The sequence below is a fragment of the Faecalibacterium sp. BIOML-A1 genome (assembly GCF_009679715.1).
Lineage (GTDB): Bacteria > Bacillota > Clostridia > Oscillospirales > Ruminococcaceae > Faecalibacterium > Faecalibacterium taiwanense.
The window spans coordinates 1-57,671 of the sequence record NZ_WKZJ01000006.1; the positions used below are offsets into that span (position 1 = coordinate 1).

Below are 57,671 nucleotides of genomic sequence, written 5' to 3' on the forward strand. Positions count from 1 at the left end.
TCTCGTTTCCGAAGAAAACAAAAAATCCGAGCCCTTCTCCTATCGAGAAAAGGTTCGGATTTTCATGGTTTGGTGCGATGGAAGGGACTCGAACCCCCGGCCTACTGATTCGTAGCGCACGCCGGGCGATTCCCTCAATTTTTGGAAGTTACGTTTTACCGTCATTTATCGGCAATACATCGCAAGTTTTGAGCTTGGAGTTTCTGCATCCTTTGTCCGATTTTGCAACGATTTGCACCCTTTGCACGTTTTGAAACCGTGCAAAAACCGTGCAGAAACCGTGCACTTACTCCCGGACAAACTAAAAACCACTTCATCCGACAACGACTTGACGGCATTGGTTCGAGTGACCGCACACCATAAATCAAGTCTTGGAGGATACGACTATGATGAAATTACTTTCCTGCCGCTTCAATATGGACACCAACCGGGTGGAAGCCCGGTTCGCAGATGGCTCTGCTGTTGCCATCGACTGCATCGCCGTCGAGGACGAGTACGGCAGCACCCCGGCACAGCGGGCAGAGCTGGACTGGCTGCTCTATAACAAGCCCTTGGAGTATGCCCAGATGGTACTGAGAGGGGAGATGGAGCACTACCTGTCGCTGGGGTGTGAGCACGGTAGACTGGAAGATTGATTGTTAGTCCCTATAAAGAACAAACTGCCCACCAGCCTATGGTTCTTGCCATAAGCTGGTGGGCATCGCTGCGTCATCGGAGCAAGAGCATATAGGAATTAGTGTCTTTCAACCTCGCTGTAATCCTATCATTCACAGGTAAAACCGAGACGAGCGATGGAGCAAAGTTCTCATAAATACGGAAGACTAGGAAACCATCATTTGCAACAGGCAAACAGTCCCTTTAATGTATCTATTTCTTCCTTCAGATGAACTAAAATCTTTCTTTGTTCGTCGCGTTCCAGATTACAAATAAAATCACAGCACTTCATTTTTTGAAATTCTGTAATGACTTTTGCCCCACCGTAGTCATCGATCGTCTTTTTCTCAATTCTAAATTGGTCAAGATCAATATTATCTAATACTAGTGCATTCTCAATGCCAACTCTAATTCCTTTCGCATTTTCATATTTACGAACAGACGTAATAATTACATTTTTTTGAGAATGTGCTTTTACGTTTGTATCGCTATCTAATAGAGCAATATTGGTGAACGGCAAATTTTGGGAAATCAGAAAGTGCACTGCTTTGTTAACACTATCTTTTCCCGTGTTAACCTCTTGTCCATTACTATCTATATACCCAATCCATTTAAATTGAAATGGCAGATCCATGTCGAACACTTCTGCTGTCTTCTTAAAATATTTTTCATCTGTTCTTCCTTCCAAATATACAGTTTGTGTTCCCGAATCAAAATCATGAATTTCAAAAGCATCCTGTATAGCTTCGACTGAGGAGCACTTATAATATTCTGGCCTATCCTTAACAATAATGCTTCCAGAAGAATCTCTTGTTAGAACAATTACTTTATCACGTCTACGATTTTCGTTGTGAATAATGAAAGGAGAATGTGTCACAGCAAAAATTTGTGAAGTTTGGCACCCAAATTCATCTGTAAAAATCCCTTTATAATAATCCATCACTTTCATTTGCCACTTTGGATGCAAACTAATTTCAGGTTCATCTATAAATACAACCGCTCCATTCATTGCATTTGCATCTTTCAGAAGAAAACATCCTCGGTATACAATTTGCTTTTCTCCTGAACTTAATGCATCAATCGGAATCAGCTTTCCATTCTTTGTAAAAAGGATTGCTTTATGTCCATTAATATTTTGAATGCGGCTATACTCCAGATTATCAAACATTCTTGCAAATGCTTTTGTGAATCGCGGCATTCTCTCATGTATATTGATTTTATCTGTGTTTGTGCCTGGATGCATCTTGACCCAATAAGCAATGTCAGCATCATCTAATGCTTGAATATCAATAAGAAGTTGTTTGATTTCAGTTGGAAGATTATCTGAAGACCGGCGGCTTTCCTTTTTTCCATCCAATGTCAAACTAGTAACACTCGTAAGATCGTTTGAATGAAAATTAATATCAACATCAGAAAATATGGCGTGAATCGGATATTTTTCACGAGCTGCATCTCCACCCGCAATCTGCTCTGATCCAGTACCATCATCAACTACGACATAACGCTGGGATATGTTAAACTTTTTCCAGTAGTATTTTAAATGGATTGTCTGCTCTCCAAATTCATATTCAACATTGGCTTCAAAGTTTGGTCTTTGAGAGGTTAAATCATATAAAGCATTTAAAATTGTACTCTTTCCAACACCATTTTCACCAGCAAAAATCACAGTATCCGCAGCATATCCGTTTGCATCGCAGAAGTCAAGCGACAAATTTTCCAAAATCGGATGATTGAGGAATTCTACTTTTCTGATTTTGTACATTCTGTATCTCCTTTGTATTTCAAGCTAATTCGACTTTTTAGAATACAACAAAATTTGGAAACAAATATACAGCTTTACAACAGCCGAACAATTAGTGTATCATCAAAGCAAGGGGGCCATATAAAGCGGAAGGTATACAATTCCATCCTCTTCTTTCAAATCGCTTGTATGCAGCACATATGGTGTGCCGGTTTGTTCAGCATAGCGTTCCATAAACTTCCGCAGGGAAGTCAGCGTATAGTTTTTGCCGGACTTGACCTCAATGGGCGAGATATTATGCCGATTACTGATTTTGCTCTTGGCAATCAAGAAGTCGATCTCCATCCGGGCATCTTTATCGTCCCGCGACGGATTGGAGTAAAAATACAGCTTGTGACCGCTGGCGGCAAGCATCTGCGCCACGATGTTCTCGACAATCATTCCCTTGTTGACTTCCAGTTTATCGAACAGCAACTTTTTATAGATTTCTTCGCTGACCAGCCCGTTTTCGTCAAATGCATGGCTGATGAGCAACCCGGTGTCACCCATATAGCACTTGAGGGTCATACGGTCCATGTTCAGCTTCAGACCAATGTTGGGTTCTGTTGAGTTATAACAGATGTTGGCGATCATGGCATCATCCAGCCAGAACAGTGCATCTTCATACTCCCGGAAGCGAGCTTCTTTTTTGAGTGAGGAGAGTTTGAACCGCTTTTCGTGCTTCTGAAGCTGGGCAGGGATTTCGTCAAAGATGCTTTCCACCTTCATCTCATAGCCGGTGGCGTGTTTCACGATGTCTGCCCGATAAAGGGTCAGAATATCGCGTTTGATACGGTCTACCCGGTCAAAGTCCTTACTTTCGGCATACTCCTGCACCGCCTGCGGCATTCCACCCACGATGAGATACTGACGGAAATAGTCCATTGCCCTGCGGTGCATTACCTGTCCCATGGACTTGTGGGCTTCAAACCGCTTGCGGACAATATCCATCAGGGTATCATTGCCCATCGCCCACAGAAATTCCTCAAAATCCATCGGGTACATCTTGATATGTCGTTCCTCGGACGGGATGACGATATCTTTGACATTTTTCCTGATGGACATGAGCGACCCGGTTTCCAGATAATCGTACCGGCCATCCGCAACCAAATACTTGATTGCCGCCCGTGCGCGAGGGAACATCTGCACTTCGTCAAAAATAATCAGGGATTCATGTTCATACAGCTTAACATTGTAGTAACCGGACAGATACATGAACAGGGTGTCCAGATCGTTCAGATAGTGCAGAAACAGGTCTTTGACTTCGTCGCCCACTCGGTTGAAATCAATCAGCAGATAGGATTTATATTCTGCTTTCGCAAATTCCTCTGCCACATAGCTCTTGCCCACACGCCGTGCGCCATCAATCAGAAGTGCCGTTCTTCCTGCACCATCCTGCTTCCAGCTGACAAGCTGGTCGTATATCTTCCGCTTCATCGCAAGCCCTCCAATCACGAAAACGAGATTTTTATAAGCTCAGTCTATCACGAAAACAAGATTTTTACAACAGCTACATCTCACGAAATTGAGAATTTCGAGTGTATGAGCTTGGATGAACGAAGCGTAGCGATGCGCAATACGCTGAAATCGTCTTTCAGGCAAAAAAGGTCGAGTGGGAAAAGATTGTACTGCCCGATGAGTACAGCTATCTTCCTCTACCGCAGACTGCTATTACAGATTGATACAGCAACAGCCCGTCCACTTGTGGAATAAACCACGGTGGGCGGGCTGTTGCGATTTTCGGGTTATTATGGCTGTTTTAGATATATGAAAGATTGCGGTACATGCTCGATGCCATAATCTTTCAATGATTTTGGTTCATTATAAGCTTTCACATTTTTTAATTTATATGCAACTGCAATTTCTCGATTTTTATAATATTCTCGAAAGAATGAAGCAGGTATGCCCGACCCGTGCTTTGTTTTCTTCCAGATTTCATTCGGTGGACCAACTAGAACATCTTCGATTTCAGCCTCTCCTACAACTTGACTTTTGGGCGCAGTTGCATAGAATATAATTTTCTTTATGTCCTCTCTGCATTTTCGGGTACGAAATTCATATTTTTTTGTTCCCTCAATAATCATTTTTGCATACTGAGGCTTAATCGATAATAACATTGCTGACATCAACATTTCCCTTTTCCAAAATACTTTTGAAAGCCGGTTTTCCTAGTGAAATCAGGGTAGGATACTGATTGCCCCAGTAACCGTTCTGTTCTAGCCAATCCATATTTACATTGTTTCCTTCTCCAAAGTATCCGTAATAGAGCATTTCAATAACAAGCATATTGGAGTCATAATTATAACGTCGCCTTAGTTCTTCTTTATCAAATACAGACTTGTTTCCAATTTTATTCAAAAGTTCGTTGAACAGCATAAGGGGTTGTCCACCCTGCTTTACTTGGATTATCTTTGTAACGACGCAAAAGGATGTGATACATGAATGATACCGTTTTCCAGCCCCATGCGTGTATCTTCGGTAGATAAGAATAGGATCGCCTACCTTATATGGTGGTTTTGAATACTGTGCGCCAACATATATTTTGCTTAATCCGTTACTCACATTCATAGCCACATTACTTTGTAATGTGTTGTTTTTTAATTCCGAATAGGGAAACATTGTGTCGTGGTAATCATCATTGATAACAAGATAACCCGCTGTTTGAAAATTCGGATTGATAAACGGAAAAGATTTATAAGGGTCATAGTAGTCGATATGATGGCGATTTTTTACATACACACCCTCACCGTTCAAGTTGAAACCTACCTTGTTAAATCCAAATTTCTCAAGCTGTGAGATTAAAAGGTCTTGTTTATCAAATGCGGTCACATAGATTTCATCTGTACCAGACTTTTGCCATTTCCACAGAACCAAACCTATTGCACCTTCACCAAGCCGCTGTCCTCGAAAACGTTCTGCGATTTTCATTGTGCTGATTTTGATACGATTGTGCGCCGGAAGGGTTTGGTTCTTTAATTTGATTGGTTCATTTTCATTCTTTATACAAACAAATGCGCCCAAACCTTGTTCATCATAGAATACAAGTGCAGTGCGTCCTTCTTGTGCCTTCTTGTCAAACCACGTTGAAAAAGATGGAGAAGATGCACTGCCAGGATAATCCTTTTTCAGTGTATCAAAGAAAGAGTCATCGAGATTGATTTCGCTAAATTTACGAAGATAAAACTTTCCGGCCACAATAAATCCTCCTTATCATTTTCATTTTCCAATATCACTCTAATCGTACTCTCAATAAACGCAATCTCATCCTCGGTCAACTCGTACTTCTTGTACAGCTTTTGGCCCCGTCCAAACTTCCTTGAAATTCTAAATAGGTTTTTAAGTCCAGACCTTATTTTTACTTTTCAGCAGCGACTACTATTGCAGACCATATAAATGACTTGCCGGTTTTGTGCAATTTCCTGTAGCATCTGTAATGCGCTCTTCGTGTGTTCATCGTCCAGATTCACAAAGGGGTCATCCAGAAGAATAAACGGCTTTTCCTGCTTGAAGAGGGCATCCACCAGTGCCAACCGCATACAAAGCAGAATGCTGTCAATGGTGCCCGCACTGAAATAGTCGATTTCCCGCGCTTCGCCCTTTTCATCTACATGGATCGTCAAATCATGGTCGACCAGCGTACTGCCGAAGTCACTGCCAAGCAGTTCCTGCATATAAGCAGCAAAATTCCGCTCCACTCCACCAACATACTGATTGGAAAGGTTGTTTTTGGCTGTTTCCATCAATTCCAGGGTCTTGTCCAAAACAGCACAGCTTGATTCCGCTTCCTTGCGCTGTTCTGTCAGGCGGCCGATTTGATCTTTCATTTCAGGAATCTGCTCGACGACCTGCAGGAGTTTTGCCCGTTCTCCCCGTGCTGTCTGAAGATTCTCCGCCAACTTCTCCAATTTTTCCTTTTCCACTTTTTCAGCTTCAATCAACGCATCAACTGCCGGGAGTTTCTCCTGCTTTTTCTGCTCTTCAGACAGACCGTTTTTGAATTCTGGATGCTCCGTTTGAAATTTAGTCCGTTTGGCCTGAGCTTCCTCATATCGTTTCTGTTGTGAGGCATGGGTATTGACATCGTCCGAAATCCGATCCAGCACTTCTTCCTTCAGCGGCAGAGCAAACCCGTATGTCTGTGCGAACTGCTTCAATCTTTCCTCTGCGGATGCAATTCGTTCGTCGAGTTTCTCTTTTTCTGCGTAGTAACCCTTCACGTTTTTTGCTGCGTTTTGATATGCCGTGAATTTTGTTCTAAGTGTTTCAAGCGCTTCGCCATAAGGAATTTCTTCAGAATATACCTTATATTTTTTCAGAACTTCTTGGATTTTTCCTTCTAATTCACGTGTTTTGATTTCAGCCTCTTCCCGTGTTTTCTTCGCATTGTCCCATTCAGAATTCAGTTTGTGCAGTTCGTTCCGGTCATTTTCCAATCTGGTCAGCTGTTCGGAAAAGTCTTCCGCTTCGTCAGTCGGGTAATATTTTCCGAACTCCTCCCGCAGCTCATTTTCAATGCGGTTGATTTCCGCTTTCCGCTTTTCTCTTTCGCTCAGAATGCTCTTCTGGCGTTCCAGCAGTCGATTATATTCCTTCCAACGTTCCTGCAACTCCGCAGCAAAACCGTCCTGATACGGCTGATTTGAATAAAACCGCTGGAAAATGCCCTGCAAAAGCTTCTGCTGTTCTTCGATCTCCGCACAAAGAGCATCCGCTTCTTTTTCCTGCTGATGCTTCTGCTCCTGCAGCTGAAGATACGCTTTTCGATCCAGCAGAAGATTTACCAGTTTTGCATTGGGTTCAGACGCATCTCCATAAAATTTCAGAATAAACTCTGCCACATCTTTTTGCAGTGTATACAGTTCCTGAATCTCCGTTTCGCTGATGGCGCTGCTTTCCACAGCAACTTGTGTCGCACCATGATTCGGCATCTGTTTTGTGCGTCCCCAAAGAACCAGCAAAATTCCTGCAAAGCCAGCAACTGCCAGAATCGCGCCCACAGCAATTTTGGACAAAACAAAACATACAACGCCAATTGCAATCAGCAGAACGCTCCCCGCCATCAGTCCCGTTGCATTTGTTTTCTTTTCAGCTTTCGGTTCCTGGACCGGTTGAAGCACCACTGTTTTTGTCTCTTTTTTGTTGTTCAGTGCATCGATCCATCGGCAGTCATCCTGCTTCTGATGAATCTCCTCTTCTTCCGGCACAGCAATGGAGAAGATACGGCTCAGCCGTTTCCATTCGCCCTGATCCTTTTCTGACAGACCGCTGTTCTGAAGCTTACTCTGACAGTCCCGAATCTTCTCCTCTGCTTTCTTGCACTGATCCAGTTCCTGTTCATTGACGCTCTTTCCGTCAAAGAACTGCAAGAGTTCCGACAGGCTGTTTGCTTCTGCCGCGGTCAACTGGTGAGCGGTTAATTCTCCCTGCTTCTGGGACAAATCGCGAACCTTGTCTTTGCATTCCCGAAGCTCCTGATCGGATGGTTCACCCGCTTGAAAAAGCCGCGACAGCTTTCCCCTCCGTTCCAGTTCTTCTTTTCGCACCTGCACATTTGCCCGTTCGGTTGCCTTTACAAATTCCTCGCAATCTTTCTGGCATTCCCGGATTGCCGCATCCGTTTCGGTTTCGTCTACAAAAAGTTCCCGGTTTTGGGTTTCGCATTGAACATCTTCCGGCCGCAATTTTAACTGAATCAGATCTTTCTGCGAATTTCCGATCGTCAATATATTTTTACTTTGCTCCGCGATTTCCGTTTTTGTCGGATACCCCTTCGGATAAGATTGGTCCAGTGCCTGCGCAGCGCTTTCCGCATCGTGCAGATCTTTCTCCAATTCCGTGAATTGATCGCGCAGCGTCTGGGTCGCCTGCTGTGCAGAAGCCTTTGTGATCTTTTCACGGATCGCAGAAAGGGTATCATCCCGCTGTTCTTTTTCTTGGCACAGTTTTTCAACTGTTTCTGTTTTTCGTTCCAGCGGATCTTTTTGGGTCTCAGCCTGTGCCAAGTCACGTTCCGTCTGCTCAATTTGTTCTTGAATTCCGTCAATGAGGCCGCCATTCCCACGGAATTTCCGATAATTCGACCGCGCTGTCCGCAAACGTTCCATCGCCGAATCGTAGTTATTCAGATCATCTGTGTTATCGACCAGATTGCCCAGTTTTGCCTGAATGGACGTAGTTGCCGTTGTATCCGTATTCTGCGACTGTGACATATAGACGCTCCTCATGAAAGATTCTGCATCCAATTGAAACAGTTCTTCACCTAACTTTTCGCTGAAATGCTTACTCTCCCTGCGGTTAGTCAGATCCCAAAGCTTAAAGGTGTCTTTCGCTGTGGTTTTTCCAAACGTCCGCCACACCCGGTAAGCGGTTCCATCAAATTCAAAGTCCAAGCTTCCGCCATAGGTTCCGCCCTGCCACGGAAGATATTTCTTCCGTTCATTACCTGCAACGCTTCGTCCAGCGGTTCTGGGAAATCCATACAACATCGCCTTGATAAACGCAGCCAGCGTACTTTTTCCAAAGCCATTCGGTTCTTGTATTACCGTCAGACCCTCTGAAAAACGATAATCATAATTCGATAGCTTGCCAAAATTATCAACATGGCATTCCAAAAGTTTCATACCGTCACTTCCTCCCCGGTCAGTGCTTCAAGCCCTGTGCGAATGATCTTGACCTTGTCCTCTTCGCTTGCATCGCTTGCCATGACCAACCGGACAAACTCGCCTTTCAGCGACACATCCTTTTCATAATCTTTCGGGTCCAGCACAAGCTTCGTTTCGTCCTTTATTTTGATAAAGAAGAAATCGTCCTTCGCAAGATTGTACAGATATTTCTTCGCAATGCGCGCGGAAGGGTCTGCCGCACCGGTAAGGATAAATTCTACCATATCTCTTTCCGAGATCTGCTGTGCGGCTTTCTTCATCTTCTGATATACCGCACTGTTTGTCGATGCCCCCGTGATATCGACCTTCACACGGTGCAGTTGCCGCGTTGAAAAAGGAACGAATTCCGGTTCCAGTTTCCGTGCAGCCGTATCCAGAACGACAAAGCCCTTCTCTCCGCACTCATCGAATCCGCGTCCTTCCAGACAACCCGGGTAGCAATAGATTCCATCCCGATCTAGCTGCTCACAGATGTATGTATGGATATGGCCCAGCGCAAGATACTGGATGTTTTTTCCTTTGAGCAAATTCAGATTCACCTGATCCACTTCACAGGCCGTCGAAATTTGTCCATGAAGCATGACAATATTCACTTTACTCTTCTGTGCAGGCAGCTGTTCATAAAGTCTTGCTGCACTCGCCTTGGTAATTTCAATTCCGGATACCGCTACATCACCATAAACAAATGTCGACCATTGATCCGTAAAGGACTTGAAATTCTGCGGAACGTCCTGATCCACAAAGGCATGGGTCTTATCATCATGGTTTCCGCTGACATAAAGATAATCGATCTGCGGCGTACTGCGAACAGCATCCAAAACGCCTTCTACCGTGCGCTTGGTAATGCGCTCCCTGTCAAAAAGGTCACCCGCAATCAACACCAGCCGAATCTTCTGCTGTTCAGCATACTCTGTCATTCTTCTGAAAGACTTCAGGATTTCAGCATTTCGGATCCGTGCCTGTTCCGACGTCATGTGTGTCTCCATCGGCGAATCCATATGTAAGTCTGCACAGTGTAAAATTTTCATATTGCATCAACCCACTTCCAAGCAAAATCCACAAATTTTTCAGTTGTTACAACCATTATACCAAACTTGTGACAAACTTCAATGTAGACGGTCAATATTTCCGCACACCTTAACGCCCATCGAATGCGAACGGCTCAACGGCTTCCCGGATGATTGGACCGCCGGGATGCCGGAACGACTGCGCTATTTCACCATGGGGAATGCGCTCGTCGTTCCGCTGGTCAAGGCCATGGGCAAGCGGATCAGCGCACTGGCCGAGGACGAACAGCGCAGTTGATGGGCGTTTCTCTTGGGTTTCCAAAGGGGCCGCAGCATCCCTTTGGCACACACGACTTTGCTTGCAAAGTCTAGTGTGTTACACCTTGGTTCCGGCTGACGCGGAAAAGGGGCTGCGAGAGGCTCCGGCAAGCACCTGTTCTGTGGCAGAAGGATGCGCGGATGGGCATGGCAGCTAATGGTTTCTGCCCACCCAGCGCAGGCTTTCAGAGGAACCAATGGTGTACGTTCTCCCGTCCTGCCGCAGCAGCGTTTCTCCTATAAGCCGCAAGGCAAATGATCAGCGTCTGTGCTTGCCCCGGTTGCCTGCAAGTGTCCCCGGTTTTAGCATTGCCGTTTTATAAAGAATCTTCTTTATCAGCTTTCTTTCATCTTCTGTCAGCTTATCGTAGTTGATGCCGATTGCCTTCAATGCTGTTCGGATCTTCTTTTCATCCGCAGACCCTTCAAGTTTCTGTGCATCCTCCAGTTCCTTCATCAGGTTGTCGATCATTGAACCATCCGAAGTGGTCTTGTCCTTGCGGTGTTCCGTCTTGATGTTCTTCAGGATAGCCACCAACTCGTCATACAAGACCCGGCCAAAGTACTCATCTTCATCGATCTGCCCCAGCTTCAAGGTGCTCATGTACAGATCATTTTCATCTGCTGCATACTTCTTTTTCAGCATTTGCCGGGTCGCTTCCAGACCAGCATTGAGGTTTTGAATGTTTGCGCTGACATATCCATCCACATAGATTTCCAGATCGGTCATGAACCGCCGGAAATTCTTATGCACGATCAGTTCGCACAGCAGCCGATGATTGAATTTTCCATTCCTTAATACGTCCACTGCGCCATCGCTCAGATGCAAGTCCGAAAGGACTGCATCTGGGCGTTTTTTGTTTTCCGTCACACCCAGCAGGTAGTCGGTGGTCACGCCATAGAACTCAGCCAGTGTTGTCACGGCGTAAATGCTGAGGTCGGTCACATCGTCACTCTCGTATTTCGACAGCGCCGATTTGGACAGACCCGTCTGCTCTGCCAGAGCTTCCAGCTTCAGATTCCGCTCCACACGCAGGTCTTTGAGCCGTTCTCCCAGTGTCAGCTTGATGTTCATGGTCGCACCTCCGATGTTTTTTGCACAGTATACCACTTCCGGCGGTTCCTGTCCATAAGCGTGGAATTTTGCAGTTTCTGCACCTGTTTTCCGACATTATGGATATACGGCACAGCGGCCATTGCGGTGCTATCCTATAGACAGAAAGAAAACATATTAACTCCCCAGCAGCGAACATATTAAGGGCTTCCCGCGAAAGCCCTCTGAAATATCTTTCATACCAGAACCTTGAGAACAGAATGACCGTCCGAACTGCCCAGACCGCCAAGACCTCCCATCGGGGGAGCGAGCGCCCTGCATGGGGCCGACACAGAGTCCAAAAAGATTTCCTGTCGGGAGGCAGCAAGGGAGACCGGCTTCACCGAAGTTCCCATTTGGGGAACACCGGTGACCTTGAACGTGGCAGGGATCAAATTGGTCCGTGCCAAAACCTTTGACCAAAGGAGAAATTTTGAGCTTATATCAAAAGATCAAGTCCGCCATCACCGTTCGGCAGGTGGGAGAGATGTACGGCATGGAGCCCGACCGCCATGGCATGGTGTGCTGTCTGTTCCATTCTGACAGCGACCCCAGCATGAAGCTGAACGACACCTATTATTACTGCTTTGGCTGCGGAGCCAACGGCGATGCCATCGACCTCACCGCCAAGCTGTTTGACCTGAACCCCCGGCAAGCCGCCGAGAAGCTGATACACGACTTCGGGCTTGACCCGGACAAGCCGCCCGCCAATGCCATCGCCCTGCCGCCCAAGCGTGGCCTGACTGACGAGCAGTGGGCAGACATCGCCTACTGCTTGCGGGTGCTGACCGATTATCTTGACCTGCTGCACGACTGGCGAGAGCGTTACAAGCCCGCCAGCCCGGAAGAACCGCTGGACGAGCGGTTCGTGGAAGCCCTCCACATGACCGAGACCATCGAGCACCTGACGGACTGCGTTGCATTTGGGACGCCCCAGCAGAAGGCCGCTGCCGCCGCACAGCTGCTGTCCGGGTCGTACCTGCTGATGTTAGAGGAGCGCACCGACCGCCTTGCTCTGGCAAAGTGCGCCTGATAATTTATTCACCTGAAGTGGCGGGTCTCACCGTGAGACCCGCCACTTCACTTTTTTAAAGGAGAACCACCACATGAAGAAAAACATTTCCCGCAACCCCTTATGGCCGGACTGGTACAACGGCAAGAAAATTGACGAAGTCCAGTTTGGCCGTGCCTTTCTGGAACAGTGGCCGCTGAAATGCGTCAACGGAACGCTGTACACGCTGGACGGCCCGGTAGAGGATGAGAGCGAGATCAAGCAGCGCATCTTGGAGAACATCGAGGAATACGTCACCTCCGGCCTGTCCAAAAAGGTCACCAACATTCTGGAGACCATCAAGCTGCTGGCCTTTTCCGACCCGTTTCCCATCGAACAGGACTGCATCCACCTCCAGAACGGCGTGTACCATCTGCCGGACGGCTCTTTTCAGGAGAGCCGCCTGTTCTGCCAGAACCGCCTACCTGTGAGGTATGACCCCAAAGCCGCCAGCCCTGACCGCTGGCTGACCTTTCTGCACGAGCTGCTGGACGATGCCGACATCCCCACCTTGCAGGAATATCTGGGCTACTGCCTGATCCCCAGCACCAAGGGACAGAAGATGATGCTCATCGTTGGCAAAGGCGGCGAGGGAAAGTCCCGCATCGGGCTGGTGCTGAAACGGCTCATGGGAGATGCCGCCAGCAACGGCAGCGTCCAGAAAGTCGAGAACAACCGCTTTGCCCGTGCCGATCTGGAACGCCGCCTGCTGATGATCGACGATGACATGGACATGAACGCCCTGCCCAAGACCAACTATATCAAGACCATCGTGACCGCCGAAGCCAAGCTGGACTTGGAGCGCAAGGGTGTCCAGAGCTACCAGCGCGACATTTATGCCCGGTTCCTCTGCTTCGGCAACGGTGCGCTGACCTCGCTGTACGACCATTCGGACGGTTTCTTTCGCCGCCAACTTATCCTGACCACTAAGGACAAGCCTGCCGACCGCACAGACGACCCTTTCCTTGTGGAGAAGATGTGCGCCGAGTTGGAAGGCATCCTGCTCTGGTGTCTGAAAGGGCTGCACCGGCTGGTGCAGAACGATTTCCGCTTCACGGTCAGCGAACGAGCCGCGGCCAACGTGGACACCATCAAGCGCAGCAGCAACAACATCATCGACTTCATGGAATCCGAGGGCTACTTTCGCTTCAAGGCAGACTACTCCATCAGCTCCAAGGAGTTCTACGACATTTATAAGCAGTGGTGCGAGGACAACGCCTGTCACAGCGTATCTGCCATCCGTTTCAGCGCAGAGCTGCGACAGAATGACCGCCGCTACAACCTTGAAGTCACCAACAACATCTACCTGCCCGGTGGCCGCAGGGTGCGGGGTTTTGTAGGCATCGAACCGCTTGTCCACCCCTGTCCGTAAAAAGTGCATTTTTTTACGGAAGAAGTTCGTACAACCTGTACGGTCTGTACTTGTACACATCCGTACGGCGAATTGAAGCAAATTAAAGCGCATTATCGTTTGTATTTTAGATTTCTGTACGCCGTACAGACCGTACAGGTTATTTGAAGTCCGTACAGATTTTTTGTACACCCCAAGAAGGAGCGTGATCTATGAAAGCCCAATACGTAACTTGTCGGGGCAAGGCCCCTCCATCTTGCTGTCGCAAGACCGTTCTGTCGCTTAAAGTCCCCACTGGGGACTTCATTGTTCCGCTGCGCTCCACAAACGCGAATTCTTCGATTCAAAAAGTACAAGGGGCCTGCCATCAGCCCCATTGAAGCCCACAATGAGCGCACCAAGAAGCAGTACGCCAGCAACCCGGATATCGACACGAGCCGGAGCCGCTACAACCTCCATCTGGTGCAGCCGCAGGGCAGATACCGGGAGGAAGCTGACCGCATGATAGCCGCCGCCCACTGCCGTGTCCGCAAGGACAGCGTGCGGGTGGTGGAAGCTCTTGTCACCGCCAGCCCGGAACTTGTCGGGGCAAGGCCCCTCCATCTTGCTGCGCAAGACCGTTCTGTCACTTAAAAGCCCCACTGGGGCTTTCATTGTTCCGCTGCGCTTCACAAACGCGAAGTTTTTCAAGGATAAGACCAACCGGGAGATCAGGGCGTACTTTGCGTACGCCCTGAAATTTTTGGAGGGCAGACAGTGCCCGGATACCTTTCTCTCTGCTGTTGTCCACATGGACGAGAAAACGCCCCACCTGCACCTCTGTTTTGTGCCCCTGACTGCTGACGGACGGCTGAGCGCGAAAGAGATCATTGGCAACCGCAAGAATCTTGTGAGGTGGCAGGACGAGTTCTGGCAGCACATGGTCAAGCAGTACCCGGAGCTGGAACGGGGTGAAAGCGCCAGCCAGACCGGGCGGGAGCACATCCCGCCCCGCATTTTCAAGGAGATGACCCAACTGACCAAGCAGAAGGAGCAGTTGGATGCCCTGCTGGTGGGTATCACCCCCTTCAACGGCAAGAGCCGTGCGGCGGAGATCAGCAAGGTGCTGGACAGCTATATCCCCAACGTAGCACGGATGAAGGACCAGCTGCGAAAGTACAACGTAGCCTTCACCAAGACCGCCGCCGAAAACGAAAAACTGAAAGAGAAGAACAAGACGCTCTCTGCCTCGCTGGACAAAGCGAAGGAAGGGAGCGTCTTGAAGCGTCTGGAGGATGCCAAGCTGCGGCAGGACTATGAAGCCGCCCTGAAAACGCTGGACAGCATCCCGCCGGAGGTCATTCGATTTTATGAGAACCGCAGCACGCAGGAGTCTGCGATGCGCCACGATAAGTAAGGAGCAATGCCTATGTGTAATAAAATGTACGAGAATGTGAAATCTTTGGATTATACGAAAAAATCCTTGCAGTCGGACTCTGATCCGGCTACAATGGAGGTGGTCACTCAAACCAATGCCGTCAAGTCTCCGACCAACAGCCCTAAAGCCCAGAAGCTGGTGTACACGGTAAAGGAGGTCGCGCAGATGCTGGCCATCAGCCAGCGTGCCGCCTACAACCTGTGCAACAGCACCACCGAGTTCCGTGTCCTGCGGGCAGGCGGAAGCATCCGCATCCCGAAAGACAGCTTCGATGCGTGGCTCTACCGGGCAGCTTGATAAGGAGGCAAATCTATGGCATATATCACGAAACGCGGCAGTTCTTACAGTGTCCGCTACACCTATCAGGACGAGCACGGCAAGAGCTGCGACAAATGGGAGAGCTTTCCCACCAAAGAGGAGGCGGTGAAACGCCAGAAGCAGATCGAGCATGAACTGGCGACCGGCAATTTCCTGATCCCGTCCACAGTGACGGTGGCGGAGTTCCTGATGGACTGGCTGCCCAAGCAGTGCAGCAAGCACAAGTGGGCACCCAAGACCTACCAATCCAATCTGGCCCTTATCCAGAACCTCATCATCCCCTATATCGGGGAGATGCAGATGCAGAAGCTGCGGCCTTACCACATCGAAGCCCTGTACGACACTCTGAGCAAGACCCCTTGCGGACAGTATGTGGGCGGCAAGCGGCGAGACCTCTCGCCCAAGCAACAAAAGCGCACCCTTTCCGGCACTACCCTTCATGAGGTCCACCAGTTGCTGCACAATTCCTTTCTGCTGGCGGTGGAGTGGGGCATCCTCATCAAAAGCCCCGTCCCGGTGGAAGCACCCAAAAAGACCACCCAAGAGCGCAGCATCTGGGAGGTGGACGAGATGCGGGCAGCGCTGGACAGCATGGAGGACCCCATCCTGCATTTGGCGGTGCACCTGACGCTGGTGGGTGCGCTGCGGGAAGGGGAGGTGGCAGGTCTGACCCCGGAGGACATCGACTTTGATGCCGCCAACGGCATGGGCACCTTCACCGTCAACCGTTCCATGCAGCGAGTGCAGAAGGACACGCTGGCACAGGTGGACAAGGGCTGCATCCTCCGCATCTTCCCGGACAAGCTGGAGGGCAGCAAGACCTCCCTCATCCTGAAAGACACCAAGACCGAGGCCTCCTGCCGCACCATCTTCATGACCGCTGCCCTGCGGGAGGAGCTGAAGCAGTGGCTGGAACGGCTGAAGCGGGAAGAAGCCCTCGACCCGGAGCGATACCGCAACAGCGGGATGCTGCTGCGGCTCCCCAACGGTCTGGCGGTGGAGCCGGTGCTCATCCGCAAGAAGTTCCTCAAATGGCAGGATGCACACCCGGAGTTCCCCCGCATCGTCTTTCACGGTCTGCGGCATTCCAGTGCCACCTATCAGTTGATGATCTCCGGTGGCGACATCAAGGCAGTGCAGGGGACCACAGGACACGCCAGTGCGGATATGCTGGTGAACACCTACGCTCATATTCAGCAGTCCTCCCGTGTGGAGCTGGGCAAGAAGTTTGAAAGCGGCTTCTATGCCAAGCCCGACACTCCCAGCCCGCAGGCTGTACCCGCCGCAGGCGAACCCACAATCTCCATGACGGCTCTCTTGGAATTGCTGAAGGATGCCGACCCGGAAATGAAGGCAAAACTCCGCCTGGCCCTGCTCACCTGATGCAAAAAAGGGCACTGATTGCAATGCAATACAGCGCCCTACATCATCGGACATGGAAAACACCGACCGTGCAAAAACCGTGCAGAAACCGTGCACCCATGGCTTACAAAACAAAAAAGCCATAAAATCTTTCGATTTCACGGCATTTTCTGGTGCGATGGAAGGGACTCGAACCCCCGGCCTACTGATTCGTAGGAACCGAATGGCACATTTTGTCCATTTCATCATTCAACGTTAAATCGTAGTTTTAATCGAATTGCCGTTATTTTACCGTTGTTATTCTGTTGCATTCTTTGCATTGCTTGCACGTCTTTGCACCTGTTATCCATCCTTGCGATGTGCAGAAAATGTGCAAAAGTGTGCAGCGCCAAAATCAGCCCGGCAAAACAGGCTGTTTCGCACAGCCCCAAAAGCTGGATTTCAACGGTATTTATTGTACAAAATTTTCCATTTTTATCCAAACAACAATCTTACATGACACATCGGTTCTATGGCAGGGTTTAGGACATCCGAATAGACACCATTTGATAGAAAAATGAGGCTCACCATGAACAAACTGCTTTCCTGCCGCTTCAATATGGACACCAATCGAGTAGAAGCCCGATTCGTGGATGGCTCCATCCTCGCCATCGACTGTATCGCCGTTGAGGAAGAGTACGGTGACACCCCGGCACAGCGGGCAGAACTGGACTGGCTGCTCTACAACAAGCCCTTGGAGTACGCCCAGCTTGTGCTGAGTGGAGAGATAGAGCATTATCTGTCACTAGGATGTGACCATGGCAGACTTGAGGATTGATGATTCAGCAGCCGTTCGCAAAAAATTAAAGAATCATCTTTGCAAAGACCATTGCTATTTGCGCCCAAATCGAATATAATATAAATAGGAAAGCGGACGTCATTCCGCTGGTGTGGCTGACACCTAAAATCCGATCTGATGCAGGACGTAAGGGCCTGAGGCTGGCGGGCAGCGATAAAACCCGAAAGCGATGCAGGACGTAGGGGCCTGAGGTTGGCGGACAACGATAAAATCAGTCGCAAGGGACATCGGACAGCACCACGGTGTTGTAGATGTCCCTTTTATTTTGTAAAAACGCAAAGGAGCGCAGAATCAACTATGACGAAAAAAGAAGCACTGTCCATCGTTTTTTCCTGTGCGCCATTGTATAAAGAGAATTTGGTAGACAGAAGCCTGCTGTTCATCACCACCGACAAGCACAAGAATGTCCATTGTCTGGAGGTCACGTTCGATATTGGCAACTTTTTGCACATGACAGGCTTCAAGCTGCGGAAATCCGGCATCAATGCTCGGCACTTTTTCAATCTGTGCTATGACAAACGTCTGACCGAAGCGGACTTTGATTTTTCCGCAGACGGAACCACCGAAATGAAAATGCGGGTTCTGCCCAGCCTGATGAAGAAGAACCTCTCCGCAAAAATGCTGGGCGATTATAATATGAGCCAGCCTAAGCTGTACACTGACAAAATCGCTGGTTCCCTCAGTGCCTGCATGGGGTTTGTCCGGGATGGTGGTGAAGGCCGTTTCGTACCTAACACGGTGCTGGAAGGCGATATACGAACCAAGGTAAAGGCCGCTGACCGAATCATTGCTACATATCGCAAGAGCCGCAGTGAGGAGCAGTATTCGGAAATCGTATTCACCGCAAAGAAAGTTGAATGGGAAAAGATTGTCCTTCCCGATGAATACAGCTATCTTGTCTTACCTGAATAACGAAAGAATGCCCACCCACCGATGGAACTGAATCTCCACGGTGAGCGGGCATTTTGCGTTTTTGTTCGATTCGAGTGAATCTATTCGGCTTGTGGTTTTCGCTTAACCCACGGTTTGGCTCCATAACAGGCTGATGCCGAACCGGTCCATTACTTCAACGCCACCGATAGCTGGTCATTGCCGCTATCCTCTAAGGGTATTATACATCAGTGATGTAACATTTCAAGGAAAAATATTTGCATATCATAGCAACTGGCCACCCACTGCACTGGCTAGTACGGCAGGTGGCCATTCCCTCTTCATTTCCTTCTTACAAACTGAATCGGTCAGGTCAAATCTTCACCGTTGGTTGCAATGACCTTTTTATACCAATAGAAACTGTCCTTCTTCAAACGCTTGCCATCACCCGTGCCATCATCCTGATAGTCAACATAGATGAAGCCGTATCGTTTTGCCATTTCTCCGGTAGAGGCGGACACGAGGTCAACGCAGCCCCACATAGTGTAGCCCATCAAATCCACACCATCCAGCGTAACGGCATCTCTCATAGAGGATAGGTTTTTCTTTAGATAATCGATACGATAGCTGTCGTGAATTTTGTTGTCCGATGTCAGTTCATCTGCCCAGCCAATACCGTTTTCAACGATCCATAACGGTTTATGATACCGGTCATATAGCGTGTTACAGGCCAATCGCAGACATGCAGGGTCCGTAGCCCATCCCCATGCATTGGTTTCCAGATACGGATTTTTTACTCCCATAGAGAAATTTCCGCCTGTTGTACCCAAGCCATCTTCATGCACAGTAACTGTATTGCTACCATAGCAGGAAAAACTCAGGAAATCGCATGGATACTGTTTGAGCACTTCATAGTCTTCCTGTGTATCCTGCAAAACGATGCCCTCACGCTCATATTTTTTCAATCGATATTCTGGATAGAAACCTCGCATCTGGACATCGCTGTAAAAATAACGGCTCTGCTGCATTTCCATCGCTTTGATGTTATCTGCCGGGTCGCAGGTGTAGGTATAGAGGGGGCGGTATGCCAGCATCATTCCAACACGAATTGCCGGGTCGATTTCATGTGCTAACCTGACTGTCCGTGACGATGCCACAAACATATTATGTGCCGCCTGCGCCAACTGCTGTGCATTGCAGTTGGAAATGCCTGTAACCATATACGGCGCTAGTTCCATATTGTTGATTTCATTGAAAGTCAACCAATATTTCACCTTATCATGGTAACGCTGGATTACTATGTGGGCAAATTTTTCAAAGCAGTCGATCCACACACGGTTATCCCATCCTCCGAAACGCTGCACCATGCTGATTGGAATATCAAAATGCGAAAGCGTTACCAAAGGCTCAATTCCATATTTATGCAGTTCATCAAAAACATTCTCATAAAAAGCCAATCCTGCTTCATTGGGCACAGCGTCATCTCCATTCGGGAAGATACGTGTCCAACTGATGCTCATCCGAAAGCATTTAAAGCCCATTTCTCCCATCAGTGCAATATCTTCCTTATAGTGATGATAGAAATCCGTTGCACGGTGACTGGGATAGTATGCGTCCGTTCGAATCGCAGGCGCTGCACCTTCCGGAAGTTTCGGATCAAACGCGGATGTTTCGCCTTGTTCGCCTGTAACAGGGTTCTGCCACACCACCATGCGCGGTTTCGTATGGGAACCGCCCATGGAAAAGTCTGCTACTGTCAGACCGCGCCCGTCTTCCTGATAACCGCCTTCATACTGGTTGGCTGCAGTGGCTCCTCCCCACATAAAGTCTTTGCGAAAAGCCATTTTTCTCCCCGCTTTCTCTCATTATTCCTTATCATCTCCATACTGAGCATCGTTGAACATTACATATGTAATGATAAAGCCCAGTGCAGTTGCCAACAGCATCACACCGCTTGCCACGATCAGGGACTGAACAGGGTTTGCCGGGTCGATGTAGCCGGGAATCTTAAAGATGCCAAACCCAGGAATCGTATAAACTGCGAAGCCAAAAAGTCCACCTACACCGCAGGCAATTGCGCTAGACACACAGGTCACAACCAAATATTTCATGCGAGGCATAACGATTGCATAGGTTGCCGGTTCAGTAACACCAAAGAGGGCAGAAACAGCTGCCGGAAGAGCCAGTTCTTTCAGTTTTTTACTCTTTGTCTTGCACAGGATACCAAGCGTAACACCCAGAACCGCAAAGCTCACGACACCCAGAGATGCATAGTTCGGGGAAGGAGTGCCTGCCATGACATCCATCAGCGCCGGCAGAACGATTACGCTGTGAACGCCCAGTACCACAAGGATCTGATAGAATCCGCCAATAACCACATCCGACAGGATATGATTAAAGTTATACAGCAGGTTCATTACAAAGCTGACACCATCTGCCAGCAGGTTGGCTGCCGGTCCTACCAGCATATATCCGATAGGAACCACGATCACAAAAATCAGCATCGGGGTCAAAAAACCTTTGACCATATCCGGCAGATGCTTATTCAGGAACCGCTCAGCGTACACTGCCAAGATTACAGTAAAAAATGCAGGCAACACCGTGGATGTATAGGTGTTATTGAAAACATGGCCGAACAGCTCAATGTCCACACCATTGATCGAAGGGATGCAAAGCGCCAAGCCCACTGTAACGGCTGTAAAAATATCGGATTTCATTCGCTTTGCAATATTATAGCCGATCAGCGCCGGAAGGAAGAAGAACGGAGCATTTGCAATACCGGAAAGCAAAACATAAATGCCTGCCTCTTTACTCATCCACCCCAGTGCTGTAATAAGTGCAAGAATACCTTTGATCATACCTGCTGCACACAGCATCATTGCCGAAGGAGAAAATGCTGCTGCAATAAACGGGAGAATTTTGCTGTAAAAAGGTTTATTTTCCTCAGACTGCTGTTTAGACGGTTCCGCAAAGCGGGTAATTTTGCATACTTCGTCATAGATTTCCTGCACACGTGCACCAATCAGCACCTGATACTGGCCCCCTGCAACCATAACACCCAGCACGCCATTAGTCTTTTTCAATTGTTCGGTCTGTGCCTTTTTCACATTCTTCAACTCAAAGCGCAGACGAGTGACGCAATGCGTCAGAGAAATAACATTTTCTTCGCCACCGACCAGTTCAAGAATTTCTTTTGCCAGTTCAGCACCATTTCTTTTTTCTGCCATTCCGGGAACCTCCTGTTCCTTTCCTTCCAGCTGCAGGGTCAGCCGACCGCGTTCCAATTCTGCACTGATAACGCCCTGCACCTGATTGACTGCTGCCAAATTCACTACACCGGCATCTTTGAGCATAAGATACAGCGTGCCCTTACGCGGAATCGTCCGGCTGACATTCTCCTGACCTCCGATGTACGGATAAACGCTTTGTAAGATGTCCTGTTCTGCCATTGCAGTGTCCTCCTTGTGAATGTTCGGATATATGTAATTCCTGTGCACAGAATACATCAAAGTAAAAAATCCGGAGCACACTTCACCACAACAAAATCGGCAGGGAAGCTCCCTCGTTTGCTGCGTAAAGTCCGCCCCGGATATCGCGCCATTTCAGGCTATCGCTCCAGAAACCAAGCTTTCTGTTTATTCTTGTTCTCGCTCATACACGCGCTGGATATGCATGATGAGGTATACAACTTCATCATCGTTGCAATCCCATCCGTAGGTATTCTTCAGATATTCTACGACCTTCAATGTACAGGCATAAATATCGGGATATTCACGCATTAAGGTTCTCCGAAGATTGCTGGATATATTATCCGTCTGTACGCCTGCCTGTAATCGCTGAATCAAATAACGCAGATGGGTTGCAAACCTGCTGTAATTGTAGCTATCCTTATCCAGCTGAATGTGCAAGCTGCTTTCCACGATTTCGTTAACTTTGGCAATCACCTGCATACTCAGCATCAGGCTGTGCATATCGCCGCTTTCTGCTTCGGCATTGATAAAATGCATTGCGATGCTGATTGCTTCGCTTGCAGGCAGGTTCATTCCAGTCTGTTCGTTCAGCATCTTTAATGCCATATCTGCCATAGCTGCTTCTCTAGGATATAGATGGCGAATATCATAAGCAATCGGTGTGGTCAGGTCCACACCTTTTTTCAGGCGCTCCGCTGCAAACTGGATATGGTCAGCCAGTGTAAATGGAAGATTCGGATTCAGGGAACAGTCCAATTCAATGCCTGCCTGATCTGCAATGTCAGCACAGACCATTACGATGGGCTGCGAAAGTTCTGCAATCATTCCAAGGTACTTCGGGTCAACATCGTAAAATGTACGCTCAATTTTGGAAAGATCATCCAGTTTGTATGGCATTTGTGGAAAACCAATTCCTTTGCCCATCACTACGATTTCGTGACCTGTCCGGTCAATCGCTAATGCGGCACTCGTATTGATTTTTTTAACAAGCTTCATCTGCCGCACCACTTTCCCGAAAAGACCTGTAAAAGAAAAAAGCCTCCGAAACAACACCTGACAATCCACAGATAAGGCATCAATGAACCACATTGGACCCTATTCTGTACTGCCACAAGTATCGCTTCCGAGGAATATCGCCTTGTTACGCCAATTAGTATAGCAAACTATTTTAGTGATGTCTATTGTCATTTTCAATAAATCGAATTTATGATTTTTGTCATATTCGCAAAAGCCCTTCCTGAATGATTTTATAAGTCTTACTATCACTGCTTTACCACAATAAAATTTCCAAAACCATCTTGACGTACCCCACAATCCATGATACCCTCTATCGCAAATCCCACCGCGTTAGCCGTAAATGACTGCACGGTGCGGGTTTATTCCCCATGAAGATTTTTACCGCCCCGCAACACACCCGATTCATTTTGCCGCTTACTTCACCCGACAAAATCATCGCTGCGCTGCGTGGGCGGTATTTTTCTTTTTCACAAATAAAATCTTATGTAGTTGTTCAATCTTCCGAAATTTATTTTTAGTTGTTGACTACACAACTCCAAAGTGTTATTTTTGTGCTTGAAAGAAGCAGGTTGTAGTGTCCGCACTGCGCCCGGCTTTCTTCATACTGTACCTTGAATCCTTCATAAGCCGTCTGAACGAGATACTGCGCCATGACCTCACACTTTCTGTGGGCGAGCCGGACAACGCCGCTGCAAAACAGGGGCAGGAACTGCGTTCGGTGTGAACGGTGACCATGAGCAGGGGCTTTGCCTTTTCACACGTTTTGCTCTGCAAAATTTTCAACGTGCATTGCGGTTCGACTTCTGAAATTTTCAGTGTTGCACGGAAAGGGCGAAAGCAAGTATCGACCTGTGGCCACAAATTTTCAATGCTTGAAAATGTTCTGTCACATGGTCTGCCACTTGTTGGGGAGTGCCTTCCCCAAACCCTGCTCCAGCATTGCGCTGATTTCAGCGCAAAAGCGGCGTGTCGCTTTACATAGCCCTCTCCATCCCGGAGCGGGCATTTATCATTTTCACAGGAGGTCGAATATGACTGAAATGAAAAGTCCGAACGCACACGCACGAGAGAACCGCAATGACACGCCGCGAAAACGAAAGACACACATCATCAAGGTCAGGGTGACCGCAGAAGAAAAACTGCGGATCGCATACGCCTGCAAAGAACTCCACCTCACCCAATCCGAGCTCGTCCGCCGCGTCCTGTACGGCGTGAACGTCAAGCACACCGTCGTGGTGGCGCAGGGCGGCGAGGATGCACTGGCGGCGCTTGCCGCCTTGTCTGCCCAGTGCAGCAAGGTGGGAAGCAACCTCAACCAGCTTGCACGGTACTTCAACTCCGGCGGCAAAGACACCGAGCAGCTCCGGGCGCAGATTCTGGAGGAACTGTCCGCACTCACGAACTTTCGGCTGAAAGCCGAAGAAACGGTTGGTGAACTGTATGGCAACCATCAAGCATTTAAGCTCGAAGAACTCTAACTACGCCGCCGCCGAAAGCTATCTGACCTTTCAGCACAACGAGTACACCGGTCTGCCCATTCTGGACGAGAAGGGCAGACCCAAGCTGCGGGATTCGTACCTGCTCGACACTGTTGAGTGCGGCGAATCTTCGTTCGCTATGGCCTGCCTGATCGCCAACCGTAAGTACGGCAAGAACGGCGGGCGGGAGGACGTGAAGACCCACCATTATATCATCAGCTTCGACCCGAAGGACGCAGTAGAAAACGGCCTGACCATGGAGCGGGCGCAAGCCCTTGGCTTGCGGTTTTGCAAGGACAATTTTCCCGGTCATCCCGCCATCGTCTGCACCCACCCGGACGGACACAACAGTGCCGGGAACATTCACGTCCACATCGTCATCGGCAGCTTGCGTGTCCGCACCGTGGAACGGCAGCCCTTCATGGACAAGCCGTGCGACTGGGAAGCGGGCAAGAAGCACCGCTGCACTTCTGCCATGCTCCGGCACCTCCGTGTCGCTGTCATGGAAATGTGCGAGCAAGCCGACCTGAACCAGATCAATCTGCTGGAAGCCCAAGGCGACCATGTTTCCGAGCGGGAGTATTGGGCACAGCGGCGTGGACAACGCCGTCTCGACCATGCCAACGCGAAACTTGCCGCCGAAGGGCAGCAGCCCACCCAGACCGTCTACCAGACCGAGCTGGACAAGCTGCGAAAGCAGATCTACGCTGTGCTGAATAAGACCACCACCTTCGAGGAATTTTCTGCATTGCTCATGCAGGAACACGGCGTTGCCGTGAAGGAGAGCCGAGGCCGGTTGAGTTACTGCCCGCCCGGTCGGACAAAGTTCATCACCGCCAAGAAACTGAGCAAGAAGCTGGAAAAGGAACAGGTGCTGACCGCCCTCTCCCAGAACATCCAGCTTGCAACCGCCATCCAGCCTGCCAGCGAACAGAAGCCGGATAAAATCAGGAAACTGGTTGACATTCAGGCGAAAGTTGCTGCGGGCAAGGGCATCGGCTATGAGCGTTGGGCGAAAAAGTTCAACCTCAAACGCTGGTCACAGACCCTGTGTCTCTTGCAGGAGAAAAAGCTGCTCAACGAAGATGCCCTGCACCAGCGCATTGCCGAACTGCAAACCCAGCACGACGATGCACTGGCGGTGGTCAAAGACTTGGATGCCCGCATGGTCTCCCTCAAGGAGCTGCGCGGGCATCTTGTGGTCTATCGGCAGTACAAGCCTCTTGCACAGAAGCTCCAGACTGTGCGGAATCCCGCCAAGTTCAAGGAGCAGCACCGTGCAGAGTTTGCTGTGTACGAGGCCGCTTGCGCCTACTTCAAGGCCAACGGGCTCAGGACGCTGCCGGACCTCAAAAAGCTGGATGCCGAATACCAGACCCTTTCCTCGGAGAAAAACGGTTTCTACACCCGTTACAAGAAAGCGCAGATCGAACTGCGTGAACTCCGCACCGCACAACAGAACGTGGAAGCCTTCTTCCGCAAGGAGGAGCGCAGCCACGCCGTACCGCAGCAGGAGGTCAAATGAACAACACTCTGACGGATCGATGTGTGAATAAACCCAACCTCACCCACGCCCCTCACCGGGCTTCGTCCTTTCACCTGTACCCCACCCATTGGGACGGAGGGTAGCACCTCTGTCTTTTCGGACGTAAAAAGCGCCATCTCGACCCGGCAGGCAGCGGAGCTGTACGGCTTCGCCGTAAACCGGAACGGTATGATGTGCTGCCCCTTCCACGGGGATAAACACCCCAGCATGAAGGCGGACAGCCGTTTCCACTGTTTCGCCTGTCAGGCGGATGGCGATGTGATCGATTTTGTCGGCAGACTTTTTCAACTTTCTCCCTATAAGGCTGTGGAAAAGTTGAAGAACGATTTCGGCATGGCACTTGCCGGAGGAAAGGTGCGGCTTGCTCCCCGCAGACCGCCCACCGTCCGGCAGCAGCTGCTGGACTATTACCGCTGTCTGCAGCGTTGGCGGGTCCGATACGCACCGCAGTCACCCACAGAAGAACTTCACCCCTGCTTCCTTGAAGCGATAAAGAACCTTGACATCGTTGAATATTATCTGGACTGTTCGGTGCTCCCGGACCCGCAGACCGAAAACGAGCTACGGAAGTATTGGGAGGGATTGCATGAGCGACTGGAAAAAGAGGAACGAAGATTGGCGTGATGAGGACGAACTGGAAGAAGAGGAAGAATGCGAATGCCCTTGGGTAGACAGTAAGGGCAAAGTGCGTGAAACCGCTTACTGCCAGTACCTTTTAGAGAAACACCCCATGATGTGCCTGAAACAGAAGCTGTTCGACCAGAACGGCGAGGTAGACGAGGACGCACTGCTCTACGAAGTCCACAGCGACCTCCGTGACTTTGTGCTCGACAACCTTGCCAAGAAGGAGAAGCAGGTTCTGGACGCACTCCGTATCGAAACCTATACCCCCGAATGGAAACCCCAGCTTGACCGCATCCATCTCCAGAACGGGACCTACTTTCTGGACGAGCGGGGCTTTGTGCCGGAAAAGGAACTCTGTCTGAACCGGCTCCCCGTGGAATACCAGCCCGATGCCCCCGCACCGACCAAGTGGCTGGAATTTCTGGACGGTCTGCTCATCCCGGAGGACATTCTGACCTTGCAGGAATATCTCGGCTATCTTCTGATCCCGTCTACCAAGGCGCAGAAGATGCTGGTCATGACCGGCAAGGGCGGCGAGGGAAAATCCCGCATCGGCTTGCTGCTGAAGAAGCTGTTCGGGGAAACCTCTCACTCCGAATCCATCCTCCGCATCGAAACGAACCGCTTTGCCAGTGCAAATCTGGAGTATAAGCTAGTCATGGTCGATGACGATTTGAACATGGTGGCTTTGCCCGAAACCCGGAACATCAAGTCCATCGTCACCGCCGAGGACCGTTTGTGCATCGAGCGGAAGAACAAGCAGGCTGTCCAAGGCCTGCTGTACGTTCGTTTCATCTGCTTCGGCAATGGCAACCTTGTGGCCGCTCACGATGACAGCGACGGCTTCTGGCGCAGACAGATCCTCATCACGGTGAAAGACCGTGACCCTGCCCGGGTGGATAACCCGTTCCTTATCGAAGAGCTGTCCGAGGAGCGTCCCGGCATCCTGCTGTGGATGTTGGAGGGTCTGCATCGTCTGCTGGCGAACCGCTATCAGTTCACCATCAGCGAGCGCTCCATCCAGAACCTTGAAGCAGCCATGGCGGACAGCGACAACCTGACCCAGTTCATGCAGGCCAGTGCGTATGTCCGCTTCAAGCCCGACACCGAGGAACGCTCCACCTACCTCTATCGCGCCTACACCAAGTGGTGCGAGGATAATCTGGAATCACCCGTTCCGCAAAAGAAGTTCAGCCAGTTCCTGCTGAAAAATGCAGGGAAGTATGGCCTGACCTTCTCCAAGCACATCGAGGGAAAGTACCGCGGCTTCCGGGGCGTATGCGTCCACCCCGCCTTTGCTGCGGCATAAAACACACGAAAAGTGAAAAACTCCCGCCCTACGCGCCCTAAAGCCATGGTTTTGACTTGTTATCGCTGTTTTATTCGGGCGTGTGTCCGCCCCGAAGGGCGGATGCAGGGCGGCAACACGCCCTTCGGGGCGGGAAAGAAACCCGGATGCGCCCTAAAAGGGCGCGTTCATCCCAGCCATGCGCCCTATAAAATCAACACAGAAAGGTACTTTTGTGTGGTTTGGGGCGCGTGGGGCGCGTAAATTCAAGTTCTCGCACTTTTTTGGGCTGCTGCTTCGGGTCAGGAGCGGCAGGCCCTTACATATTTACCAGCCCACGAGGGTGCAGCTCAACCGGAGCTGCGCCGGGTCTGGAGAAGTGCAAAGGAGACATGCCTATGACGAATGTCCGCAAAAATTCCGCCAAACTGACCCGTGAGGACTTGAAAATCGCACCCGAATCCCCTACAATGGAATTGTCCGAAACCCCTGCCGTAGAACCTTCTGACCAGACCCAAGCAGCCAAGCTCGTGCCGCTTGTCTACCGGGTGGACGAGATCGCCCAACTGTTGGCGATCTCCAACCGCGCTGCGTACAATCTGTGCAACACCACGAAAGATTTCAAGGTGATCCGCCTCGGTACCAGCATCCGGGTAAGCAAGCAGAGCTTTGACGATTGGTTTGCAGCGGTCTGAGGGAGGGAACATCTATGGCATCTATTATGAAACGTGGCAACACGTATTCCGTCCGATACAACTACAAAGATCATGCTGGCAAGCCCTGCAAGGGCTGGGAGACCTTCAAGACCAAGGCCGAAGCGCAGGAGCGCAAGATCACGGTGGAGAAGGAGCTGCTGGACGGCACCTTCCTCGTACCCGACACCATGACGGTAGAGGAGATGCTGTACAAGTGGATTCCCATTCAGTCCAGCAAACACAAGTGGTCTCCCAAGACCTACACCCAATCTGTGGCGATGGTGCAGAACCTCATCGTGCCGTATATCGGAAAGCGGAAAGTGCAAGACCTCCGCACCTACGACATCGAGCAGTTCTACGCCACCTTGAGCCAGACCCCTTGCGGTCAGTACGTTCACGGCGAGAAGCAGGAGCTGACGGAAAATCAGAAGAAGCGGCTGTTATCCAGCACGTCTATTCACGAAGTCCACACGCTCCTGAAGACCGCCTTTTCGTATGCCGTTGATTGGGATCTGATCCACAAGTCGCCTACTCCCCGTGAAGCCCCCAAGATCAACACCGAAGAACGCACCATCTGGGATGAGCGCACCATGTTGGCGGCGCTGCAGACCATCGAGAACCCCGCTCTGCATCTGGCGGTGCACATGAGCATGATCCTTTCGCTCCGTGAGAGCGAGATCCTCGGCTTACAGCCGAGTGATCTGGACTTTGATGCAGCAGACGGACGGGGAACCATCTCGGTGAACAAAGCCCTGCAGCGTGCCGACAAGGTCGCCTTGTCCAAAATCGACACCACCCAGATCTACCACACCTTCCCGGACAGACGGGAGGGGAGCAAGTCCTCGCTGATCCTTAAGCGGACCAAGACCAAAAAGTCCAACCGCATCCTGTACATGACCAAGCCCTTGAAAGAGGAGCTTCTGGCATGGCTGGAAAAGATGAAGCAGGACGAGCAGAGCGCCCCGGAAAAGTACAACAACTGCGGTCAGCTGTTCCGCTTACCAGACGGCTTACCCATTGCACCAGACGTTCTGACCAAGTGGTACCGTATGTGGCGGGCAGAGCACCCGGAGTTTGAGAAGATCGTGTTCCACGGTCTGCGGCACTCCAGTGCCACCTACCAGCTGCTGCAGTCTGGCGGTGACTTCAAGTCGGTGCAGGGCAACACAGGCCATGCGACCGCCACCGTCCTGATGGACACCTACGCCCACACGCAGGACAAGCCCCGGTTGGAGTTGACCGAGAAGATCGAAGCCGACTTCTACTCGCAGGATGTGGCAGGCGCAAAGCCGCAGGAACCCCCGGAAAACAAAACGCCGGTGGCAACAAAAATCACGGGTAAAATGATCCTTGAAGCTATCCGGCAGATGGACGCAGAGGAACGCCGCGAGCTGACGCGGGTGCTCTTCGCGTAAAATCCTCTTTTTTGTGCAGCGAAATACACGCTGTGCAAGCGATGCAAAGAGTTCATGGCTTTTTTGTAAAGTGTGCAGGAGATGTGCAAAAGTGTGCAGACTCTGCCAGAAAAACAAAAAAGCCATGAAATCTTTCGATTTCACGGCATTTTTTGGTGCGATGGAAGGGACTCGAACCCCCGGCCTACTGATTCGTAGTCAGTCACTCTATCCAGCTGAGCTACCAACGCATACGTTCCGTTCGGAACATGATGTATTTTATCACTCAGACTGGGTTTTGTCAACCGTTTTTTGCAAATATTTTTATCTTTTTCAAAAAGCAGCATTTTTTATGATTTTTCTTGTATCGTTTTTGTCGTTCTTGTGCTATAATAGCCTTACTATATGTTTTTAATCTGTGTCCGTGCAGGGGTACAGGAGCTTTGCGGGCAGCACCGCGTGGAGGCTGCGCCGCCGGGTTTTCTCTGCAGCGAGACACCACGGAGGGTAGATCCTATGAAACTGGTAAGCGTGGAAACTCCCGAAAAGAGTGTCTGCAAAATGACCTTCAGCGCCAGCCCCGAAGAGCTGGAAGCTGCATCCAACGCCGTTTACGAACGCACCCGCGCCTCCTATACGATCCGCGGCTTCAAGAAGGGCGAAGCGGACCGCGCACAGATCGAGGCTGACCGCGGCGAGCACACCTTCTGGTACGATGCCATCAACGACCTGATGGACAAGGACGTGCCCGCGCTGTATGATGCCGCCATGGCAGAGCACGGCTTTGTGGCTGTTGACAATCCTGTGTACGATCTTGTGAGCGTGAAAAAGGACGAGGGCTTTGTGGCCACTGCCACTGTTGCCCTGCAGCCTGAGCTGAACCTGACCAAGACCACCGGCTTTACCGCCGAGTGCGTCACCCCGGAAGTGACCGACAAGGAGATCGACAATGTGCTGGAGCGCCGCCGCGCTGCTGCCGCTGAGCTGGTGCCGCACAAGGGTCCGGCCGTAAAGGGCAACATCGTACATATCGATTACGAAGGTCTGCTGGAGGGCAAGCCCTTCCAGGGCGGCACCGCAAAGAACCAGGCCGTCCAGTTGGGCAGCGGCCGCATGATCCCCGGCTTTGAAGAGGGCATTCTGGGCCACAAGGCAGGCGAGGAATTCGAGATCTTCGTCACCTTCCCGAACCGTTACCACGCAAAGGATCTGGCCGGTAAACCCGTCGTGTTCAAGATCAAGCTGATCGACGTATGTGTGCGCCAGATTCCTGCTCTGAACAGCGACTTTGCCAAGAAGGTTGCCAATGTGGACACCATGGACGAGCTGCGTGCACAGGTCAAGCAGCAGCTGCACGACGGCAAGCACGCCGGTGCGCTGAACCGTGCCAAGGATCAGATCCTGACCCAGCTGGCCGATGCTTCTGAGGGCGAACTGCCCAGCGTGCTGGTGGAGACCACCTACCAGCAGCAGATGGAGCAGATCCAGCAGCAGCTGCAGATGCAGCGCCTGAGCCTGGATCGCTACCTGAGCCAGATCCACGAGACCCGCGAGAGCTTTACCGCCAAGGTGCGCTCTTCTGCCGAGAAGACCGCCCGTGTGCACATGGCTCTGCTGCAGATCGCGCAGCAGGAAAATCTGGTACCCACCGAGGAAGATATCGATAAGGCTCTGGCCGCTCGTGCAGAGCGCGCCAAAAAGACGCTGGAAGAGATCAAGGAAAAATCCGATATTCCCGCCATGCGCCGCAACGAGGGCATCCGCAAGGCTGCCGACTGGGTGATCGAGCACTCCACCATCGAGGACAAGGCAGAGAACCAGTAAGCGCTGACGATCTGGAATGCGCGCCGCTTCGCTCTGCGCATATTCAGTGGAAAAATCATTTATAATAGAGCAATGCCGGGCGGTCTGCGGACCGTCCGGCATTGCTTTTTCACGGGAAAGGTCGTGGAGGAAAACAGCATTTGCTGGTCAGGACGAACTCCTTCCGTCAAACCCTGCGGGTTTGCCACCTCCCTCAATGAGGGAGGCTCTGTCGAAACCGAAAGTTTTGCACCTGAGCCGAAAGCTTTTTCGACGCGAAAGGCTCCCTCTTTGAGGGGGCTGTCGCCGTAGGCGACTGGGGGAGTTTTTTCAGGTCAGCAGGTTAAAGCCCATAATGACCACGCCCAGCACCACCAGCACAATACCGGTGGCACGGTTCAGAGTCTTGGGGTCTGCCTTATTGGCAAACACAGCGGCAATGCGCGCCCACAGCAGGGTGAACACCACGCACAGCGCCCAGACGAACCAATTGGGCGCACCGCCGATCATGAAGTGGGAGACAGCACCGGTCAGAGCGGTGAAGGCCATAATGAACACGCTGGTGCCCACGGCGGTCTTCAGCTCGTAGCCCAGCACACTGGTGAGGATGAGCAGCATCATCATGCCGCCGCCTGCGCCGATGAAGCCGCAGATGAAGCCGATGAGCACACCGCACACGATGGACTGGATGGCACGCTTTTTGGCGCTGACACCCTGCATGGCTTCCTTGGTGGTCATTACCGGGCGCACAATGAACTTGATGCCCAGCAGGAAGGTCATGAACACCGAGAAGCCGCCCATGGTGGCCGAGGGCACTCTGCTGGCCACCCAGCTGCCCACCACCGTGAACATCAGCACGCTGGCCATCATGATCAGTCCGTTTTTGATATCCAGGTTCTTGTTTTTGTGGTAGGTATAGGCCGAAACGGCGCTGGCCAGCACATCCGACGACAGGGCAATGCCCACCGCCATATAGGGGTCCATGTGCAGGAAGGTGATGAGCATGGGGCTGATAACTGCAGCCGCACTCATACCGGCAAAGCCGGTGCCAAGGCCGGCCCCCATGCCGGCAAAAAAGGTGACAAGAACCGTAAACAACACGTTCATTTTATGCGTTCTCCTTTATAATTTCGTCCAGATTTTTCCCGATCAGCTCCATGGTCCGGAAAAAGACCTCCTGATCGGCCGGCTCCACATGATCCAGCAGGCGCTTGAAAAAGGCATTCTGCACCACACGCCCCTTGCGGATGATCGGGTCTGCCTTGCCGGTGCAGAGAAGCTTCGTTTTGCGGCGGTCGCCGACCACAGCGTACCGTTCCAGATACCCTTCCTGCACCAGCTTATCCACATTCATGGAGACGAGGTTCGCCTTGATATGGCGCACCTCCACGATGTCCCGGGCGGTTTTGTAATCCGGGTTGTTGGCGAGGAACAGCAGGATGTCCAGCGCCGTCTGCGACAGGCCAAGCTCCTGACACAGCGGTTTGCAGACGGCATTGTACGCCTGCGCGGTCTTGATGGAAAATTCGATATTCGGGTTCACAGCAGGTCTTCCCTTTCATCTTTGAATGATTCATTTTTGAAGTATTATAGTGCAGATGAGGGGAGATGTCAAGGGGGAACTCCCTCAGTCGCGGCTTACGCCGCGCCAGCTCCCTCAAAGAGGGAGAGAGCAAACCCTCTCAGGCGCTCCCGCGCCAGCTCCCCCGAAGGGGGAGCTTTTTGTCATCTTCCGGTTAGCACAAATAAAGCTCCCCCTTCGGGGGAGCTGGCGAACGCAGTGAGCCTGAGAGGGTTCTTCCCGCCGCGCGGCTGTTTCCGCAGGAAATCAGCGCGGCAGATGCTGTTTTCCTCCACGACCCCACCCGTGAAAACGCAATGCCGGGCGGTCCGCAGACCGCCCGGCATTGCTCTATTATAAATAATTCTTCCACTGAATATGCGCAGAGCAGCGCGGAGCGCATTCCAATCGTTTTTCTCAGAACAGCGCCACAGCCGCCAGACGCACCAGCAAAGCGCACAGCCATGCCACGGCGCACTGGTTCACCACCATGATGACCGCCCACTTGTTGCCCAGCTCCCGCTTGACCGAGGCCACTGCCGCGATGCAGGGGGTGTACAGCAGGCAGAACACCAGCAGGGGAGCCGCCTGCGCCGGGGTGAGGGCCGCCGACAGCGCAGCTTCGGAGCCAAAGAGGATGAGCAGCGAGGACACCACGCTCTCCTTTGCCATAAAGCCGGTGATGAGGGCGGTGGAGATGCGCCAGTCCGCAAAGCCCAAAGGTCCGAACAGCGGGGCGATGTCGCCCGCAATGCGGGCAAGGATGCTGGCCTGCGGGTCGGCGGTCAGCCGCAGCTGCAGGTCAAAGTTCTGCAAAAACCAGATGACGATGGTGGCCGCAAAGATCACCGTGAAGGCCTTCTGCAAAAAGTCCCGGGCCTTTTCCCACAGCAGCTGTGCCACGTTTTTCAGGCCGGGCAGGCGGTAGTTGGGCAGTTCCATGACAAAGGGCACCGCCTCGCCCTTGAACACCGTGCTCTTGAGCAGCAGTGCCGCCAGCACGCCCACCGCAATGCCGGTAAAGTACAGCAGCACCATCACAAGGCCCGCATACTGCGGGAAGAACGCCGCCGCAAACAGGCTGTAGATGGGCAGCTTTGCCGAGCAGCTCATGAACGGGGTGAGCAGGATGGTCATTTTGCGGTCGCGCTCCGAGGGCAGGGTACGGCTTGCCATGACGCCGGGCACGGTGCAGCCAAAGCCGATGAGCATGGGCACGATGCTGCGGCCCGAAAGGCCGATGCGGCGCAGCAGCTTATCCATCACAAAGGCCACGCGGGCCATGTAACCGGTATCCTCCAGCATGGAGAGGAAGAAGAACAGCACCACGATGATGGGCAGAAAGCTCAGCACGCTGCCCACGCCGGTAAAGATGCCGTCGATGAGCAAGGAGTGCACCGCCGCATTGACGTTCCAGTTGGTAAGCGCCGTGTCCACGATGCCGGTCAACGCGTCGATGCCCGTTTCCATCAGGTTCTGGAAGAACAGGCCGATGACGTTGAAGGTGAGGAAGAACACCAGACCCATGATGGCGATAAAGGCCGGGATGGCGGTGTATTTGCCGGTGAGGAATTTGTCGATACGGTTGGAGCGCAGCTGCTCTTTGCTTTCGTGGGGCTTGACCACCGTCTTGGCCACCAGCTCCTGAATAAAGGAGAACCGCATATCCGCAATGGCGGCGGCGCGGTCCAGCCCGCGCTCCCGCTCCATCTGCACGATGATATGTTCGATCATCTCTTTTTCGTTCTGATCCAGCTGCAAGGCTTCCTCGATGCGCCGGTCGCCCTCCACCAGCTTGGTGGCGGCAAACCGCACCGGAATGCCCGCCGCCCTGGCGTGGTCCTCGATCAGATGGATGATGCCGTGGATGCAGCGGTGTACGGCACCGCCGTGGTCGTCCTCACTGCAGAAATCCATGCGGCCGGGCCGCTCCTGATACTTTGCCACATGAAGGGCGTGGTCTACCAGCTCATCCACGCCCTCATTCTTGGCGGCAGAGATGGGAATGACCGGGATGCCAAGCATGGCCTCCATCTTGTTGATGCGCACCGTGCCGCCGTTGCCGCGCACCTCGTCCATCATGTTCAGCGCCAGCACCATGGGGGTGTCCAGCTCCATGAGCTGCATGGTCAGGTAGAGGTTGCGCTCGATGTTGGTGGCATCCACGATGTTGATGATGCCGGTGGGCTTTTCACCGATGATGAATTGGCGGGTGACGATCTCCTCGCTGGAATAGGGGGACATGGAGTAGATGCCCGGCAGGTCGGTGACTTCGGTCTCCGGGTGGCCCTTGATGGCACCGCTCTTGCGGTCCACCGTCACGCCCGGGAAGTTGCCCACATGCTGGTTGGAGCCGGTGAGCTGGTTGAACAGGGTGGTCTTGCCGCAGTTCTGGTTGCCCGCCAGCGCAAAGGTGAGGGTCCTGCCCTCGGGCAGGGGATTCTCCCCCTTTTTAATGTGGTATTTTCCGCCCTCGCCAAGGCCGGGGTGATCCACCATTTTATCATCTGCCGGAGCCGCCGACATTGCCGGGGCCTTTTCGGTGGGGGTGATGCCGATCTGCGCGGCATCGTCCAGCCGGAGGGTCAGCTCATAGCCATGGATGCGCAGCTCCATGGGGTCGCCCATGGGTGCCAGCTTGACCAGCGTGACCTCCACCCCCGGGATCAGGCCCATATCCAGAAAATGCTGGCGCAGTGCGCCGCTGCCGCCGACGGTATCCACAACAGCGCTTTTTCCGATCTGCAATTCTTTTAATGTCATAAGATCGACCTTCTCATTTTATCCACTGTCAACGTGTGTTAGTTTGTGTTAACAATAGTAATATAGGCTAACTTTGCGCGGTTGTCAATAGATAATATGGGGGAGATTCTTGGCGGTCAGCATCCTCGCCCTCTCAGCCTCGCCTTGCTCGGCAGCTCTCCCAAAGGGAGAGGTGGATGCAAACGCAGTGAGCAGACGGAGAGGGCGAGGCCGCTAACGTTACAGTGATAACAAAAAAAGCCGTGCACCCTCTTTTTCAGAGAATGCACGGCTTTGGAGGTTTATGCGTTTACTTCACAGTGTGGTAGCCATCGGGGTTGTTCTTCTGCCAGTTCCAGCTGTCGGCACACATTTCCTCGATGCCGTATTCCGCCACCCAGCCAAGCTCGTTCTTTGCCTTGGTGGGGTCTGCATAGCACTCGGCAATGTCGCCGGGGCGGCGCGGGTCGATCACATAGGGGATCTCCTTACCGCAGGCCTTGGAGAAGGCGTGGATCACATCCAGCACGCTGTAGCCCTTGCCAGTGCCCAGATTGCAGATGAACAGGCCGCAGTTCGTTTCCAGCTTCTTGATGGCGCACACATGGCCGCGGGCCAGATCCACCACGTGGATGTAGTCGCGCACGCCGGTGCCGTCCGGGGTGGGATAGTCGTTGCCAAAGACATGCACCTTTTCCAGCTTGCCAACGGCCACCTTGGCGATATAGGGCATGAGGTTATTGGGGATGCCGTTGGGGTCCTCGCCGATGAGGCCGGACTTGTGCGCACCAATGGGGTTGAAGTAGCGCAGCAGGGCCACGTTCAGGCTGGGGTCTGCCTTGCACACATCCTGCAGGATGCGCTCGGTGAACACCTTGGTCGTGCCGTAGGGGTTGGTGGTGGCACCGGTGGGGAAGTCCTCGGTGATGGGCACGCTGGCGGGGTCGCCATAGACGGTTGCGGAAGAGCTGAACACGAAGTTGTGGCAGTTGTGATGGCGCATCACGTCCAGAATGACCAGCGTGCAGTTGAGGTTGTTGTAATAGTATTCAATGGGCTTGGAAACACTCTCGCCCACGGCCTTGTAGGCTGCAAACTGGATCACAGCAGTAATGTCCGGGCACTCAGAGAAGATGTGCTCCACATCCTCGTGCTTGGTCATATCTGCCTTGTAAAAGCGGAAGTCCTTGCCGGTGATCTGCTTGATGCGGTCCAGCACCACCGGAGATGCATTATAATAGTTATCTGCCACAACAACGTCGTAGCCAGCGTTCAGCAGTTCGATGCAGGTGTGGCTGCCGATATAACCGGCGCCGCCGGAAACCAAAATTGCCATAGCCTAGTACCTCTCTCACTCATTTACATTACAGTTGATGCCGGCATTCCCCGGCCTTGCCTAAAGAATACCGCTTTTATGGCTCAGAATCAAGGGATGCGTCTTCTATTTAGATGAATTTTTGTTGCATCTTTGTTTTTGAGATTTTGATTTAAAAACGTTTTTTGGCATTTTGTCATGGATAAAAGGCACGGTTTGTGCAAAACATAGAAATGGCGCGAAAACTCCCTCCGTCAAAGCCTGACGGCTTTGCCAGCTTCCTCGGAGAGGGGGCTGGCATCGAGCGCAGCAAGATGACTGGGGGAGTTCTCCTCCTGCCACGCAAAAAACGTCTGCCGGAGCAGACGTTTTTGTGTGGTGCATCATTTTTTACAATTTTCCGCACTGCTTGCCGGTGAAGAAGCGCAGGGTGGTAGTGGCGCGGAACACCTTGCCTGCCCGCAGCACCGTGGTGGGAAACTCCGGGTGGGAAGGGCTGCAGGGGTAATGCTGGGTCTCCAGTGCAAAGCCGCCGTACTTCTGCATGGGCACGCCGCCCTTGCCGGGGGTGGGGCAGTCCTGCAAAAAGTTTCCGGTGTACAACTGGATGCCCGGCTGGGTGGTATACAGCTTCATGCTGATGCCGGTCTTTTCACTGGTGACCCATGCGCAGATGCTCTGGCTGGAGCCGCGGGCGCGGTCGATCACAAAGCAGTGGTCGTAGCCACCGCCCACCATGGTGGTCTGGGCAAAGCCGGTATCGATATCCCGGCCAATGAGCTTTCCCTCGGTAAAATCCATGGGGGTGTTTGCCACCGGCAGAATGGCACCGGTGGGGCAGGTCTGATTGTTGCCTTCCAGATAGTTGGAGGCATAGATGCGCAGCTTCTGGCCCAGAATATCGCCCTCACCGTTCAGGTTGAAGTAGCTGTGGTTCGTGAGGTTCACGATGGTATCCGCATCCGAAGAGACGCGGTAATCCATGCGGAAGGTATTGTCCTCGGTGAGGGTATAGCGCACCGCCAACTTCAGGTTGCCGGGGAAGCCGTCCTCACCGTCCGGGCTCTCGGCCTCCATCAGCAGGGTGTCGCCAAAGGCCTTCACCCGGTACAGCTTACGGGAGAAGCAGCCGTGCAGGTGGTTGGGGCCGTTGTTGGCTTCCAGCTGATAGGTCTTGCCGCCCACGCTGAAGGTGGCATTCTCGATGCGGTTTGCATAGCGGCCCACGAACGCGCCGCAGCAGGTGCTGCCGGAGGACGTGAAGTCATCCTCATAATCTGCCATGGTGTCGTGGCCCAGCACGACATCCACCGGGCCGTTCTTGGCCGGAACGATGATGTTTTTAATGATGCATCCGTAGTCCAGAACGCTCACCGTCAGGCCGCCGGGGTTGGAAAGGATGTACTCTGTAACATTTGCGCCCTGTTTGGTCACACCGAAGGGCTTGGAGCGGATCTGTGCCATTGGGCATTCGCCTCCTCAGATTTTACTCGGACATACAGTCAGGCAGACTTCCACTGTATTCTATCTTATTTATGATTATATCACAGTTTTATATCTTTGTGGGGAACGGATTTTAGAATTTGCATCCAATTTTTCCAGCTATTTTTTGTTGAAATTATTCAGTTGGCGGGGTATGCAGCCAGAAAGATGTGCTTCCCTCGCAGAGCGTTTTCGCGTGGATCAAGTTTCATGCCTTTTGTAAAAAGCATTACCGCCGGGTACGTTCTCTTTTGCGTGCCAAAAGAGAACCAGAAAAGCACCCGCTACTTTCGAGGCGCGGGAGGCACGAACTAGGGGCTGCTCGCCCCTAGTAACCCCAAAGCAGAAAGGCTCCATACAAAAAATCCAAGTCGCTCCGCTAGAGGATTTTTTGTGTTGCGCCGATTTTGAGTCGCTGCGCGACGGCGGTACGCCGACAGCAGCAGATGCCGCTTCCCGTTACGACCTTTCCCGTGAAAACGCAATGCCGGGCGGTCCGCAGACCGCCCGGCATTGCTCTATTATAAATAATTCTTCCGCTGATGATACGCAAAGCAAAGCGGCGCGCATTCTAGATCGTCATGCTGTCGTCAGGCTTCCGGCTGTGCCGTGCCCGCAGACTTCTGCGCCGCAATGAACTCGGCTGCATCGTCCGGAATGTCGTCCAGATCATCGTCGCTGCCAACATCCACGTTGAGCGGCGGCTTCTTGAACAGGATATCGTACAGCACCGGAACGATATACAGGGTCATCAGGGTGGCGTAGCTCAGGCCGCAGATGATGACGATGGCCATGCCGCTCATCAGCTGGCTTGCCATATCGCCGCTGAACACCAGCTGCAGCATGGCCAGCACGGTGGTCAGGGTGGTCATGAGGATGGGGCGCATACGGGTCTTGCCGGTAGCCACCAGCGCAGCGCGGCGCTCCATGCCGCCAATGCGCAGCTGGTTTGCATAGTCCACGAACACGATGCCGTTGTTGACAACAGTGCCCATCAGCACGATGAAGCCCATCAGGGAAATCATGGTGAGCTGCTGGCCGGTGACCAGCAGACCCAGCAGGCCGCCGGTAAAGGCCAGCGGCACCGTGAACAGCACGATGAAGGGGGACAGCAGGCTCTGGAACTGTGCCACCATGACCAGATATACAAAGGGCAGGGCCAGAGCCATCCACTGCACCATTTCGTTCACCATGTAGTCGGTGCCCTCGGTCTCGCCGCCCAGCGTGGTGCTGCAGCCCTCCGGCATCTCACCGCTGGCTGCGTACTCATCCAGCTTCTTCTGCAGCACGCGGGACTGCACCATGGTGTTGTAGCCCTTCAGCGTATCTGCCGTCACAGTGACAAACTCGGTCTGGTTCTCGCTGGTAATGGCATCCGGTGCGGTGCCGGTGGTCCAGCTGGCGATATCGTTCAGGGTGCAGGTACCATTGGTCACTGTGCCGTCTGCCGACATTTCGGTGGTCTCAAAGGTAAGCTCCATCATGTTTTCCTTGGTGACAGGGTCCAGATTGTCCGTGATCTGGACATCCATGGTGGTGCCGTTCACCGTGACGGGGGTCTGGGCCGTGGCGGTGGTGGTGAGCTTTGCCGCGATCTGCTGGTACACCTGCGCAACGGTCAGTCCGTAGGCGCGCACCTTGTCGCGGTCCACCTTCAGGATGATGGTGGCATCGCCGCTGCCAAGGCCGTTGTCCGCATTGGCAAAGCCCTCGGTATCGTTGACGATCTCCATTACCTTCTCGGAAACGGTGGTCAGCGTTTCCGGATCCTTGCCGTAGACCTTGACCGACAGGCCGGTGGCCAGCTGGCTGGTCAGATCATCGGTCATGCCGTACAGCTTGACCTCAGCGGTGCAATTCTCGATCTGGGACACTGCATCCTCCATGGCCTGCCGGGTCTTTTCCACCTCACGGGAGGAAAGGCTCTTGCTCATCATAACGTTGATCTTGTATCTGCCGTAGGCATTGGCGGAGTTCAGGATATCGGTAATGGCGGTGGGCAGGCCCAGCTGGCTGATATCCAGACCGGCCATGCTGGTGTCGGTGGTGATGCCCACCTCTTCCACGTTTTCTACATTCAGGGCCGCCTCTGCCACCTGACCCGCAATGGCATAGGATTCCTCCTTGGTCAGGCCGTCGGCGGTGGACAGGGTGATCTGCGCCTCGTTGCTGGTGATGCTGGGCAGCAGCTCCACACCCATGTTCAGCACCTGCCAGCCGCTGAACACCAGCAGTACCACCGCCGCAATCAGGGGCAGGGCACGGTGCTGCAGGCACCATTCCAGACTATGGGCATACTTTTCCTGCACCTTTTCAAACCAGGCAAGGCGCTTGGGTTCAGCTTTTTTCAGCACAGTAGAGGACGCCGCCGGGACCACCGTGAGCGCCACGATGAGGGAGGCCATCAGGCAGTAACCGATGCACAGGGACATGGGCATCATCAGACTGCGCACAATGCTGGCCGAGAACACCACCGGCAGGAACACGCACACCGAGGTAAGGGTGGAGGCCACCACCGACATGCCCACCTGTTTTGTACCCTGCACGGCAGCGCGGGCCGCAGGCACGCCGCGGCTGCGCAGACGGTAGACGTTCTCAATGACGACCACCGAGTTATCCACCAGCATACCAATGCCGAGGGAAAGGCCGGCCAGGGTCATCACGTTCAGGTCCAGCCCGGTAAAGTACATGAGCACCACCGCGAACAGAACGGACAGCGGGATGCTGATGCCGACCACGAGGGTGGGCTTGATATCCTTCAGGAAGATGGCCAGCACGATGATGGCCAGTGCAGCGCCCACCACCATGCTGGTGAGGATGCTGTTGATGACAATGGTGATGTAGTTGCCCTGATTGGACAGCACCACCATGTGCAGGCCGTCATATTGTTTTTCCAGCTCTTTAAATGCGGTCAGGCAGTTGTCGGAGACCTCGCCTGCACTGGAAGTCGCATTCTTATAGATTTTGAGGATGGATGCCTTTTCGCCGTTCAGGCGGGTGTAGCTGTCGGCGGAGTTATCAATGATCTCCACATCCGCCACATCAGAAAGGCGCACGTCGCCGTAGCCCTCCACATGCAGCAGCAGGGCACCGCTGATATCCTTCACACTGTCGTACTCTTCGCCGACTTTCAGCAGCCAGGACTCGCCGTCCTGATCCTGCACGTAACCGGCCGGCATGGAGAAGTTCTGGGCATAGATGAGCTGCGCCAGCGTTTCAATGTCCAGCTGCTTTGTCACATCGGCCTGTGCCAGAGCGTTGGTCTTGGCCGTCTCGTACTCTGCCTTGGCAGCCTCCAGCTGCTTTTCGTACTCGTTCAGCATTTCACGCGCTTCGGTGAACTGCATATAGGCGTTGAGCTGCTGCTGGGAGAAGCTGCCCAGTGCGCCGGAGAACTCGGTCATCAGCTGGGGCACATTGTCCATGGCCTTGATGGTGCTTTCCAGCGTGTTATAGACCACATTCAGGCTTTCCTGCAGCTGCATCTCATTGGCAAGATCCTCTGCGGTGCTGCCTTCGGAGCCGGTCTCGGTATTCACGCGCTCCTGCAGCTTCTGCAGGGCGGTAGTGAGCTTATCGGTAATGGTGCGCAGCTCAGCCACAATATCGATCAGAGAGTCGATATCCCGCATACCGGTCTCGTTGAACTTGTCCATGACCTTCTGCAGACCGTCGCGCACCTCGATCAGGGCCTGCTGGATCTCAGGCTCCTTGAACACAGCGATCAGGCTGTTCACGCTTTCCAGAAGAGCCTGCGCCTGCGCACGCACCGTTTCCACTGCGGCGCCCACCTCGGTGCTCATCTGGCTCATGACCGAGTTGGACACCGTATTGCCAAAGTTTTTCAGCTGCTTTTCGTATTCCTTGCGTCCGGCGGTGATCTGTGCCTCGGCGCTTTCCAGCTGGGAGCGGGCTGCAGCCAGCTGGGTATCGATCAGTTCCAGCAGCTTTGCGTTGATCTCGTCGATCTTATCCTGATTGAGCTGCACCTGCACCAGCTTTTCCACCAGACCGCTGGACGAAACGCTGGACACACCGCCCTTGCGCTGCACTTCCGGCACAAGGGTGTTCTGGATAAACTCAGAAAGCTCGTACTGGTCGGCACCTTCGCGGCTGACAGCCACCGTCATGAAAGCGTTCATGTTGAGGCTGTACTCAATGATGGAGGGGGTCAGGCAGGTGCTGGGCAGGTCGCTTTTGGCCTGATCCAGCTTGTTGGACACCTTGACCAGCGCGCTGTTCATATCCGTATCCTCGGTAAACTCCATCAGCAGCAGGCTGTAGTTTTCTGCCGATGTTGCGGTGATCTTGGACACGCCCGGCACTGTGAGCGAGTTCTGCAGCACATCCGAGACCTCGCTCTCCACGCGCTCCGGGCTTGCGCCGGGATACACGGTGACCACCATCAGATACGGTGTGTTCACGTTGGGCAGCAGGTTCGTATCCATCTTTGTGACCGCCACAAAGCCCAGGATCAGGATCATGACCACTGCAACCAGCACCGTAAACGGCTTTTTGACACTGAATTTTTCCATTTTCTCCTACCGTTTCTCTGCCTTGCCGCAAAGCAGGACAGCTGCTTTCCCTGCGGGAAAGGCTACACTTCAACATTTTTATTATACACGCAAGCCCCCGCCTTGCAAGAGCGGGGTGGGATTCTTTTGCGATTCTTTGGATACTTTCGCAAGATTTTAACATTTGCCGTTCCGTTTTTCCATTTTCCGGCTGCGGGTGCGACCAAATTCGGTCAGTCTTCCTTTATGGATACGCGGCAGCAGGGCAGATTGTTGCACCTTTTTAAAATTTTTCTGCTGAAGCGCCAGAGCCGCTTTTTGTTTTTTGCGTGGAAATGTGCATTTGAATATGTTATACTAGAGTACAGAATGGATCAGCAGGCTCTTTTTCGGGCCTTATCCTATAGATTCGACCAATAAAAACGAGGAACACTATGAAAAAAGTCATCTCCGTCCGTTTCAAAGAGAACGGCAAAAGCTATTATTTTGATCCCGCCGGGGCCGACATCAAAACCGGCGAATATGTGATCGTGGAGACCGCCCGCGGCGTTGAGTGCGGCGAGGTGGTGCAGGGCGTGAGGGAGATCGCCGATGCGGCAGTGCCCAAGGCCCTCAAGCCCATTACCCGCATGGCCGACAGCGTGGATATCCGCCGGATGCGCCAGAACCGTGAGGACGAAAAGCGCGCCTACCGCACCTGTCAGGAATGCATTGCCCGCCACGGCCTGGAAATGAAGCTTGTGGAGGCCGAGTATACCCTAGACCGCTCCAAGATCATGTTCTACTTTACCGCCGATGGCCGCGTGGACTTCCGCGAGCTGGTCAAGGATCTGGCCGGTATCTTCCACACCCGCATCGAGCTGCGCCAGATCGGCGTGCGGGACGAGAGCAAGATGATCGGCGGCCTTGGCATCTGCGGCCAGCCCTTCTGCTGCAGCCGCTTTTTAAAGGACTTCCAGCCCGTCTCCATCAAGATGGCCAAGGAGCAGGGCCTTTCGCTGAACCCCACCAAGATCAGCGGTGCCTGCGGCCGGCTGATGTGCTGCCTTGCCTACGAGGAAAGCGCCTACGAGTACCTGAACAGCATCATGCCCATGGTGGGCAGCACCGTGCGCACGCCGGACGGTCTTGGCACCGTGCTGGAGGTGAACCCGGTTTCCGGCTATCTGCGGGTGCGCTGCGGCACCGAGAGCCTTTCGCCCCGTTACTATAAGGTGGGTGTGTGCGAATATATCAGCGGCGGCAAGCGTGCGCCCCGCCGCCCGGACCCGGACGACGATTACTCCGGCGTGCGCAACCCGGCCCCGGTGGTGGCTTCCTCCGACGATGGCGAAAAGCGCTGCGCGGGCGGCGGCTGCGGCCGGAAGCGCGCTGCCGAAAAGGAGTGAGGGACGCGCCGGAGGTTCTGAGGAGTTAGTCTGCTAAAACTAACTGTTCTTCGTGATTTTTGCCAAAAAACTCCTGCAAATTTGGCCATAAGTTAGCCTGTGCTTTTGTGCAACCCAACAAAAAACAGACTTTTGTGTTTTTCGGGTCACGGTTAGTCTTGCCTTTTCTCACCTGCTTTGTTAAAATGCAGGCAAGGATATGATTTCCGGAGAGACATGCACAGCCGTGCCATACATGACTCTTCATACATACTTCGGGCACGGAGATAAAAAGGAGAGTTTATTATGGCACACAAGGTTTCTGACGCATGTGTTGGCTGCGGCGCTTGCGAGGGCGCTTGCCCGGTTGGCGCTATCACCGTTGATGGTGTTGCTTCTGTGAACGCAGACGCTTGCATCGACTGCGGCGCTTGCGAGGGTGCTTGCCCCACCGGTGCTATCACTGCTGAATAATTTTAGCAGCTGCACAAAAAACGCATCAAAAGCAGCAGGCCTGTCCAAAGCAGGTCTGCTGCTTTTTTGTTTTGCAGTAATTCGCACAAATTCCCCGAGCAATTCCACGCATTTTTTTGAGAGGGTACGGCACACTTATCTATGGAACATTCTACCGAAGTCTTGTATAATAGAACTATGGTTTATTGCTCGCCGGAGCATCGTTTTGGCTCCGACGCGCTGCTGCTGGCCCGTTTCTGTGAGCCAAAGCGCGCCCAGAAGGCCGCAGACCTGTGCTCCGGCTGCGGCATCGTGGCGCTGGAATGGCACGACCGCGGCCACCGCGGCCCCTGCATGGGGCTGGAGCTGCAGCCCGAGGGCAGCGCTCTGCTTTCCGCTGCGGTGCAGGAGCAGGACATCGGGCACATTGAGCCTGTCTGTGCCGACCTGCGCGCTTTCCGGCAGGGCGAGGGCAGTTTTGACGTGTGTGCGTGCAATCCGCCCTATTTCACGGATGGGCCCCAAAGCCAAAACGCAGCCCACGCCCTTGCCCGGCACGAGAACACCTGCACACTGGACGATGTGTGCCAGTGTGCGTTCCGCCTTTTGAAGGACGGTGGGCGCTTTGCGCTGTGCCACCGGCCGGAACGGCTGGCGGAGGTGCTGGCGGTGCTGCGGGCCAACCGGCTGGAGCCGAAGCGGCTGGCCTTTGTAAAGAACAAGGCGGACGGCGCGCCATGGCTCTTCCTTGTGGAAGCGCAGAAGAACCGCAAGACCGGCCTGCGGGTGGAGCCGGATGTGTTGATCAGCGCCGGTGCGGCGTTATATGGGAGGTAAACTATGGCAGGAACTCTTTATATCGTGGCAACGCCCATCGGCAATCTGGACGATATGCCGCCGCGCGTAGCAGCCACCTTTGGCGCGGCAGACTTTATTGCCGCCGAGGACACCCGTGTGACCATGAAGCTGCTGAACTTTCTGGGCCTGAAAAAGCCCATGGTCAGCTACTATGAGCACGCCCTGCAGAAGGGTGAGGGCATCCTGCGCCGCATTGAAGCAGGCGAGAGCTGTGCCCTGTGCAGTGATGCGGGCATGCCCTGCGTTTCCGACCCGGGCGAGGTGATCGTGCGGGACGCACTGGCCCGGGGCATCAAAGTGGTGCCGGTGCCGGCGGCTTCCGCCTGCGTCACAGCGCTGGCCGTGTCCGGGCAGGACACCTCCCGCTGGGTGTTCGAGGGCTTTCTGCCTGTGAACCGCAAGCAGAAAAAAGAGCGGCTGGCTGAGCTTTTGCAGGAAAAGCGCACCACCATCTTTTACGAAGCGCCCCACAAGCTGCGCACCACGCTGGACGATCTGGCCAATGCCTTTGGCGCAGACCGCAGCATCACCCTGTGCCGGGAGCTGACAAAGCTGCACGAGGATATCTGGAAGACTACCCTCGGCGAGGCGGTGGAGCACTACAAGACCAACGAGCCGCGCGGCGAGTATGTGCTGGTGATGGCCGGTGCGCCGGAGACCGCCGACCCGGAGCAGGAGCTGACGCTGGAGCAGGCAGCGCATCGGGCGCTGGAGCTGACCGGGCAGGGCTTTGGCCCCACCGCCGCAGCCAAGGCGGCGGCACAGGGCACACCTTATTCTAAAAGCGAAGTGTACAAGCAGCTGCTGGTATTGCAACAGGGCCAGCAGGCTGGTGAATGACAGCATCTCAGGTAAACGGTAATAGAGGAGGACCCCTTTTGTGACAAAGCTTCTGGTTTTGAGCGACAGCCACGGCGGACGCACCGCCATTGAGCGTGTGCTGATGAAAGAGAGCAAAAGCATCGATGCCCTGATCTTTCTGGGCGACGGCCTGCGGGATCTGGAACTGGCTCTGACGCTGTACCCCAAGCTGCGGGCCTACTCGGTGGCGGGCAACTGCGATTACGGTGCACTGGAACCCACCGACGGCCTTGCCGCCTTTGACGGCGTGGTGATCTTTTACACTCACGGTCATATGTACGGTGTGAAATACGATCTGGATACGCTGGCAGATGCCGCATCTGCCCGGGGTGCCGAGGTGGCGCTGTTCGGTCACACTCACATCCCCCATGCAGAGACCCGCAGCAAGGTGTTTTTGTTCAACCCCGGCTCCTGCGGCCGGTGCTACACCGGGCCGGACACCTACGGCATCCTGACGCTGGACGAAGGCAAAGTGACCGCCTATGAACATAAAGAGGTACCCAAACAATGAGCATCAATGAGGTGCGCTATCTGCCGGAATGCGGCAGCACCAACGCTTACGTGAAGGAACATTTTGAAGAGTTCGGCCCGGTGGGTGCGGTGTATACCGAGAACCAGACCGCAGGCCGGGGCCGCCTTGGCCGCAGCTGGGTGAACGCCGAGGGCAAGGCCCTGTATTATACAGCAGCCATCCGGGAACCGCTGGCCCAGCCTGCCACCCTGCCGCTGCTGGCAAGCCTTGCCGTGCGCACCCAGCTCAAGCTGCGCTACGGCGTGGACTGCCAGATCAAGTGGCCCAACGACCTTCTGCTCAACGGCAAAAAGATCGTGGGCATCCTGTGCGAGGGCGTGAGCTACGGCTACCAGCAGCAGGGCCGGGGCATTTTGTGCGGCATCGGCATCAATCTGGCCCAGCCGCAGAGCTACTTTGATGCCGCCGGTCTGCCCAACGGCACCTCGCTGGCACTGCAGGGCGCAAAGGTGGATCTTTCCACCGACCCCGCATGGCTGGCCGAGGGCCTGACCGACTTTGGCTTTGACCGCAACATGTATGTGTTTGCCCGCGATGGCTTTGCACCCTTCCGGGAGGAATACAAGGCCGCCTGCGTCAATCTGGGCCGCCGGGTCACCTTCGACCTGCCGGACGGCGGGCAGGGTGCAGGCGAAGCCGTTGATGTGGACGAAGAGGGCCGTCTGGTGGTGCGCACCGACAGCGGCGAAGTGCACGTTTTTACCGGCGAAGTATCGGTGCACGGCATCTACGGTGCCGTCTGAGTTTTATAAAGTTGTATGCTCCATGCGGACAGTTTTAAGTCTGCATGGAGTTTTTTGCACGCTTTTGCCCGAATTTCCCGCAAAATGCTTGAATAAACGAATTTTTTGTAAATTTCTTGTGTACATTTCCAGTTGCCAATTCAGTCATACTTTAGTATAATAGAGTACGTGCCAGCGTGTCCTTTTGGATGGGATGCGCGTGTTTAGGAAATCGGAAAACGGACAGCACAAGCGCCCTGCCCCAAAAAGCAAGGCGCTTGTGCTGTCGCAAGGAGAGCAAACATGAAAGATCAAGAATCCTTCAAGCCGTATATTCCTGCGGAAAAGATCACCGCAGAAATGACGGCGACCTCTGTGATCATGGGCATCATCCTGTCCGTGGTCTTCGGCGCTGCAAATGCTTATCTGGGCCTGCGCGTCGGCATGACTGTTTCTGCCTCCATCCCGGCAGCAGTCATTTCTATGGGCGTGATCCGCGTCCTGCTCAAGAAGAACTCCATTCTGGAGAGCAACATGGTGCAGACCATCGGTTCCGCAGGCGAGAGCCTGGCCGCCGGTGCCATCTTCACCATGCCCGCACTGTTCCTGTGGGCAAAAGAGGGCCTGTGCGACAAGCCCAGCATCCTGGAGATCACCCTGATCGCCCTGTGCGGCGGCATTCTGGGCGTTCTGTTCATGGTGCCCCTGCGCAACGCCCTGATCGTCAAGGAGCACGCCACCCTGCTGTACCCGGAAGGCACCGCCTGTGCAGACGTTCTGCTGGCCGGTGAAGAGGGCGGTGCAAACGCCTCCACCGTGTTCTCCGGCATGGGTCTGGCAGCCATCTTCAAGTTCATCGTCGATGGCCTGAAGATGATCCCCGCCGACATTGCCGTGGCCTTCAGCTCCTTCAAGGGTGCTCTGGGCATGGAAGTGTACCCCGCTCTGCTGGGCGTGGGCTACATCGTCGGCCCCAAGACCGCTTCCTACATGTTCACCGGTTCTCTGGTGGGCTGGATGGTCATTATCCCGCTGATCTGCCTGTTCGGCGCAAACATCTCCCTGTACCCGGCAGCAGCCGGCACCACCATTGCTGATCTGTATGCAGCAGGCGGTGCAGACGCCATCTGGTCCAACTACGTCAAGTATATCGGCGCAGGTGCCATTGCTACCGGCGGTATCATCTCGCTGATCAAGAGCCTGCCTCTGATCGCATCCACCTTCCGTGATGCCATGAAGAGCATGAAGGGCGGCAGTGCTTCCGGCACCTCCCGTACCGAGAAGGACCTGCCCATGCCCTTTATTCTGGGCGGCATCCTGCTCATCATCCTCATCATCTGGCTGGCTCCGGCCATCCCCGTCAGCCCGCTGGGTGCTCTGCTGATCGTCATCTTCGGCTTCTTCTTCTCCACCGTCTCTGCACGTATGGTCGGCATGATCGGCAGTTCCAACAACCCGGTCTCCGGCATGACCATTGCCACCCTGCTGATCGCTACCATGATCCTGAAGGCCACCGGCAACGTTGGCATCGAGGGCATGATCGGCTCCATGGCCATCGCCTCTGTCATCTGCATCTGCGCTGCCATTGCTGCGGATACCTCTCAGGACCTGAAGACCGGCTACCTGCTGGGTGCGACCCCGGTCAAGCAGCAGATCGGTGAGCTGATCGGCGTTATTGCCGCCGGTCTGGCCATCGGTGGTGTGCTGTACCTGCTGGACAGCGCATGGGGCTACGGCGGTGCCGAGGTCCCCGCACCGCAGGCTACCCTGATGAAGATGATCGTCGAGGGCATCATGGGCGGCAACCTGCCCTGGAACCTGGTGTTCACCGGTGTGTTCCTTGCCATTGCTCTGGAGGTCCTGCGCATCCCCGTGATGCCGTTCGCCATCGGCCTGTATCTGCCCATCTACCTGAACACCTCCATCATGATCGGCGGTGTTGTGCGCTGGTTCATGGACAGCCGCAAGAATGTTGACGCGAAGCTCAAGGAAGAGCAGACCACCCGCGGCACCCTGTTCTGTGCCGGTATGATCGCAGGCGAGGGCCTTGTGGGCATCCTGCTGGCTGTGTTTGCCGTGTTCGGCATCAGCACTGCCCTGAGCATTGATCTGGGCAACATTGGCGGCGTGGTTCTGATGATCGTGATGATCGCATGCCTGCTGGCCTTCTCCATGAAGAAAAAGAAGAACTGATGAGTAAGAAAAAGCAGTCCATCAACTATCTGGACCTCATTCCGCAGCGGGCGGAAACCCTGCGCTGGCACACAGACGAAGCCACTGGCCTTATCACCCTTGAGGTGGAGAACACCGGTGTGTTCAATACGATCGCGCAAAAAGTGTTTCATAAACCGCGCACCACACAGGTGCATCTGGACGAGACCGGCAGCTATCTCTGGCCGCTGATCGACGGCCAGAAAACCGTTGCAGACCTTGCTGAATGCATGAAGCAGCAGTTCGGCGAAAAGGCCGAACCCCTGTACCCGCGCATCATCAAGTATTTCCAGATCGTGGAATCTTACCACTTTATCAAGTTCCTCAACCAATAAGCACAAAAGAAGCGGCGCTCAGAGCCTGTTGCAAGGCACTGAGCGCCGCTTTTCTTATTCTTTTTTGCCGCTCCAATCTACCGCATCTGCGGCCATGGCATTTTATCTTCTGCGCCTTCTCTTTTTGAGGCTCAGCGATCCGCCGCCCGCGGCAAGAGTGACCGCCGTTAATGCAGCGAGGATGAACAGCAGTGCACACAGCAGAAGTGCTGTGGCTTTGGTGTCGGTGCGGAAGTCGGAGACGTACTCCCGGTGGGTCACAAGGTTCACCGTGCCCACTTCATCGCCGTCCAGATACACGGTGGCTGTACCCACCACACTGCCGCTCTTGACGGTGGCTGCAACGCTCTCCGGCAGGTCGAAGGAGTAGGTGACGATATCATCCGCGTGGCCATAGCCGCTGACCGGCGCAGCGGCATACAGCGCCGCCGTCGGTTCGGTGCGGCACTTGGTCAGGTCTACGGTGGTCAGCACGGTCTGGGTGTCCACCAGCGGGCGGTCGGCAAAGCTGGCAAAGGCCCAGTCGAACAGATCATCGCACTCGGCAAAGAGGTGGTCCGGCGTATCGCAGCCAAGGATCACCAGCCCGTAGGTGTGGCCGTCCTTTTCTGCAAAGGCCACGATGCAGCGGCCTGCCAGCGTGGTAAAGCCGCCCTTGACCCACCGGACATACTCCCGGTAGTTGGCGCTCTCACTGTTCATCAGGCTGTTGGAGCTGCTGATGGTGTGCTCAGCCTTGCGGAGGTTCGTGGCCGGCAGGACATAGCTGGCGGTGCCCGCCACCTGTGCAAAGGTCTGGTTTGCCGCACAGGCGGCGGCGATCTTTGCCAGATCCTGCGCGGTGGACACGTTGCCGTAGTCAAACAGGCCGTGGGCACAGGTAAAGTTCGTGCCGGTGCAGCCCAGCTCCTGGGCACGGGCGTTCATCTGCTTGACGAAATCCAGCACGCTGCCGCCCACATCGTAGGCAATGACGCTGGCGGCGTCGTTGGCGCTGACGATGAGCATGGCGTTCAGCAGGTCGATGCGGCGCACCGTCTCGCCGATGCGCAGGCCCATAGTGGTGCCGTTGGCGTTCTGGATATCCCGGAACTCCTGGGTCAGCGCGGTGGGCACGGTCACTTCACCGTTCAGATCCTTGCCGCTTTCCAGCAGCAGCAGGGCCGTCATGAGCTTGGTCAGGCTGGCAACATACTGCTGCTGGTCAGCATTCTGGTTCAGGATGGTCTTGCCGGTGTCGGCGTTGAACAGGTACACCGCCTCGGTCTCGCTGGCGGTCTGGATGGGCATGGGATATACCGCAAGGCCCGGCAGTGCAGCAGCAGCGGCCAGTGCCAGCGTGAGCACCAGCGCCGTCATGCGGCGGAAGATGGTGTTTTTGAACATGAGCGTGCCCCCTTGTATCTGCTTGCCGACGCACGGCAAAAATTTTTGTTTTGAAACAGCTCCTACTTGCCGGAAAGGCTCTGGCTTGCTATACTACTTTAAAGAATACCATAAACCAGCCAAAAGAGAAAGAGAGAAAGGCGGTTTTTAACAATGTTTCTGTCCTTTTGTGGAAAAGTTCCCCGCGACGAGGGGGCTGCGTTCGTTGCGCCCAACGCCACCGTGCAAGGCGATGTGATCCTGAAAGCCGGTTCCACAGTGTGGTACGGGGCCGTGCTGCGCGGCGACGACGGCACTTTGACCATTGGCGAAAACTCCAACGTGCAGGATAACGCCGTGCTGCACTGTGATGTGGGCGGTGCTGTAATGCTGGGCAAAAGCGTCACCGTGGGCCACAGCGCGCTGGTGCACGGGTGCACGGTAGGGGATGGCAGCCTCATCGGAATGCACGCCACCCTGCTCAACCATTGTGTCGTGGGCAAAAACTGCATCATCGGCGCGGGTGCGCTGGTGCCGGAGGGCATGGTCATCCCGGACGGCTCGGTAGCCGTGGGCGTGCCCGCAAGGGTCATCAAGCAGGTGAGCCCCGCACAGGTCGAGGCCAACCTGCACAACGCCGCCCACTATGTGGAGCACGGCAAGCTTCACGCCGCCGAGCTTGCCAAGGGCTGACCCTGTGCCGATTTTACAGTTTTTTGCCACATTTTTTCGTCTTTCCGCCAAAAAGCCGACATTTTAATTGACACCTGCGGTCTTGTCTGCTATAGTGAAATTGGCAGTTTATGTCATTCTGGAATACCAGAATTTTTGTACACCGCGCTGTTTGGTTTTTATCATTGGGGGAATTTTGTAAAAAGTTCATTGCGGGATGTTTTTTCACAGAAATGTAATGACTTTTCACTTAAAATCGGGTATACTATACCTTGCGGGGAGACGGGGCCGCAACCGTCTTTCCGCACATGATTCCTCCTCACACCAAAGCAATACCCCAAACAGAAACTCCCTCCGGTGTACCGCAAGCGCCGGAGGGAGTTTCTGTTTGCATCAGCTTTTGTATTTTGTGATTTCCTGCAATCAAAGGAGAGATTTTTATGTCTGAACTGATCACCCGCCGTACTTTTTTAAAGGCCACTGGTGCCGCCGCACTGGTCGCTGCCGCCGGCAGTATGCTGGTTGGCTGCGGAGATGGAGCGTATGCTTCCACTCCCGAAAATCTGGTTGCTCCTCCCATCGATAATAGCGATTTCGCTAATTTTGGCTCTTTTACCGCAGATATCGGCCCTTTGAGCGGGCAGTGGACTTCCAGCTCCATCTATGAATTTGATACCCGCCACAACTATTTCTACACCGGCTTCAAACTGGATAATGAAAGCGGCAGCAGTGATGTCACCGTCAGCACCAGCAACTTTGCTTTCAGCCATACCGATGGCGGCACTGGTAAGGTATGTGGTCTTGGATACAAAGGTCTGAACAGCAGCAAAACCGCCTATGTATTCAACCAGTCTCTTGCTGTTCCTGCAGGCCGGTCCAAAACCGTTATTCTTTTCATCGACATCGGCCCCGTCACTACCTCTTCTTTCGATAAATTCTATAGAGGAACCATAACCATCACGCTGAGTAAACTTAATAATCAAACGGCCACCTTTACTTTTAACGGCCTGATCAGCGACCCTTCCTCTACCGTTTCCTGACAGTAAAACTCCCCTGAAATGCCGTAAAAAGCCTTTCGGGGGAGTTTTTGTTTACAGCGCGCGGAACTTTGCCGCAAACACGCTGAGCACGATTTTAGGGTTCACCTGCGCGCCAAGGCGCTGGATGGCGGCTTCGGCCAGACGCAGGGCACGCTGGGCGGCAATGCCCTGCACCGGTGCGTGGGGGCTTTGCCGTAGGCCCGCAGCGGCCACCGCGCGGAAGTCCGTCAGCAGGGCGGCGGCTCCGGCCTTGTCCTTTTCGTAGGCGGCCAGCAGGCAGGCTGCGGCATAGCTGTCACGGTCAGCAGCGGCCTTTGCCAGCTGCAGGGCCTTTTCCACCTGCGCGGTGCGGGTTTCGTCCTGTGCGGCGGCAAGCACCGTACCAATGTGCCCGTCGAACAGTTCGCTGTACAGCGCGGCCGTCTTTTTGTCCACCCCCTGTGCGGCGCAGTAGCGGGCACACTGCTCCGGCGAGACAGGAGCCACTGCAAAGCTGACGCAGCGGCTGCGGATGGTGGGCAGCACGCCTGCCAGCGAATCCGCCGTAAGCAGGAACAGCACCCCCTCCGGCGGCTCTTCCATCACCTTCAGCAGGGCATTGGCGGATTCCTCGTTCATCTTTTCCACATGGTAGAGCAGCACGGCACGGCCCTCGGCCGAAAGGCTGGTGTTGAAGATCTCGCTGCGCATAGCCTTGACCTGACTGACCAGATATTTGCCGCCTGCGCCCATACCGGCAACGCTGATCGCTTCACGCACGATGCCGGTCTCCACATGGCCGCTGTCGCGGTCGCCAGGCTTACCCACAGCACGGCAGCATTCGCCCCGCAGAAGGGCCTCAGCGGGCGCTCCGCCTGCAGGGTAAAGATAATCTGCCGCAATGCAGCGGGCCGCAAAACCGGCTCCAAGGCCCTCTTCTCCCACCAGCAGCACGCTGTGGGTCAGGCGGCGGGCTGCCAGCATCAGCTGCACGCTGCTTTTCAGTTCTGCATTGCCCTCCATGCGGTCCAGCATCATGGTGTTTCTCCTTACCTTCTGTTTCTCCGCTTCCACTGCTCACGGCGTACCCACGCGCGGACGGAACGATAGACCATCGGGCCAAAGAACAGCCAGACGTTCGCCATGCTGAGCAGCAGGCTCAGCTTTTGCGGCAGCGTCGCGCCCAGAAAGCTGAGCACCCACAGTGCTGCCGCAAAAAAGCCAAAGTATTTCACCCGGATGGGGATGACAAAGAACAGCAGCACCTGCACCTCCGGGTACAGCATGGCAAAGGCCAGCAGCAGCGAAAGGGACAGGCAGTAGGTGCTGCCGGTCACGCCGGTGAGCAGGCAGGCCAGCACAGTGCCCAGCATCCCGGAGAGCAGATACACCGTATAGCGGAAATCGCCCCACTCCCGTTCCAGCGCTGTGCCGATGAACCATGTGAAATAGATGCCCAGCACCGCGCTGAGGATGCTGCCGCCGTAAGAGGGGATGAACGCAAAGGTGATGATGCGCCAGATCTGGCCGCGCAGCAGAAAATAGCGGCTGAGTGCCAGCCAGACACTGACGGTCTGGTTGACAAACAGCTCGATGGCCAGCACAAGGATCTGCCCGCCCACCAGAATGTTGGTCAGATTCGGGATGCCGAAGCGGCCGTATTTGCGCTCCAGCTGGTTGAGCCAATTGTTCATATAGGGTGCCTCCAACGCATTGTATTCCGATATCGGTGAGTTTTGCCGCATTTTTCTGCTGTTATTGTACCATGATTGGCCGGGGCATTCAAGGCAATGCCCCAGTGTGGAAAACTGCCGCATCTTCCGCCCAAAAATACAGCTGTCAAGCGGATCTTGCGGCATAAAAGCACAACCGGAAAGTGTATGGAGTTTCCTGTCTGGAATGAACTTTTCACTTTTTCCACCGGGTTTTCCACCGTTTTTGTGAAGAAAAGGGCAAGTTTTCCATGAGGTTTTCCACTTTTTCCACCGGGTTTTCCACAACAAAAGGGCATCAGCCCTATACACACCGTAATTCAGGCCGCAGCTTTCTGGTAAGTTTTGGGCAAAAATGCGGGCATTCTGCCTTTTATAAAAAAGAAAGTCGAAGGATTTTCTTTGCATTCTACAAACCGTTCCCGAGCGGCGATTTATTTTTCTCCAATCTGGAATGAACCGGTCACAAGTTTTCAACACCGGGCCGCTGCCGTTTTTCCGTGTGGAAAAGGCGGGGAAACATGCAGTTTTCCACACTGTTTTATCCCGGCTGAACCCTCTCAGTCGCCTGCGGCGACAGCTCCCCCGAAGGGGGAGCTTTTTTGCGATAACCGAAACGTATCGGATGAATGCTAAAAGCTTCCGGCAGTGCTATAAGCTCCCCCTTCGGGGGAGCTGTCTGCGACCAACGGGAGCAGGCTGAGAGGGTTAGGACGCTTCCGGCTCCGCCAGAGGCTCCCTCTTTGAGGGAGCTGGCAAAACCGTCAGGTTTTGACTGAGGGAGTTGGCATCGCGCAGCGACGACTGAGAGGGTTCGTCCTATAAAAATGCCGGGCAGTCACTTCAAGACCGTCCGGCATTGCTTTATTATTTACATCATATTGTGGAACACCAGCTGTGCGATCTGGAAATACAGGATCAGGCTGCAGGCATCCACGATGGTGGTGATGAAGGGGGTAGCCATGATGGCCGGGTCTGCACCCAGCTTCTTGGCAGCCAGCGGCAGCATACCGCCCACCAGCTTTGCCAGAATGACGCTGAAGAACAGCGAAACGCTGACCACGATGGCATAGCCCATCACGTTAGCGTACTGGCCGGGGAACAGGAAGGTGTACATCAGGTAGATGCGCAGGCCGTTCACGATGCCCAGCACCGCGCCCACGATGGCCGACACCCGCAGCTCCTTGCCCAGCACCCGCACAAAGTCGGCGGGCTCTACCTCGCCCAGAGCCAGACCGCGCACCATCAGGGTGCTGATCTGATTGCCGCAGTTGCCGGCGGTATCCATCAGCATGGGCATGAAGGAGACCAGCAGCGGCAGGCTGACAAAGGCCTCTTCATAGTGGGTGGTGACCATGCCGGTAAAGGTGGCGGACAGCATCAGGATCAACAGCCATGGGATGCGCTGCTTTGCGTGGGTCCAGACGCTGGTGCCGAAGTAGGTGGTGGCATCGTCGTCCGGCAGAATAGCAGCCATCTTCTGCATATCCTCGGTGCTCTCGTCGGTCAGAACGTCGATCGCATCGTCGATGGTGATGATACCCACGAACATGCCCTCGTTGTCCAGAACAGGCATGGCGGTAAAGTCGTAGCGCTGCATCTCACGGGCCACGTACTCTTGATCGTCGGTCACTTTCACAGTGACCACGTTATCATCCATGATCTCGGTGATGGGAGTATGCGGCTCTGACAGCAGCAGGCTGCGGGCAGAAACAACACCCTTCAGGCGGTTGCGCTCCACCACGTAGCAGGTGTACACGGTCTCTGCGTTTTCGCCCTGCTTGCGGATGGCTTCAAAGGCCTGCGCCACGGTCATATCCTCGCGCAGACGGACATATTCGGGGGTCATCAGGCTGCCGGCAGAGCTTTCGGGGTAGTTCAGCAGCTTGTTCAGGCTCTCACGGGTCTGCTTGG

At 53.7% G+C, this 57,671-nt stretch carries 47 protein-coding genes, 1 tRNA gene and 1 pseudogene (1 of these 49 running past the window's edge); 28 read left to right on the forward strand and 21 right to left on the reverse strand.

The features are described from left to right. Together GKG36_RS14705 and GKG36_RS08225 are read left to right on the forward strand one after the other, a co-directional pair. The coding region (locus GKG36_RS14705) for a hypothetical protein (protein WP_206671181.1) at nt 1-254 on the forward strand (254 nt) is incomplete at its 5' end. Nucleotides 255-386: 132 nt separating this feature from the next. Continuing rightward, a complete protein-coding gene (locus tag GKG36_RS08225) occupies nt 387-635 on the forward strand; it encodes a DUF6061 family protein (RefSeq protein ID WP_154260173.1) in 249 nt (82 codons plus the stop codon). A gap of 197 nt (nt 636-832) precedes the next feature. Here the strand turns inward: GKG36_RS08225 and GKG36_RS08230 are convergent, their stop codons facing one another. From GKG36_RS08230 to GKG36_RS08255, 6 genes are all read right to left on the reverse strand, one after another. Then, nucleotides 833-2,416 carry an AAA family ATPase gene (locus GKG36_RS08230; protein ID WP_154260175.1) on the reverse strand — a complete coding sequence of 528 codons (1,584 nt, stop codon included), beginning with the start codon at nt 2,414-2,416 and terminating at the stop codon, nt 833-835. Between the two features lie 102 nt (nt 2,417-2,518). After that, nucleotides 2,519-3,871 carry an AAA family ATPase gene (locus GKG36_RS08235; RefSeq protein WP_154260177.1) on the reverse strand — a complete coding sequence of 451 codons (1,353 nt, stop codon included), beginning with the start codon at nt 3,869-3,871 and terminating at the stop codon, nt 2,519-2,521. 311 nt (nt 3,872-4,182) lie between these two features. Further along, a complete protein-coding gene (locus tag GKG36_RS08240; RefSeq protein WP_154260179.1) occupies nt 4,183-4,560 on the reverse strand; it encodes an ASCH domain-containing protein in 378 nt (125 codons plus the stop codon). Beyond that, nucleotides 4,535-5,629, reverse strand: coding sequence for a hypothetical protein (locus GKG36_RS08245; protein WP_154260180.1), 1,095 nt, complete (start codon nt 5,627-5,629; stop codon nt 4,535-4,537). The genes GKG36_RS08240 and GKG36_RS08245 overlap by 26 nt, the downstream gene beginning before the upstream one ends. 167 nt (nt 5,630-5,796) lie before the next feature. Beyond that, on the reverse strand, nt 5,797-9,054 hold the full coding sequence (locus tag GKG36_RS08250; protein ID WP_154260183.1) for an AAA family ATPase: 3,258 nt from the start codon (nt 9,052-9,054) through the stop codon (nt 5,797-5,799). After that, nucleotides 9,051-10,124 (reverse strand): metallophosphoesterase, encoded by a 1,074-nt coding sequence (locus tag GKG36_RS08255; RefSeq protein ID WP_154260185.1) that lies wholly within the window; start codon nt 10,122-10,124, stop codon nt 9,051-9,053. Before GKG36_RS08255 ends, GKG36_RS08250 begins: the two co-directional genes overlap by 4 nt. On the opposite strand from GKG36_RS08255, the gene GKG36_RS08260 reads away from it, so the two are divergent. Further along, on the forward strand, nt 10,069-10,401 hold the full coding sequence (locus GKG36_RS08260) for a DNA cytosine methyltransferase (protein WP_154260187.1): 333 nt from the start codon (nt 10,069-10,071) through the stop codon (nt 10,399-10,401). The two genes, GKG36_RS08255 and GKG36_RS08260, sit on opposite strands and share 56 nt — an antisense overlap. 279 nt (nt 10,402-10,680) lie before the next feature. Here GKG36_RS08260 and GKG36_RS08265 read toward each other — a convergent pair whose 3' ends face one another. Continuing rightward, nucleotides 10,681-11,496 (reverse strand): helix-turn-helix transcriptional regulator, encoded by an 816-nt coding sequence (locus tag GKG36_RS08265; RefSeq protein ID WP_154260189.1) that lies wholly within the window; start codon nt 11,494-11,496, stop codon nt 10,681-10,683. A gap of 451 nt (nt 11,497-11,947) precedes the next feature. Between GKG36_RS08265 and GKG36_RS08270 the strand changes: the two genes are divergently transcribed. From GKG36_RS08270 to GKG36_RS08305, 8 genes and pseudogenes are all read left to right on the forward strand, one after another. Further along, entirely contained in the window at nt 11,948-12,547 is a 600-nt protein-coding gene (locus tag GKG36_RS08270; protein ID WP_243139032.1) for a CHC2 zinc finger domain-containing protein, read from the forward strand. A 73-nt stretch (nt 12,548-12,620) separates the two neighbouring features. Beyond that, a complete protein-coding gene (locus GKG36_RS08275; RefSeq protein ID WP_154260191.1) occupies nt 12,621-13,937 on the forward strand; it encodes a phage/plasmid primase, P4 family in 1,317 nt (438 codons plus the stop codon). 312 nt (nt 13,938-14,249) lie between these two features. Beyond that, a pseudogene (locus GKG36_RS14970) lies at nt 14,250-14,495 on the forward strand (plasmid recombination protein); the annotation flags it as partial. Between the two features lie 43 nt (nt 14,496-14,538). Then, the gene (locus tag GKG36_RS08285; RefSeq protein WP_279236576.1) at nt 14,539-15,312 is read left to right on the forward strand and encodes a plasmid recombination protein; all 774 of its coding nucleotides are present in this window, start codon (nt 14,539-14,541) and stop codon (nt 15,310-15,312) included. A gap of 24 nt (nt 15,313-15,336) precedes the next feature. Then, nucleotides 15,337-15,630: a helix-turn-helix domain-containing protein gene (locus GKG36_RS08290; RefSeq protein ID WP_154260269.1), complete on the forward strand. Its 294-nt coding sequence runs from the start codon at nt 15,337-15,339 to the stop codon at nt 15,628-15,630. A 15-nt stretch (nt 15,631-15,645) separates the two neighbouring features. Beyond that, nucleotides 15,646-17,034, forward strand: coding sequence for a site-specific integrase (locus tag GKG36_RS08295; protein WP_113991718.1), 1,389 nt, complete (start codon nt 15,646-15,648; stop codon nt 17,032-17,034). A gap of 547 nt (nt 17,035-17,581) precedes the next feature. Continuing rightward, nucleotides 17,582-17,830, forward strand: a complete 249-nt coding sequence (locus GKG36_RS08300) for a DUF6061 family protein (protein WP_112122067.1) — start codon at nt 17,582-17,584, stop codon at nt 17,828-17,830. A gap of 318 nt (nt 17,831-18,148) precedes the next feature. Next, the gene (locus GKG36_RS08305) at nt 18,149-18,763 is read left to right on the forward strand and encodes a PBECR4 domain-containing protein (protein WP_112122066.1); all 615 of its coding nucleotides are present in this window, start codon (nt 18,149-18,151) and stop codon (nt 18,761-18,763) included. Nucleotides 18,764-19,089: 326 nt separating this feature from the next. Here the strand turns inward: GKG36_RS08305 and GKG36_RS08310 are convergent, their stop codons facing one another. From GKG36_RS08310 to GKG36_RS08320, 3 genes are all read right to left on the reverse strand, one after another. Continuing rightward, nucleotides 19,090-20,565, reverse strand: a complete 1,476-nt coding sequence (locus GKG36_RS08310; RefSeq protein WP_112122065.1) for a family 1 glycosylhydrolase — start codon at nt 20,563-20,565, stop codon at nt 19,090-19,092. Between the two features lie 21 nt (nt 20,566-20,586). Further along, nucleotides 20,587-22,170: a PTS transporter subunit EIIC gene (locus GKG36_RS08315; protein ID WP_173012928.1), complete on the reverse strand. Its 1,584-nt coding sequence runs from the start codon at nt 22,168-22,170 to the stop codon at nt 20,587-20,589. 186 nt (nt 22,171-22,356) lie between these two features. Further along, nucleotides 22,357-23,187, reverse strand: a complete 831-nt coding sequence (locus GKG36_RS08320) for a PRD domain-containing protein (RefSeq protein WP_112122080.1) — start codon at nt 23,185-23,187, stop codon at nt 22,357-22,359. Between the two features lie 1,052 nt (nt 23,188-24,239). On the opposite strand from GKG36_RS08320, the gene mobC reads away from it, so the two are divergent. The 6 genes from mobC to GKG36_RS08350 all read left to right on the forward strand — a co-directional run bounded on the left by mobC (nt 24,240) and on the right by GKG36_RS08350 (nt 30,254). Then, on the forward strand, nt 24,240-24,686 hold the full coding sequence (gene mobC, locus GKG36_RS08325) for a plasmid mobilization relaxosome protein MobC (RefSeq protein WP_112122063.1): 447 nt from the start codon (nt 24,240-24,242) through the stop codon (nt 24,684-24,686). After that, nucleotides 24,649-26,211: a relaxase/mobilization nuclease domain-containing protein gene (locus tag GKG36_RS08330; RefSeq protein WP_112122062.1), complete on the forward strand. Its 1,563-nt coding sequence runs from the start codon at nt 24,649-24,651 to the stop codon at nt 26,209-26,211. Before mobC ends, GKG36_RS08330 begins: the two co-directional genes overlap by 38 nt. A 192-nt stretch (nt 26,212-26,403) precedes the next feature. Then, nucleotides 26,404-26,856, forward strand: a complete 453-nt coding sequence (locus GKG36_RS08335; protein ID WP_279236577.1) for a CHC2 zinc finger domain-containing protein — start codon at nt 26,404-26,406, stop codon at nt 26,854-26,856. Then, nucleotides 26,819-28,165 (forward strand): phage/plasmid primase, P4 family, encoded by a 1,347-nt coding sequence (locus GKG36_RS08340; RefSeq protein ID WP_154260194.1) that lies wholly within the window; start codon nt 26,819-26,821, stop codon nt 28,163-28,165. Before GKG36_RS08335 ends, GKG36_RS08340 begins: the two co-directional genes overlap by 38 nt. Nucleotides 28,166-28,536: 371 nt before the next feature. Next, a complete protein-coding gene (locus GKG36_RS08345) occupies nt 28,537-28,839 on the forward strand; it encodes a helix-turn-helix domain-containing protein (RefSeq protein WP_112122043.1) in 303 nt (100 codons plus the stop codon). 14 nt (nt 28,840-28,853) lie between these two features. Next, on the forward strand, nt 28,854-30,254 hold the full coding sequence (locus tag GKG36_RS08350; protein WP_112122042.1) for a site-specific integrase: 1,401 nt from the start codon (nt 28,854-28,856) through the stop codon (nt 30,252-30,254). Nucleotides 30,255-30,407: 153 nt separating this feature from the next. On the opposite strand, the gene GKG36_RS08355 is transcribed toward GKG36_RS08350, so the two are convergent. Continuing rightward, nucleotides 30,408-30,484, reverse strand: a tRNA-Arg gene (locus GKG36_RS08355). Nucleotides 30,485-30,749: 265 nt separating this feature from the next. On the opposite strand from GKG36_RS08355, the gene tig reads away from it, so the two are divergent. Beyond that, complete coding sequence (gene tig / locus GKG36_RS08360) at nt 30,750-32,057, forward strand: trigger factor (protein ID WP_154260196.1); 1,308 nt, start codon at nt 30,750-30,752, stop codon at nt 32,055-32,057. A gap of 309 nt (nt 32,058-32,366) precedes the next feature. Here the strand turns inward: tig and GKG36_RS08365 are convergent, their stop codons facing one another. From GKG36_RS08365 to GKG36_RS08390, 6 genes are all read right to left on the reverse strand, one after another. Further along, complete coding sequence (locus tag GKG36_RS08365; RefSeq protein ID WP_154260197.1) at nt 32,367-33,143, reverse strand: sulfite exporter TauE/SafE family protein; 777 nt, start codon at nt 33,141-33,143, stop codon at nt 32,367-32,369. Between the two features lies 1 nt (nt 33,144). After that, complete coding sequence (locus GKG36_RS08370) at nt 33,145-33,579, reverse strand: helix-turn-helix domain-containing protein (RefSeq protein WP_097781078.1); 435 nt, start codon at nt 33,577-33,579, stop codon at nt 33,145-33,147. Between the two features lie 435 nt (nt 33,580-34,014). Continuing rightward, nucleotides 34,015-36,360 (reverse strand): ferrous iron transport protein B, encoded by a 2,346-nt coding sequence (gene feoB / locus GKG36_RS08375; protein WP_154260199.1) that lies wholly within the window; start codon nt 36,358-36,360, stop codon nt 34,015-34,017. Nucleotides 36,361-36,649: 289 nt separating this feature from the next. Then, nucleotides 36,650-37,675, reverse strand: coding sequence for a UDP-glucose 4-epimerase GalE (galE, locus tag GKG36_RS08380; protein ID WP_005937424.1), 1,026 nt, complete (start codon nt 37,673-37,675; stop codon nt 36,650-36,652). Nucleotides 37,676-38,044: 369 nt separating this feature from the next. After that, a complete protein-coding gene (locus GKG36_RS08385; protein ID WP_005938695.1) occupies nt 38,045-39,118 on the reverse strand; it encodes an aldose epimerase family protein in 1,074 nt (357 codons plus the stop codon). A 608-nt stretch (nt 39,119-39,726) separates the two neighbouring features. Then, complete coding sequence (locus GKG36_RS08390; RefSeq protein ID WP_154260201.1) at nt 39,727-43,671, reverse strand: efflux RND transporter permease subunit; 3,945 nt, start codon at nt 43,669-43,671, stop codon at nt 39,727-39,729. 413 nt (nt 43,672-44,084) lie between these two features. Here GKG36_RS08390 and GKG36_RS08395 point away from each other — a divergent pair, with 413 nt between their 5' ends. The 8 genes from GKG36_RS08395 (at nt 44,085) to GKG36_RS08430 (ending at nt 50,989) form a co-directional block, all read left to right on the forward strand. After that, nucleotides 44,085-45,038: a stage 0 sporulation family protein gene (locus tag GKG36_RS08395; RefSeq protein ID WP_154260203.1), complete on the forward strand. Its 954-nt coding sequence runs from the start codon at nt 44,085-44,087 to the stop codon at nt 45,036-45,038. Between the two features lie 285 nt (nt 45,039-45,323). Next, nucleotides 45,324-45,491, forward strand: a complete 168-nt coding sequence (locus GKG36_RS08400; RefSeq protein WP_005937576.1) for a 4Fe-4S binding protein — start codon at nt 45,324-45,326, stop codon at nt 45,489-45,491. 141 nt (nt 45,492-45,632) lie between these two features. Continuing rightward, a complete protein-coding gene (locus GKG36_RS08405) occupies nt 45,633-46,307 on the forward strand; it encodes a methyltransferase domain-containing protein (RefSeq protein WP_223388446.1) in 675 nt (224 codons plus the stop codon). A gap of 3 nt (nt 46,308-46,310) precedes the next feature. Beyond that, the gene (gene rsmI, locus GKG36_RS08410) at nt 46,311-47,168 is read left to right on the forward strand and encodes a 16S rRNA (cytidine(1402)-2'-O)-methyltransferase (RefSeq protein ID WP_097776804.1); all 858 of its coding nucleotides are present in this window, start codon (nt 46,311-46,313) and stop codon (nt 47,166-47,168) included. A gap of 40 nt (nt 47,169-47,208) precedes the next feature. Beyond that, the gene (locus GKG36_RS08415; RefSeq protein ID WP_173012929.1) at nt 47,209-47,700 is read left to right on the forward strand and encodes a metallophosphoesterase; all 492 of its coding nucleotides are present in this window, start codon (nt 47,209-47,211) and stop codon (nt 47,698-47,700) included. Further along, nucleotides 47,697-48,464, forward strand: a complete 768-nt coding sequence (locus GKG36_RS08420) for a biotin--[acetyl-CoA-carboxylase] ligase (protein WP_097774116.1) — start codon at nt 47,697-47,699, stop codon at nt 48,462-48,464. Before GKG36_RS08415 ends, GKG36_RS08420 begins: the two co-directional genes overlap by 4 nt. A 282-nt stretch (nt 48,465-48,746) precedes the next feature. Continuing rightward, nucleotides 48,747-50,636 carry an oligopeptide transporter, OPT family gene (locus tag GKG36_RS08425; protein ID WP_097774115.1) on the forward strand — a complete coding sequence of 630 codons (1,890 nt, stop codon included), beginning with the start codon at nt 48,747-48,749 and terminating at the stop codon, nt 50,634-50,636. Then, complete coding sequence (locus GKG36_RS08430; protein WP_154255970.1) at nt 50,636-50,989, forward strand: PqqD family protein; 354 nt, start codon at nt 50,636-50,638, stop codon at nt 50,987-50,989. Before GKG36_RS08425 ends, GKG36_RS08430 begins: the two co-directional genes overlap by 1 nt. Before the next feature lie 102 nt (nt 50,990-51,091). Here GKG36_RS08430 and GKG36_RS08435 read toward each other — a convergent pair whose 3' ends face one another. Next, nucleotides 51,092-52,375 (reverse strand): serine hydrolase, encoded by a 1,284-nt coding sequence (locus GKG36_RS08435; RefSeq protein WP_154260205.1) that lies wholly within the window; start codon nt 52,373-52,375, stop codon nt 51,092-51,094. Between the two features lie 153 nt (nt 52,376-52,528). Between GKG36_RS08435 and GKG36_RS08440 the strand changes: the two genes are divergently transcribed. Together GKG36_RS08440 and GKG36_RS08445 are read left to right on the forward strand one after the other, a co-directional pair. Further along, nucleotides 52,529-53,047 (forward strand): gamma carbonic anhydrase family protein, encoded by a 519-nt coding sequence (locus tag GKG36_RS08440; RefSeq protein WP_154260207.1) that lies wholly within the window; start codon nt 52,529-52,531, stop codon nt 53,045-53,047. Between the two features lie 419 nt (nt 53,048-53,466). After that, a complete protein-coding gene (locus tag GKG36_RS08445) occupies nt 53,467-54,066 on the forward strand; it encodes a twin-arginine translocation signal domain-containing protein (RefSeq protein ID WP_154260208.1) in 600 nt (199 codons plus the stop codon). 51 nt (nt 54,067-54,117) lie between these two features. On the opposite strand, the gene GKG36_RS08450 is transcribed toward GKG36_RS08445, so the two are convergent. The 3 genes from GKG36_RS08450 to mgtE form a co-directional block, all read right to left on the reverse strand. Beyond that, nucleotides 54,118-55,083 (reverse strand): hypothetical protein, encoded by a 966-nt coding sequence (locus GKG36_RS08450; RefSeq protein WP_154260210.1) that lies wholly within the window; start codon nt 55,081-55,083, stop codon nt 54,118-54,120. Between the two features lie 11 nt (nt 55,084-55,094). Next, on the reverse strand, nt 55,095-55,739 hold the full coding sequence (locus GKG36_RS08455; RefSeq protein WP_154260212.1) for a rhomboid family intramembrane serine protease: 645 nt from the start codon (nt 55,737-55,739) through the stop codon (nt 55,095-55,097). 889 nt (nt 55,740-56,628) lie between these two features. Next, nucleotides 56,629-57,671, reverse strand: the 3' portion of a protein-coding gene (gene mgtE / locus GKG36_RS08460; protein ID WP_154260213.1) for a magnesium transporter. It continues 535 nt past the right edge of the window; 1,043 of the gene's 1,578 nt are visible here — the last part of the coding sequence; its start codon lies beyond the right edge, outside the window; it ends in the stop codon at nt 56,629-56,631.

Bases quoted from the DNA above. Each gene is read 5' to 3' on its own strand.
- GKG36_RS08335 (WP_279236577.1), top strand. From the start codon at position 26,404: ATGTGCTGCCCCTTCCACGGGGATAAACACCCCAGCATGAAGGCGGAC.
- GKG36_RS08225 (WP_154260173.1), top strand. From the start codon at position 387: ATGATGAAATTACTTTCCTGCCGCTTCAATATGGACACCAACCGGGTG.
- galE (WP_005937424.1), bottom strand. From the start codon at position 37,675: ATGGCAATTTTGGTTTCCGGCGGCGCCGGTTATATCGGCAGCCACACC.
- GKG36_RS08255 (WP_154260185.1), bottom strand. From the start codon at position 10,124: ATGAAAATTTTACACTGTGCAGACTTACATATGGATTCGCCGATGGAG.
- GKG36_RS08310 (WP_112122065.1), bottom strand. From the start codon at position 20,565: ATGGCTTTTCGCAAAGACTTTATGTGGGGAGGAGCCACTGCAGCCAAC.
- GKG36_RS08450 (WP_154260210.1), bottom strand. From the start codon at position 55,083: ATGATGCTGGACCGCATGGAGGGCAATGCAGAACTGAAAAGCAGCGTG.
- GKG36_RS08320 (WP_112122080.1), bottom strand. From the start codon at position 23,187: ATGAAGCTTGTTAAAAAAATCAATACGAGTGCCGCATTAGCGATTGAC.
- GKG36_RS08265 (WP_154260189.1), bottom strand. From the start codon at position 11,496: ATGAACATCAAGCTGACACTGGGAGAACGGCTCAAAGACCTGCGTGTG.
- GKG36_RS08445 (WP_154260208.1), top strand. From the start codon at position 53,467: ATGTCTGAACTGATCACCCGCCGTACTTTTTTAAAGGCCACTGGTGCC.
- GKG36_RS08235 (WP_154260177.1), bottom strand. From the start codon at position 3,871: ATGAAGCGGAAGATATACGACCAGCTTGTCAGCTGGAAGCAGGATGGT.
- GKG36_RS08435 (WP_154260205.1), bottom strand. From the start codon at position 52,375: ATGTTCAAAAACACCATCTTCCGCCGCATGACGGCGCTGGTGCTCACG.
- GKG36_RS08230 (WP_154260175.1), bottom strand. From the start codon at position 2,416: ATGTACAAAATCAGAAAAGTAGAATTCCTCAATCATCCGATTTTGGAA.
- GKG36_RS08260 (WP_154260187.1), top strand. From the start codon at position 10,069: ATGTGTGTCTCCATCGGCGAATCCATATGTAAGTCTGCACAGTGTAAA.
- feoB (WP_154260199.1), bottom strand. From the start codon at position 36,360: ATGACATTAAAAGAATTGCAGATCGGAAAAAGCGCTGTTGTGGATACC.
- GKG36_RS08345 (WP_112122043.1), top strand. From the start codon at position 28,537: ATGCCTATGACGAATGTCCGCAAAAATTCCGCCAAACTGACCCGTGAG.
- GKG36_RS08315 (WP_173012928.1), bottom strand. From the start codon at position 22,170: ATGGCAGAACAGGACATCTTACAAAGCGTTTATCCGTACATCGGAGGT.
- GKG36_RS08430 (WP_154255970.1), top strand. From the start codon at position 50,636: ATGAGTAAGAAAAAGCAGTCCATCAACTATCTGGACCTCATTCCGCAG.
- GKG36_RS08385 (WP_005938695.1), bottom strand. From the start codon at position 39,118: ATGGCACAGATCCGCTCCAAGCCCTTCGGTGTGACCAAACAGGGCGCA.
- GKG36_RS08440 (WP_154260207.1), top strand. From the start codon at position 52,529: ATGTTTCTGTCCTTTTGTGGAAAAGTTCCCCGCGACGAGGGGGCTGCG.
- mobC (WP_112122063.1), top strand. From the start codon at position 24,240: ATGACTGAAATGAAAAGTCCGAACGCACACGCACGAGAGAACCGCAAT.
- GKG36_RS08300 (WP_112122067.1), top strand. From the start codon at position 17,582: ATGAACAAACTGCTTTCCTGCCGCTTCAATATGGACACCAATCGAGTA.
- GKG36_RS08305 (WP_112122066.1), top strand. From the start codon at position 18,149: ATGACGAAAAAAGAAGCACTGTCCATCGTTTTTTCCTGTGCGCCATTG.
- GKG36_RS08350 (WP_112122042.1), top strand. From the start codon at position 28,854: ATGGCATCTATTATGAAACGTGGCAACACGTATTCCGTCCGATACAAC.
- GKG36_RS08330 (WP_112122062.1), top strand. From the start codon at position 24,649: ATGGCAACCATCAAGCATTTAAGCTCGAAGAACTCTAACTACGCCGCC.
- rsmI (WP_097776804.1), top strand. From the start codon at position 46,311: ATGGCAGGAACTCTTTATATCGTGGCAACGCCCATCGGCAATCTGGAC.
- GKG36_RS08425 (WP_097774115.1), top strand. From the start codon at position 48,747: ATGAAAGATCAAGAATCCTTCAAGCCGTATATTCCTGCGGAAAAGATC.
- GKG36_RS08455 (WP_154260212.1), bottom strand. From the start codon at position 55,739: ATGAACAATTGGCTCAACCAGCTGGAGCGCAAATACGGCCGCTTCGGC.
- GKG36_RS08340 (WP_154260194.1), top strand. From the start codon at position 26,819: ATGAGCGACTGGAAAAAGAGGAACGAAGATTGGCGTGATGAGGACGAA.
- GKG36_RS08240 (WP_154260179.1), bottom strand. From the start codon at position 4,560: ATGTCAGCAATGTTATTATCGATTAAGCCTCAGTATGCAAAAATGATT.
- GKG36_RS08390 (WP_154260201.1), bottom strand. From the start codon at position 43,671: ATGGAAAAATTCAGTGTCAAAAAGCCGTTTACGGTGCTGGTTGCAGTG.
- GKG36_RS08405 (WP_223388446.1), top strand. From the start codon at position 45,633: ATGGAACATTCTACCGAAGTCTTGTATAATAGAACTATGGTTTATTGC.
- GKG36_RS08250 (WP_154260183.1), bottom strand. From the start codon at position 9,054: ATGAAACTTTTGGAATGCCATGTTGATAATTTTGGCAAGCTATCGAAT.
- GKG36_RS08290 (WP_154260269.1), top strand. From the start codon at position 15,337: ATGTACGAGAATGTGAAATCTTTGGATTATACGAAAAAATCCTTGCAG.
- GKG36_RS08275 (WP_154260191.1), top strand. From the start codon at position 12,621: ATGAAGAAAAACATTTCCCGCAACCCCTTATGGCCGGACTGGTACAAC.
- GKG36_RS08420 (WP_097774116.1), top strand. From the start codon at position 47,697: ATGAGCATCAATGAGGTGCGCTATCTGCCGGAATGCGGCAGCACCAAC.
- GKG36_RS08395 (WP_154260203.1), top strand. From the start codon at position 44,085: ATGAAAAAAGTCATCTCCGTCCGTTTCAAAGAGAACGGCAAAAGCTAT.
- GKG36_RS08400 (WP_005937576.1), top strand. From the start codon at position 45,324: ATGGCACACAAGGTTTCTGACGCATGTGTTGGCTGCGGCGCTTGCGAG.
- GKG36_RS08365 (WP_154260197.1), bottom strand. From the start codon at position 33,143: ATGAACGTGTTGTTTACGGTTCTTGTCACCTTTTTTGCCGGCATGGGG.
- tig (WP_154260196.1), top strand. From the start codon at position 30,750: ATGAAACTGGTAAGCGTGGAAACTCCCGAAAAGAGTGTCTGCAAAATG.
- GKG36_RS08295 (WP_113991718.1), top strand. From the start codon at position 15,646: ATGGCATATATCACGAAACGCGGCAGTTCTTACAGTGTCCGCTACACC.